The organism is Desulfovibrio intestinivivus (assembly GCF_053570665.1).
In genome coordinates, this window is the sequence record NZ_JBRBQT010000001.1 from 3,026,765 (window position 1) to 3,084,435 (window position 57,671).

A 57,671-nucleotide genomic window follows, 5' to 3' on the forward strand; every position below is an offset into this window, starting at 1 on the left:
CCGCCAAAGCCTCGTATACCTTCGCCGCATGCACAACAAAGCTCCCCAAAATAGCGCCACGCGCAAAATTCTGTCAAATCCGGCACGTCAGGCCTTTACCCAGCAAACACCCGGCCCCAAGGCCGAACCCGCTGCGCTTGCGGCACCTGTTGAAAATGCGTTGCCAGGCACCCCCACGGGCAGGAATTCTGCGCAACCCTCGCCACTAAAAAGAAGGAACACACAGTCAGTGCAAGGCGGCGGGACACGCTGCCCGGATGTGGCCGATGTGCTGATTCTGGGCGCTGGGGCTGCGGGGCTTATGTGCGCCCGCGAGGCGGCGTCAAAAGGCCTGAGCGTTGTATTGCTTGAGCGTGGGTCTGTGCCCGGGCGCAAACTGGCCGTGAGCGGCGGCGGCAAGGCAAACTTTACCAACCGTGCAGTCAGCCCCAAAGACTACCGCTGTGACGGAAGCAGAGGCAATGCATTTTGCGCCCCAGCCCTCAAGGGCTTTACGCCGGAGCACATGCTGCGCCTTGTGCAGGAATGGAACCTGCCCTTTGAGGAGCGCACCCACGGACAGCTTTTTCTGACTGTTTCCGCGCAGCGGCTGGTCAGGGCATTGGCGGACGACTGCCGCAAACACGGCTGCATTATTGCCTGCGGCACCACAGTAACAGCGGTAGAGGCGCAGGGGGATGGCTTTTCTGTGCAGACCGAGGGCGGCTTGTGGCGCGGCAAGGCTCTGGTGCTGGCGCTGGGCAGCCCGGCATGGCCGCAGGCTGGTAGCAGCGGTGCTGGCTATCGGCTGGCGGAAGAACTCGGGCACAGCATTGTTGCGCCACGCGCAGTGCTCACGCCCCTGCGCCTTAATTCGGGTTCGCCCCTGCTCGGCCTGACGGGCATCAGCCTGCCTGTGGGCGTTACGCTTGCGCAACACCACTGGGAGGACGATCTGCTCTTTACCCACGAGGGACTCAGCGGGCCAGCAGCCCTCAAAGCATCCCTCTATTGGGCTGAATGTGCTGCAATCACGCTGAATTTTTTGCCGGAGCAGGATGTTGCCGCGCTTATGAATGCGTCGCAGGCTGGCAAACAGACCCCGCGCGCGCTACTGGCACGGCTTCTGCCCCAAAGGCTTGTGGACGCCCTGTTGCCGGAGGAAACCGCAAGACGCAAGGTGGCGGAACTTCCGCGCGCGGCCCGCGTGGCGATTGTGGAAGCTGTGCAACGGCACGCGATAACGCCGCAAGCCACAGCGGGACTCAAAAAGGCAGAGGCCTGCTCCGGCGGTGTAAATACCGACGAAGTAGACCCCAAGACCATGCGCAGCCTGCTGCAAAAAAATCTGTTTGTGGTGGGCGAACTGCTGGACGTTACAGGCCTGCTGGGCGGCTACAATCTGCATTGGGCGTGGGCCAGCGGTATGGCGGCTGCCAGAGAACTGACCCGCAGCACTGCCGCTCAGGCAGTTGCGCCCGTCACGGATTAAACGGCTGGCAGCCCGTTGGCATGCATGATGGGGATAACGCTAGATGCGGTTGCAGTAGACGTTTTCCAGAAAATGCTCCATGGCTTCATCCGCCTGGCGGATGTAGTCCTGGAGCGGAAACTGGGCCTTGCAGGCCGGGCAGTGCATATAGACTTCGTGGCAGGTGCGGGCGATATGCAGGGGCGCGCCGCAGGTCGGGCATACAAGCGTAGTCTTGACATCACGGGGTGCAAAAAAAGCCATGGCGATTCTTTGTGTTAGAAGTATTGTTTGAAGTGCTGGCCGGGCTGCGGCTGGTGCTGTAAGACTGCTTTTATCCCCCAGCGGGCCATTGGTCATGAAACTTGGGCAAGCCGCAGACGCCCGCAAAATCCGGTGGCGTAGCGTAGCTTATCCTTAGAGCATTTGCCCCATATTTTTGTCAACATGGGCCAGATGCAGCAAACCCCCAGCCGCCATGATGGACAGGCCATAAAAAATGCCCGCAAATGCCCGGTTCCGTAGGATCAAATTTGTTATTGCGTCCGCCGTCCGCTCATGCCATAGACGTACAGCCATATTGTTGTAGATGTGGCATAACCAGAAGAAACGGATACGAACATGAAAAAGCTCCTTATGGCTGCCGTGGCCCTTTCGCTGATGACCGCTCCCTGCCTCTTCAGCACTGAAGCCAACGCTGCTAACACCGCTCCGGCAACTGTTGCAAGTGGAACCAAGGCACCCAAAGCCAGCAAGGCCAGCAAGGTGAAGGCTCCAGCCAAAGCAAAAAAAGTTTCTGCCAAGGCTCCCGCCAAGGCAAAGAAATCTCCTGCAAAGAAAAAGACGCAGGCAATCTAATTCTTGCTGTCAAAAAGGCCGGTTAAACCGGCCTTTTACAGTTTAGATTAATGCGCTATTGAGTGCGTAATCAGCTAACAGCAGAATAATGCACGAACAGGAATGTAAAAATACCACCTAATGCGGAGCAGTTCAGTCAGTTTTTATCGTTTGGCAATCATTTTTGAAGCCAATGCAGATAATACTTGACGATTTTTTTGCTTAACAGTACTGTTCGCCCTTATTCATAGGGTGCAGTATTTCTTTTTGCCAGAGACTTTGCGTGGGTAAGGCTTCAAGCGGAAAGTTTACCCACCTCAACAACGGAGTCGTTATGGCTGTTTCCATTTATGTCGGCAATCTGCCTTTTTCCGCCACCCAGGAAGGCATTGAAGCCCTGTTCGCCCCCTACGGCGAAGCCCTTTCCGTCAAGCTCATCATGGATCGCGAAACTGGCCGCCCCCGTGGTTTCGGTTTTGTTGAAATGGACGAAGCCGACGCCCACAAGGCCATTGAAGCCCTGAACGGCGTTGACTTTGGCGGCCGCACCCTGCGCATCAATCAGGCCGAAGAACGTCGCCCCGCGCCCCGCCGCTGGTAGACCACAAATTTCCTTGAAAAAAGGCCGCTGCTCACGCAGCGGCCTTTTTTTGTAACCATAAACTGTTTTAATCTTTCTTGCCCTCACTCGCGCCCGACGTTTTCTGCTTTTTGCTCTCTTGCCCAACCACAGCGCCAGACTCAGAAGCGTTGAACTGGCATGCGCCAATGCAACGGATGCCGCCGCAGTGCGGACAAGCATTGCGCCGCTGCGGCAAAAACATGCACCGCAAAATTGTCAAAATATGCTTGATCGCCATGCACCCACCAAGAGCATCCTTTTGTCGTGAAAGCTGCTCGGGTTAATCCATACGCTGCGAAAATCCGTACCCTGGCATCACGAGGTTTTGACTCCACAGGCCAGCCGCGCCGCAAAAAACAAACGTAGAGCTGCCAGCCTGATCAGTGGAACACTTGCCGTGGACAGGCCCTAATTATTCGGCTGGAGCTAGATGGTAATAAGCTTTTCGTCATCCTTGAGGATTTTCGTAAACGCCTCCCCAATGTAAAAGACTTCATCAACACCTTCCAGCTTTTCTAGTTGCTCAAAGAGACCGAGATTTTCAGCGCACTTTCTGCATGCTGAAACATGCCCGCCAGCATCATGAAATTTTTTAAGGAGACCCTGCAACTTCACGTCTTCACAAATCAATTTGACCGTTGCCCCCCAAAGAATCAGATGCACTTCTTCCCACCAGCCTTTCAGGAGGGAATTTGTGGCATACATAAAGACCATATTCTCAGCGGTGACGGGGTTATCGTTAACCCACAAGATATGTAGACATTTTTTGCTCATGGATATACCTCATCGGTCAAAGAGTTAGGCAAGCCGTGTAGTAGAGCCCTTACAAGGATAAACAGATACCTGTCAGTGCCCTCTTAGCCATGGCAAGCGCACAGATGCACACAAGCATATCTTCGTAACGCACAAAATAGCCCAATATTTTTCCAGATATGAAAAGAAATTCTGTGCCAGCGACATGGACTGCAAAAGTTGATGCATGTTCGCAGCGTTTCCACGCACCGCTCTGACTAGCGGCCATGCGCAAAACTACGCTTTAGATAACATCCAGATGTCTTGTTCATGGGCATACCAATGCCGATCACGCAGTGCAAGGGCGCTGCTGTTATCACCAATTCTCAGACTTCTTTATCAAATACTGTTGGAATGCAGCACTAGTCCAGTCTATTTTGAAGGTGAACGGAATCCCGTGGACAGTTTCCCAACAAAAAAGTCCGTGAAACCTAGGTCTCACGGACTATAGCGGACATTTACGCCCAGCTCTGGGAGGCCCCCAATGGGCCTCCCGGCGGGCATTTCAGGGCCGAAGAGGCAAGCCCTGAAAATCATGGGCCTTCATGGCAGAAAGGCATTCTGCCAGTGCGCTCAGGCAACAACCGTATTAGTCGGCCTGAGTGCGAATGAAGGTAGGAATTTCAAAATCATCCTCATCATAGGTGAAGTCTTCGTGGCCGGGGTTATGCGCACGGCGGCGCGGCTGGCCTACAACTTCACGCTTGAGCAGATAGGGAGGACGATTACTGTTTTCATCGTACCAGCGCTCCACCTCGGTGCGGCGAGGAGACTGCGGCAAACGCGACTCGGCGCGTTCCTGCTCGTCCATCATGCTCTGCTGGGCTGCGCGGGAATTCATGCGGCGCGGTTCGGCAACCACGGCGTCAGGGCCGGGCTTGCGGAAGTTGGTGACAGTGGCCGCAGGAGCCTGCACGGGCTGAATAGCCTGAGGGGAGTCAATGCCGGTGGCAATAACAGTAAGACGGATTTCGTCGCCGATATTGTCGTCAAACACAACACCAAAGATGATGTTGGCTTCTTCAGGCGTGGCATCGCCGATGATGTCGCCGATTTCGGCAATTTCCTCGGCAGTGATGTCTGTGGGGGCGGTGATGTTGTACAGAACCGCCTTGGCGCCCTCAAGCGAAACATCTTCAAGCAGCGGGCTCATGATGGCGCGTTGGGCGGCCTCGCGGGCGCGGTTTTCACCAGAGGCGATGCCCGTGCCCATCAGGGCCATACCGGCTTCGGCCATGGTGGTACGCACGTCTGCAAAGTCGAGATTGATGAGGCCTTCACCCACAATGACGTCAGAAATACCCTTGACGGCGTAGTACAGCACATCATTGGCCTTCTGAAGCATTTCGGAGAAAGGAGCCTTCTTGGGGGCAAAGGCAAGCAGACGGTCATTGGGGATGGTGATCAGGCAGTCCACATGCTGCTTGAACTCTTCAAGTCCGGCTTCCGCCGCACGTTTGCGCTTGGCACCTTCAAAACTGAAGGGCTTGGTCACAACACCCACGGTGAGGACGCCCATTTCCTTGGCAGCCTGAGCAACCACAGGAGCAGCGCCGGTACCGGTGCCGCCGCCCATGCCAGCGGTAACAAAAACCATATCGGCATCGCCGATGGCTTCACGAATACTGCCAACGCTTTCCACCGCCGCCTCGCGGCCAATGGCGGGGTTGGCGCCAGCGCCAAGGCCCTTGGTGAGCTTTTCGCCAAGCTGCACCTTAACGGAGGCGCCGTTCTTGTTCAGCGCCTGCACATCGGTGTTGGCGCAAACAAACTGCACTCCGCGCAGGCCAGAGGCAATCATGTTCTGCACTGCGTTACCGCCGCCGCCACCTACGCCAATAACTTTGATCTTGGCATTGCTGGCCAACGAGGTATCGATATCATCAACGATAGACTGAGCCATTACACCTCTCCTCTGTGCTATCCTCAAAATGCCCGCTTGAGGTTGTTATGAAATGTCCGCAAACCACTTTTTCATTCGCGAAAGCACTCCGTCAAAAACGCCGCTTTCACTACGTGTGGTAAATTTTTTCTGGCCGGAAAGTTCTTTTTCCGCGCCGTAACGCAACAGTCCGACCGCTGTGGAAAACTTGGGGCTGTTGACCACGTCTTTCAGGCCCCCGATGTTGCGCGGGTAGCCAATGCGCGTGGGCAGATTGAAAATCTGTTCGCCCAGTTCCTGGCAGCCTTCAATCAGCGCCGTGCCGCCCGTGAGCACAACACCTGCGCCGATCATGTCCTTGTAGCCGGAGCGCACGAGGGTCTGATCCACAAGGTAAAGAATTTCTTCCATGCGGGGTTCGCATATTTCGGCCAGCACCTGACGCGAAAGCCTGCGTGGCTCGCGCCCCCCCACACTGGGAACTTCAATAAACTCATCGTTGCGCACAAGGTCGGCAAGGGCGCAACCATACTTGAGCTTGATTTTTTCGGCAGAGGCGATGGGAGTACGCAGACCAAAGGCAATGTCGTTGGAAAGGTTCTGCCCGCCGAGCGCCAGAACAGCCGTGTGCTTGATGGCATCATTGGCAAAAACGGCGATATCAGTGGTGCCGCCGCCCAAATCAACAAGAGCCACGCCAATTTCGCGTTCTTCTTCTGTCAGCACAGCTTTGGCCGATGCCAGCGACTCAAGGGCAATATCGGCAACTTCAAGCTGGCTACGGTGGCACGAGCGCACAATGTTCTGGGCTGAAGAAACAGCGCCCGTAACAATGTGCACCTTCACTTCAAGGCGTACGCCAGCCATGCCAAGCGGGTCGGCAATGCCGCGCTGGTTATCAACAATGTATTCCTGAGGCAGAATATGGATGACCTCTCGGTCGGCAGGAATGGCCACCGCCCTGGCGGCGTCAAGTGCGCGCTCAATGTCGCGCTGCGCAACCTCGCCGCCCTTGACGGCAATCACGCCGTGACTGTTGATGCCCATGATGTGGCTGCCTGCAATCCCCACGTACACCGAGTGGATTTCGCAGCCCGCCATGAGTTCCGCATCTTCCACGGCCTTGCGGATGGACTGGACGGTCTGCTCAATGTTGACCACCACGCCCTTACGCAAACCAGTGGAAACACTGGTGCCGATGCCCACCACATCTACAAGACCCGACTCCGACAGCTCGCCCACCACAGCGCATATCTTTGTGGTGCCGATGTCGAGGCCAACGATGAGCTCGGACTTATTCATGCCATTCTCCTCAAAACGCCTGTCTCCGGGTCGCTACGGCATGCCACTCTGGCGCATGCCGCAAGTTTCTTACGCTGGCTGGTTAAGTAAAACCCAAACATTGCCGTTAACAGATCGAATCTCGCGAACATTGCGCAGTTCGTGTCTGCGGGCCAGATCGCCCAGGGTCAGACTCAACCGGGAAAGATTGCCCTCCCAATCGTCAGTTGCGATGGAAAGCCGCATCTCCCTGTCTTCAAGATAAATTTCAATGCCCTTGCCGGGGCTCACGCTGACGGACGAAACCGCCCCCGCCTCTATAGGCAGCAAACCGCTTTGCATACCCTTCATCAGGCGCGTCAGGTATGGCATGGCGTCTTCTGCCCCCTGATCAACACGCAAGGTGGGCAGCGAAAGAAAATTCTTGCTCTCAACCGGCGCTATAATTTCGCCAAGCTCGTTGGCGTAATACAGCACCCCGTCTTTATGCACCCAAAAAGAAGGCAACCGTTCTTTCAGGCGTATAACAAACCTGTCCGGCAGAAGGCGCTTAACAGAGACTTCTTCAACCCAGGGTGTCTTGCGCAGGTTTCTTTCAACCTTTGCAATGCTGACCGCAAGGCTGTTGTCTCCCTCGCGTATGCCGCCGTATTGCAGCACCATGTCGTGCGAGAGACGCACATTACCGGTCACGTCAACATGACGGGTGGTGAAAAAGTCGCTGGTTATGGCCTTGTTGTAGAGCCAGAGCGATGAATAACACACACCCGCAAGAATCAGCCCCAGGCAGGCCAGCAGCAGAGTCAGCGCGGCAAGGCTTTTCAGCCCGCTGAAGCCCTTGAGCTTCTTGAAAATCCCCGCGATAACCCCACCCGCACGCACTTTTGATCCGCCGCCGCTTTTCTTTACCGGGGCAGATGCTCGTGTGTAGGAGTTACGGGCTTTACGTCCGCTTTTTTTCAGGGCAAGGGGCATGGCACTATCCTGACCTCCGGTTCAAGCTCAATGCCAAACCGTTGCCGCACAGCTTGCCGGGCCTCTTGCAACAAGGCCAAGGCCGCCGTGGCGCTGCCCTTGCCTTCATTAATCAAAAAATTTGCATGCAGGGTTGAAAAGGCCATTCCCCCAAGCTGTCTGCCCTTGAAACCAGCCTCGTCAAGAAGCCTCCCGGCAGACATTTCCGGCGTGGGGTTTTTGAATACGCACCCCGCGCTCCAGGCCGTCACAGGTTGTTTAGACTTTTTCTTAAAAAAGTTGTGACGCATGCAATTACAGATGCCATCCCTTTCCGCAACGGTCAAGCCAAATGTGGCTTCCAAGACGATAAAATCATTCTTTTTCCCGTTAATTTTGAGAGTACGATAGCCGTATTGCAGTGCATTTCCGTTGATGCACTCAATGGTGTTATCTGCAAACAACTGAATGTTATAAATATTTTTACATGTTTCCGCACCATGGGAGCCTGCATTCATGGCAACAGCCCCGCCCACGCTGCCGGGTATCCCCACCAGCCCCTCAAGGCCGGAAAGCCCGTTTACAGCGCAAAAACGCAGCAGCCGGGCCATAGGAACGCCCGCTCCCGCACGCACAAGAACCTTGCCCTTGTGCTCGCCCACAATGACCGGGCCATCATTGAAAAACGGGCGAATCAGAACCAGCGGCAATTCGCCGTCCTGCGCAAGAATATTGCTGCCCGCACCCAGTACCAAAGGTGTGCCGCCAAGGGCCTTGAGTTTATCTGGCAACAGATAAAGGTCTTCACTCCGCTCGAGTATTATTTCCGCAATGGCGGTGCCCCCCACTCTCAGCGTGGTGCGGGGGGCAAGAAAAGGAGCGGGCATCTCACGCATGGTCTTGTCCCTCCAGCCACGCAGGGCCAAGGCGGGTGATGCTGCCAGCGCCGAGGGTCAACAGCACATCGCCCTCGCGCAGCACATTGGGCAGGGCTGCGGCAAGGTCATTCAGGGTCTGATAGTATTCCACCGGCGTGGTGGAAACCTGACGGATGCCCTGAGCGAGACTCTGGCCCGAAACGCCAGGGATGGGCTTTTCAGACGCGGCGTAAATTTCGGTGAGAAGCAGCTGATCCACATTGTCAAAAACCTTGCAGAACTCGCCAAAATGGGCCTGCGTGCGGCTGAATCGGTGCGGCTGAAAAGCCGCCACTATGCGCCGACCAGGAAAGACCTGCCGCGCCGTTGCAAGAGTAGCCGCAATTTCCGCCGGGTGATGACCGTAATCGTCAACCACGGTTACACCGCCCTTCTCGCCTTTGAATTCAAAGCGCCGCCCCACGCCGCCAAAACCGTTCAGGCCCTCGGCGCATTTTTCAAAGCTGATGTCCACTTCCATAGCCGCGCCAATGGCGGCCAGAGCGTTAAGCATATTGTGGCGGCCCGGCTGCGGCAGGCTGACCTGACCGAGCTTGACGCCATTGCGCCACACTTCAAAGTTGTTGCGCACGCCGCATTCAAGCGGTACGGCGCGCAGCACGTTGTCCTCCGCAAAGCCGTAGGTAAGCACAGGGCGTTTCACACGGGCAAGCAGGGCGCGCACGCCGGGGTCGTCGCCGCAGACAATGTTCAGGCCATAAAAGGGTACATTGTTCATGAACTGCACAAAGGCGTCATCAATGCCCTGCCGGGTTTTGTAGTGATCCAGATGGTCTTCGTCCACGTTGGTCACAACATTGATGATGGGCAGAAGACACAGGAAGGAGCCGTCAGACTCGTCGGCTTCGGCTATCAGATATTCTCCGTGGCCAAGATGCGCGTTGGTGCCATAAGCGTTGAGCCTGCCGCCAATAATAACTGTAGGATCAAGCTCCGCAGTATCAAAGATAGATGCAGTAAGTGATGTTGTAGTAGTCTTGCCATGCGTACCGGCAATGGCAATGCCCTGTCGCAAACGCATCAGCTCAGCCAGCATTTCGGCACGGGGGATTATGGCAATATTGCGGCGGCGGGCTTCAATAAGCTCTGGATTTTCATCGTTGATGGCGGTGGACTTAACCAGTACCTGAACATCGCCCACGTTTTCCGCTGCATGGCCCACGGCAACGAGTGCGCCAAGGTCGCGCAAATGACGCACAACGGCAGAATCACTCATGTCAGAGCCGGAAACTTCGTAGCCCTGATTGAGAAGAACCTCGGCAATGCCGCTCATACCCGCGCCGCCAATGCCCACCATATGAATACGCCGAATCTTGCTGTTCATGCTCTACCTTTAAAGAAAGTCTAGATAATTTAAAGGGTTGAATTCACCCTGGGATAGTTGGATGCTGGAGCCCTGTTTACGCTGTTTGTTCCAGAACGGCGACCACGCGCGCTGCCGCGTCAGGCCGGGCAGCGGCAAGCGCGGCTGCGGCCATGGGTTCGCGTTCGCCGGGCATGGTCAGGAGCCGCAGCAGAATGTCAGACATTCCCTGCACGGCCATGCGTCCTTCAGGCACCAGTACGGCAGCGCCGCTGCGAGTCAGCACCTCGGCGTTGCGGGTCTGGTGATCGTGAATGGCATAGGGAAAAGGCACAAGAACCGAGGGCAGGCCTGCGGCGCAAAGCTCCGCCACAGTGCTGGCCCCGGCGCGGCACAGGGCCACGTCGGCCCAGGCATAGGCCCCGGCCATGTCGTCAATAAAAGCGGAAACACATTCGGGGGCATACCCCGCCGCCATATAGGCCGCGCGCACACTGCCCTCATCGGTTATGCCGGTTTGGTGGCGAATTTCCACCCCGGCACCGCGAAATTCCGCCAGATTCTCAAGCATAAAGGCATTGAGCGCATGCGCGCCCTGCGAACCGCCCATGACCAGCAGACGGCGCGTCTGCCGGTGGCGATCCACCTGCCCCACCGCGCTTACAGCCGCCCGCACAGGGTTGCCCGTAAACACGCATTTTTTCATATCAAAGCCGCTTGTATTGGGCAGCGAAATGCACACGCGCCGCGCAAGCCGTGCCAGAAAACGGTTGCTGGCCCCGGCTATGGCGTTCTGCTCGTGCAGCACGCCGGGCACGCCAAGAATACGTGCGGCCAGCATGGGCGCAAATGCGGCATACCCGCCGAATCCAGCCACAACATCGGGCTTGAACCGGCGCAGAATGCCCACGGCCTTGCCCACGGCAAGAGCCATCTGCGCGCCTGCGCCCACAGCCTTGAAGCCGCGCCCCAAAAGGCCGCGCACAGGCAGCCCCTCAAAGGGAATGCCCGCCTGACGCATCAACCGTTCTTCCGGCCCGTAGAGCGAGCCCACAAACAGCAAGTTGGCATTGGGATTGCGACGCCGCAATTCCTCTGCCACAGACAATGCCGGAAAGATATGCCCGCCCGTGCCGCCGGTCGTCAGGATGATGTTGTCCATGTGTCCGCCGTCCTTGAAAAGTTCATGAGCAGGCCCACGCACAGCATGGTGGCCAAAAGGTTACTGCCGCCGTAACTCATGAGGGGCATGGGCACGCCCTTGGGCGGCGCAACCCCCATGACCACGGCCAGATTCATGACCGAACCCATTGCAAGAATGGTGGTAATGCCGAATGCGGTAAAGCGGTCGCGCAGATTGCGCTGCCCCATGATGATTTTGTAGCAGCGCCAAAAAAGCAGCGCAAACAGAATCATCACCGCGCTTACGCCCACAAAGCCCATTTCTTCGGCAAGCACGGCCATAATAAAGTCGTTGTGCGCTTCAGGCAGATAAAACATCTTCTGCTTGCTTGCGCCAACGCCTACGCCAAAGAAGCTGCCCGAACCAATGGCCAGCAATGACTGCACAAGCTGGTAGCCCGTGTTGTGCGCATCCTGAAAAGGATCAAGAAAGGCCAGCAGACGGCGCAGACGATAGGGCGAAGAAATGGCCAGCGCCATAGCGCCGCCGCATGCGAGCGCCACCGAAAAGAACAGATAGACAAAGCGGGTGCCGCCCGCCACGCACATGAAAAACAGAATACTTGCCAGAACGACGGCGCTGCCGAAGTCAGGCTGCAAAAGCAGTAAAAAGCAGAATAGCCCCGTGACGGCAAAGGGAGGAATGACGCCCCGGCTGAACGTCTTGATAAGCTCCTGCTTGGAACTCATGAAATACGCAAGGTACAGCGCCAGCGCAATTTTGACGAACTCCATGGGCTGAATGGAGATAAAACCCAGCGGGATCCAGCGTTTTGCACCGTTGATGGCAGGGGTAAGGGGCGAGAGCGTCACCAGCAGCAGGAGCAGCGCAAGAAAGAGCGCCGGATACTGCAGGCGGTACAGCCAGTGCCTTGGCAGGAGGGCCGCGCTCCACAGTGCAACGCCGCCGCAAAGGGCAAAAATGACCTGACGCTTGAAGAAAAAGTATTTGTCGCCGTTGACCTGCTCCGCCACGATGCCGCTGGCCGAAAGCACCATCACAAGACCAATGGAAAGGATAATCAGCATGATGGTGAAAAGCCACCAGTCAAAGGGCGCGAACGGCCCTTCTTCCGTGGCCCTCGCCATGGCGCTGTTTACCTTGGGCGCTTTTTCCTTACCGCTGAAGATGTTCTTCATGACAGCTTACCCACAATCTGTTTGAAGTCTTCACCGCGCTGTTCATAATTTTTGTACAGGTCATAGCTGGAGGTGGCGGGCGCAAGCAGCACAACGTCGCCGCTTTTGGCATTTGCCGAGGCAAAACGCACTGCCGGTTCCATTGTTTCGTGCCAGCTTATGGGCACGATTCCCTGCCAGGCCTTTTCAAAATGCTCACGGCTGGCCCCAAAAAGCACAACTTCCTGCACTTTGGCGCGCAGCAGATCTACAAGCCCGGCCAGATCGCCGCCCTTGAACTTGCCGCCGCAGAGCAGCCGCACAGGGCGGTCAAAAGCCTCCAGCGCCACCTGAAGGGCGGAAACCGTGGTGCATTTGGAATCATTGACGTACAGCACGCCGACAAGCTCGCGCACACGCTCAAGACGGTGCGGCAAAGGCTGAAAGCGCTCAACGGCCTTGGTCGCGCTGGCTTCCGTCACGCCAAAAAGGCGGCAGGCCTGCCACGCGGCTTCTTCATTAATACGGTTGTGCGCGCCCATGAGGCAGCTTGTGGGAAAACGGTCAGTGGCCTTTACAAAAACCTTGCGTGCCTTGAGGCGATGAGCGTCAGCCAGCGCTTGCAGGTCTTCGCCCAGTACAGCCAGATCGCCTTCGTCCTGACAGCGGAAGAGGCGGAACTTGGCCTCGGTGTATTCCGCCATGTCCTTATGGTAATCAAGATGGTTGGGCGTGATGTTGAGCAGGATACCCGCGCGCGGACAAAAAGTGGTGCAGGCCTGCAACTGGAAGCTGGAGATCTCAAGCACAAGCACATCGGCTTTTTTGCCGCCGAGAACATATTCCGAAAGCGGTGTCCCGATGTTGCCGCCCAAAAACACGGAATAGCCCTGCTCGTGCAGCATGGCGGCAGCCAGAGAGGCCGTGGTGGTTTTGCCGCTGGTGCCGGTTATGGCCAGCACTGGCTCGTCATCAAGGTAACGCCAGGCCAGTTCCATTTCGGCCAGAATTTCAGAAACCTGCGTGTCCACCAGCCCTGCAAGCCTGGCTACAGGCATGCCAGGGCTGGGCACCACAAAGGCCGCGCCTGCAAACTGCGCCGCAGAATGCTCGCCAAGCTGCACGTCAATGCCAAGGGCCGCAAGTTCAGCGGAGAGCACTTCCCTTCCGGCCAGCGCCTTGAGGTTGCTGTCCAGTAGCCGAACCCTCGCCCCGGCGCGCCGCAGCAGCCGGGCGGCGGCAAGGCCTGAACGGCCCGCGCCCACAACAACTGCCAGTTCGCCGGGTTCAATACGTCTGCCGCGATTTTTCTCCAGTGCCATATCCCCTCTCCTCAGCGCAGCTTCAGAACAGAAAGCGCCACAAGGCCCAACAGGATGGAAGTTATCCAGAACCGGATGATGATCTTGGATTCAGGCACGCCCTTGAGCTCAAAATGATGGTGCAAGGGTGCCATGCGGAAAATACGTTTGCCGCCAGTCCAGCGGAAGTAGCCGACCTGTAGAATGACCGAAAGCGTTTCGGCCACAAAAAGGCCGCCCACCACTGAAAGAACAAGTTCCTGCTTGCACAGCAGGGCCAGATAGCCCAGCACGCCGCCAAGCGAAAGCGAACCCACATCGCCCATGAATACCTGGGCCGGATAGGCGTTGAACCACAAAAAACCAAGGCCCGCGCCCACAAGCGCCGCGCAGAACACTGTGACCTCGCCCACGCCGGGCATGTAGGGCAGCAGCAGATATCCGGCAAAGCGGGCGTTGCCCGTGATATAGATGAAGATGGAAAAAACAAGGCAAGCCACAATGGAAGGCCCGATGGCAAGACCGTCCAGTCCATCCGTCAGATTGACGGCGTTGGAAGAGGCCACCATGACAAACACGCCAAAGGGCAGATAAAACCAGCCCAGATCAAAGGTAACTTCTTTCAGAAAAGGAATGGTCAGCTTGCTGCTGTAATCGGGATTGATATAGAGCAGCACCATTGCCGCGCAGGCAACGACAAGTTGCCCCGCCATTTTGGACCTGCCGGAAATCCCCTTGTTTTTGTGGTGACGCAACTTGGTGATGTCGTCCCAGAAGCCAACGGCTCCGAAACCTGCAAAAACAAGAAAAGCCTGCCAGATATAGGGATTTGTCAAATCAGACCACAACAGCAGGCTGATGCTGAGCGCAAACAGCATGAGCAGACCGCCCATGGTGGGGGTACCGGCCTTGCAGGCGTGGGCGGCAACGTCTTCATGAATATACTGGCCGCATTTGAGGCTGCGGAGCCAGCCGATAAAACGGGGACCAATGAGAATAGAAAGCACAAGAGCAGTGATGAGCGCAGCCAACGAGCGGAAGCTAATGTACCGAAAAACGTTGAATACCGTCCATTCGGACGCAAGGGGGACAAAAAGATTATAGAACATGCAGCGTAATCCGTTCTTTTGGTCGTGTTCAGACCGTTATGCCCGTTCTTTAAAGCAGTTAAACCATGAAATCGGAGCTTGAGCGGAATAATCCGCCAACGCCCGTTTCAAGTATGCAACGCTCCAGCAGGCGGCGTTTTTGATCTTGGCCCTCAGCCCCGCACGGCCTCCGGCTCTGTGAGAGTCTGGAGCAGGCATTCCAGCCTGTTGCCGCGTGATCCCTTGAACAGGGCCACGCCGCCGGTTTTGTTTTCGGCAAACCCATTGCTCGTCAATTCGCCCCATGCAGCAGCAAAGGCCGCAGCGTCATACACCTCGAACCACGGCCCTGTATAGCCCCCACAGGTCAGCCCGGCGCGGATATTTTCGCCATGGCCGCCTTTCCAGAATACTGCCGCAGGTTTAAGTTCAGCCAGGTGTTTGCCAAGGGCCTCGTGCTCTGCCTCGGCCTGCGGCCCAAGCTCGAGCATTTCGCCGAGCACAGGCACAAAAAGCCTGCCAGCGGCGCGCTCTGCCGCAGCATCAAGCATGCGACGCATGGAAAGCGGATTGGCATTATAGGTATCGTCAATAAGCAGCCATTTGCCCACGCGCGCCTGGTTGAACCGCTGCACGGGCAGCTCGCTCTGAGCCAGCCCCTGAGCAATTTCCGCAGTGCTCAAGCCCAGCAGATGGGCGGCGGCGGCAACGGCTATAACATTTTCCGCGCCGTACTCTCCCCTGAAAGGAGCGGTAACGTCGCAACGCGCGCCGTCAAGCCAGAGATGGTACAGACCGCGCCTGTCGTCCGGCGCGTCAACGCCCGTTGCGGCATCATCGCGGCTGTCGGCCTGTGCGGGCGCTGGCCCTGCGTAAGAGGCGCGGTACTCCACAGCCCTGCCTGCGGCGCTGAAAAAATGCAGTTCCGCGCCGGTGGCTCTGGCCTCGCGCACAAGTTCGGGATAATCGGCGCACACAAGGCCGATGCCCTTGGGGGCAAGATTTGTGAGCAGGCGCGATTTGTGCCAGGCCACGCCCTTGCTGCCAAGTCCCTCTGTATGCCCGGCGCCGACGTTAAGTATAAGGCCAATGTCAGGGCGCATGACGGACGACAGTTCTTCCATGTCGCCCTCATGGCTGATGCCAGCCTCCATGACCCAAAAATTTTCATCGCCGTCGGTGGCGAGCATGGCGCGGGGCATGCCGATCTGGTTGTTGTTGTTCAGGGCGTTTTTGGCGGTTTTGCCGCGCACGGAAAGCACCTGAGCCAGCACTTCCTTGAGCGTTGTCTTGCCCGCAGTGCCGGTAACGCCCACAACCCTGGCAGTTGTTTTGTCGCGCCACATGGCGGCTATGCTGCCAAGGGCCTTGACCGTATCTTCCACAACCAGCACGGGCACACCCGCATCGGGCAGCGCCCGGGAGGCCAGCACGGCAGAAGCCCCAAGCTCTACGGCGGCAGGCACATAGTCATGCCCGTCCACCCTGCTGCCGGGGATGCAGACAAAGAGAGCCCCGGGCGCGGCCTCGCGGCTGTCCGTCACTGTGGCGGTCAGCGCAATGTCGCTCTCAAGGGCGCTCAGGCCCAGACGGGCCGCTATTTCATTGTAGGTCAGTCGCAATGAAGAAACTCCCTAACTACTTCCTGGTCGCTATAGTGGTGTTTGACACCCTGGATGATCTGATAATCCTCATGGCCTTTGCCTGCAATAAGCAATGCATCGTCCTTGCCGAGCATTTTCAGCGCCTTGATGGTAGCTGCGCGGCGGTCAACCTCAACCACAACTTCGCGGGCGGATTTCAAACCAGGCAGAACATCCTGCAAAATGGCTTCCGGCTCTTCGAAACGCGGGTTGTCAGAGGTCAGCACTGCCACGTCAGACCAGCGGGCAACAGCCTCGCCCATGAGGGGGCGCTTGGTGCGGTCACGATTGCCGCCGCAGCCAAATACAGTAACAACGCGTTTGAATCCAGCCCCCCGCAGGGCCTGCAAAACGTTTTCCAGCGCGTCCGGCGTGTGGGCATAGTCGACAAATACATTTAATCCTTGGGGATTTTCCACACGTTCAAGCCGCCCGCTCACGCCCGTAAAACTTTCAAGAGATTTGAAAGCATCTGGCTCTATGCCCATTTCAAGGGCAACAGCCTGCACGGCCAGTAGATTGGAGGCGTTGAACGCGCCCACCAACGGCGAGCGAAGTTCCCACTTGCTGCCCTCAAGATGCATGCGCATGTGGCAGCCCTCCGTTCCGGCAGAAAGCAGCTCACCCCAGAGGTGACGCTTGTTCAGCGCGCCTTTCTGCAAGCCAAAGGAAAGCGCCGTGGGGCACAGCTCCAGCAGGCGGCGGCCCCAGGGGTCATCGGCGTTGACAGCCATGGCCTTGTCGGGCCGGGGCAGCTCCAGGAACAGGCGGGCCTTGACCTGGAAGTAGCTTTCCATGCTCTTGTGATAATCCAGATGATCCTGCGTCAGATTGGTAAAGGCTGCGCCGGAAAACGGCACGCCGCAGACACGCTGCTGATCAATGGCGTGGGAGGACACTTCCATCACCGCCACATCCACGCCCGCCTTGGCCATGGCGGCCAGCATGGCGTGCACGCTCAGGGCATCGGGCGTAGTGAGGGGCGCGGCTTCCGCATGACCGGGCCAGCGGTAGCTGACCGTGCCCATGACGCCAAGCTTGTGCCCAGCCTGCGCAAAGAGCTGTTCGAGCAGATAGGAGCAGGTGGTCTTGCCGTTGGTGCCTGTAACGCCCACGATCTTGAGCGGCAGTTCGCTGGTGCGCCAGCGGGCCTCTGCCAGACGCCAGAGCGCCTCACGCGGGTCGGAATGATGCACAACGCGACAGCCGCCAGCAAGTGCAGCGGCTTCTTCCGCTCCGCCAGGGCGGCAAACGACAATGGAAGCCCCTGCGGCTACTGCGGCGGGAATAAAACGCGCCCCGTCTTCGTTAACGCCAGGCACGGCAACAAAGATATCGCCGGAATTGACCTGACGAGAATCGACGCGCACTTCAATACCGCCGCGTCTGCACTGTTCAAGAAGGGTTGCAAATTCCCGTTCCATATCAACCTCACTGCATAACCGGGGCAAATGCCCCAATTTAGTCCCGGCGGCGCGCGCAATTCAACCCGCAACCCCGCGCGCCATGCGTGCGCCAGCCGGAAGCAACCTGCCGTTCTTACCGTTCGGAAAGCCAGAGAATATATTCGATGTCCTTGCCTTCTTCAGGCCAGGCCACTCCGGGGGCAGGGGTCTGTTTGACCACTCTGCTGCCGGAGCCTTTGAGTTCAGGCACAACGCCCGCACGAGCAAACAGTTCAACGGCATTGCGCACAGATTTGCCCATCACGTCCGGCACCCGGCTGCTGGCCTTGGCCAGATGCCCCGGCAAACGCATGCCTTCGGCCTGTTGCGGCGGGGCCAGCTTTCTGGTGTCGGTTGCATAGGGAACCTCCAGCGCGGCAAGTTTGAGACCGCGCTGACGGGTCTTGGTGGACGGGCCTTCGCCAGTTGCTGCCTTTGTATCCGCTTCCGCCACCTTGGTTTCGTTAAACATGCCCGTATACGACACCATGCGGGAAGCAACTTCCTTGAACACGGGCGCGGCAACAACACCGCCGTACTGGTTGCGCGAAGGTTCATCAACCATGACCATAACAAAATACTTGGGCTTGTCTGCCGGGAAAAAGCCAACAAACGAAGCAAGACGCTTGCTGCCGTAAGTGCCCGACCTGTGGTCGGCCTTCTGGGCTGTACCGGTCTTGCCGCCCACGTCAATGCCGTCCACACGTGCGCGCTTGCCTGTACCATCATGTTCTTCAACAACATCGCGCATCATGTGCATGACTTCGCGCACAGCGGTTTCAGAATAAATGCGGGGGCGCACCTCATCCACCACGCCGTCTTCGCGCGTGAGGCGCAGGGGCTTGTACACGCCATTGTTGAGCAGGGTCAGGTAGCCCTGCGCCATCTGGAGGCCCGTCACCGAAATACTCTGGCCAAACGAGGTGGACATGATGTCCACTTCGCTCCAGTCGCGCGGGGCGCGCAGGATGCCACGACTTTCAGACACAGGTACGCCCGTGCGCTGTCCAAAGCCCAGCGCATGCATATATTTGTAGAAGGTAGGAGCGCCCATGGACAGGCCGATCTTGGCCATGCCGATGTTGGACGAATAGCGCAGCACCTTGGCCGCAGGCAATGTTCCCTGACGCGAAGTATCGCGGATGGTGAAGTTTTTGGTCACCCACTTGCCGCCTTCGCAGTCGATGAGTGTGTTGGGCGTGACCTTGCGTTCCTGAATGGCGGCAGCCATCACAAAGGGCTTGAATGTGGAACCCGGTTCCAGGGCATCGGCAGCCAGCCTGTTGCGGTAAACAAGCGGCGAAAAATCCTTGTAGTTGTTAGGATTGAAGAAAGGATACTGCGCCCAGGCCATAATTTCGCCCGAGGCCACATCCACCACCAGCGCCCCGCCCCAGCGGGCATCGTATTCCCGCACGGTACGCGCCACGGCTTCTTCAACAAAAAACTGGATCTGCATGTCGATGGTGAGGGTCAGATCCTGCCCCACCGGTTCGCTCTGCCCTTCTTCGTGCAGATAAAAACGGCGGCCCATGGCATCGCGCTGCACAATCTGGCGCGTGGGAATGCAGCCAAGGCGCGCATCGAGCGAGCGCTCGATGCCTTCAAGCCCCTTGTCGTCAAGGCCCACAAAGCCCAAAAGCTGCCCCGCCATGTGCTTGAAGGGATAAACGCGGTCATATTCCTTGCTCAGGCCTATGCCGGTAATGTTGGCCTTGCGCACGGCCTCGGCGGTATAGTCGTCCACCTTGCGCTTCAGCCAGACAAAACGGCGCTTGGTCTGCGCCAGGTCGTCATAAAGCTTCTGCGGCTCCATGCCCAGAATGGGGCCAAGGGTGTTGGCCATGGCCTGAAAATCGGTGATGTCCTGCGGGCGGGCGTAAATGGATTTTGCTTCCACACTGCGGGCCAGCACCTGACCGTTGCGGTCAAAGATCATGCCGCGACGCCCGGTAACCAGCTCCGTTGCCGTATGCTGCCGACGCGCGCGCTCTGCAAGGCGCGGCCCCTCCATCATCTGGAGATACCATGCGCGCGCCCACAGCCCGACCCACAGCATGCAGAAGATGCTGACAACTATCTTGATGCGGGCGCGGCCCCAGTCCACATTACCCATCCAGGCCGGAGAAGTCGCACCCTTGCCCGAAGAGACAAGGTTGCGGGTGGTCTGCGGCTTGGTGGCACGGACAGGGCCAGAGCTGGAGACATTGCGTTTGCGAGAGCTGAGTTTGAACATGGCGTTTCCAAACTGGGCGTCGCCGTGATGACGCCGGGCTTTTTCCGGGCCTGAGCATTAACTGGTCAGGCATTGGAGCATTCCGGAGTTTTTACTGTAGTTCCATACGTCGAATTTGGCCGGGCTTGGGTTCGCGCATACCGAACTCATCTGCCTTGCGCCGCAGTTCATAGGGAGAAAGCAGCCGTTCGCGCTCAACTTCAAGCTTGGCCCTCAGGGCGCGCCGTTCGCGAACAGTATTTTGCTGAATATTGATGAAATAGGTTGTGTCCATGCGCTCAATGTTGCTCCACACCAGCACAAGGCCCATGACCATGCAGCTCAGAAGCCCCAGAACCAGCGCCAGCAGCCATCCCCTGCCCCCATGTTGCTGGTTCATGGCTGTATTGCGCTTCATGATCCGGTGCCCTCGGCTATTTTTTCCACAGCGCGCAGCTTGGCGCTGCTGGAGCGAGGGTTGACGGCCAGTTCTTCGGGTGAGGCTGTCACGGGCTTTTTGAACAGGATGCGCACTTCAGGCTGATGATTGCACACGCATACCGGCACATGACGCGGGCAGCGGCAGCCCTCTGCCCAATGGCGCATGGCCTGTTTGACCATGCGGTCTTCAAGCGAATGAAACGCAATAATGGCGAGTCTGCCGCCAATGGGCAGATATGCTAGTATGTTATCAAGAAAACGCCGCAATTCGCCCAGTTCGTCGTTGACGGCCATGCGCAAGGCCTGAAAGGTGCGCGTGGCCGGATGCCGACGGGCCTTGGCCCGCCATGCCGCGGGGTAGGCCTTTTCCACCAGGGCCGCCAGTTCTGCGGTGGTGTCTATGCTGGCCTTCTGCCGCGATTCCACAATAACGCGGGCAATGCGCCCGGCCTGTGGTTCTTCGCCCAGCATGGCTATGCATTCCTTGAGTCTGGCAAAACTTTCGCGATTTACCCAGTGCCATGCAGAAGGTTGGCCGGAATTCTGATCCATCCGCATATCGAGCGGGCCATCACCGTGAAAGCTGAAACCGCGTTCGGCCTCATCAAGCTGGAGCGAAGACACGCCGATATCCAGCAGCGCGCCGTCCACCTTGTCCCAACCCAGCTCCGCCAGCGCATCGGGGAAATTACTGTAATTGCAATGAAAAATATGGGCTCGGCTGCCAAAAGGGGCCAGGCGCTGACGCGCAAGAGCCATGGCGTCTTCATCCCGGTCAAGGCCGCACAGTTCGATGTCGCTGGCGGTGCCGAGCACTGCCGAGGCATGACCGCCCATTCCCAGGGTGCCGTCCAGATAACGGCCCCCGGCGCGGGGCGAAAGAGCCTCCAGCGTTTCTGCCGGGAGCACCGGCACGTGCCGCACGGGTTCAGCAATGTTATCCAAAATTTCCGTCATGGTGCGGCCTATAGACTGAGAGTTATGCCAAGCCCGGAAAGCTCGTCGGACACATCCTCAAGCTGGAGGGCGTTGAAGCGTTCCTGATCCCAGATTTCAAATTTGTTCAGCATGCCCACAAGCATTGCATCCTTATGCAAGCCCGCCTCGCGCATCAGCACCTGCGGAATGCGCACTCGCCCCTGGGCGTCAGGTTCAAGTTCCTGGGCAAGGCCCATAACCTTTGTTTTGAAGTGCGAAAGCCTGGGTGAAGGCATGGGGATGCTGCCAAGCTGTTCTGTAACCATGTCCCAGTCGGCGGGCAGATAGGCCACCAGGCGTCCGTAAAAAGCAGTAAGCCAAAACACCCCAGAGCCGCCGTCCGCGCAGAGTCCTTCGCGGTATTCCGGCGGCAGCATGAGGCGCCCCTTGGGGTCCAGGCTGCGGGAAAGGCTTTTTGTGAACAGTTTTTTCACTTTTTCCCACTTCTTACTACTTGTTACCACTTTTTCCCACTTATGCCCCATGCCCCACCCCGTGTCAAGTAATGCCGCAAAATTGGCTTTATTTGCGAATTATCTGGCTATCAGCCATCCAGTTTCCGCCCGTTTTTGCAGTGGTAAAAAGTGGCAAATTACCACTGCCCCCCCTCAGGTAATGCACGACAAAAAATAACGCCCATCATTGCCGCCAGAAGCAAAAAGCCACCCGGCGGACAACATGGGCGCGGTTTCAATGCTTTTGCGCCGAATGCCTTGACAATATGCGGGAAAACCAAGACTATTTGGATCAAGCCGGAACTGTAAATTTTGTATTTTTGCGCCCTTGCGCCACCGGTTTCAGCCAAAAGGAACAGATATGAGAACGAAAATTGTCGCTACTATCGGTCCCGCTTCCAACAGCAAAGAAAAATTGCACGAACTGGCCGAGGCCGGGGTCAGTGTATTTCGCCTCAATTTTTCGCATGGCGGCGCAGCGGACTTTGTTACCATTATCCAGAGCATCCGTGAGGTGGAAGCGGCCATCGGGCGGCCCATCACCATCATGCAGGATCTTTCCGGCCCCAAAATTCGCCTTGGCGTGCTGCCCGAAACCAGCATAACCGTCACCAAGGGCATGGAACTGCTGCTCGGCCCCAGTGACCGCCATGTGGACGATTTCCCCTATCTGCCCTTTGACCACGATGTGATCCTCGAAAGCCTCGAGCCCGGCGATCGCATGGTGCTGGCTGACGGCGGGCTTCAGTTTGTGGTTACTGAGTGCCGCTCGGACGGCCTCGTGATGCTTAAGGCGGACAACTCCGGCATCGTCACCTCGCGCAAGGGTCTGGCCCTGCCTGGCAAGGCCACCAAGGTGCGCGCCCTGACGGAAAAGGACAAAAAAGACCTTGCGGACGGCCTCAAGCTTGGCGTGGACGCAGTGGCAATCTCCTACGTGCAGACTGCGGACGACGTGCGCGAAGCCAAGGAGCTTATCGCCGCTGCCGGCAAAAGCCTGCCCGTGGTCGTCAAACTTGAACGGCAGAGCGCCGTGGACAACCTTGCAGAAATTCTGCACGAGACAGACGTCGTCATGGTGGCTCGAGGCGACCTTGGCGTGGAATGTCCCCTGCCCCTTCTGCCCGCGCTGCAAAAGCACATCATCAGCGCATGCAACAAGGCCTCCAAGCCGGTTATTGTTGCCACGCAGATGCTGCTCTCCATGGTCAACAGCCCTGCCCCTACCCGCGCGGAGACCACAGACGTGGCCAATGCCGTGCTTGACGGCGCGGACTGCGTGATGCTTTCGGAAGAAACCGCCATGGGCAACTTCCCCGTTGAAACGGTGCGTTACATGCGCCGCATTACGGACGAAGCCGAACGCCTGCTGCTGCTCAACCGCAAGCTTGAAGAGCCGGACAGCGACAAGGGCATACCTGAATTTCTGGCCTACTCCGCCTGCCTGCTGGCAGACAAGGCTTCGGCCAAGGCCATTGTGTCGCACAGTCTTTCGGGCAGTTCGGCCCGGCAGGTCTCTGCCCGCCGCCCCCCGCAAAGCATCTATGCGCTTACGCCTGACCCGGTTTCCATCAAGGCGCTCAACTTTGTTTGGGGCGTGAGGCCGGTTTTTGTGGAAAACCCGCAGGAAGAACCAAGCCACCTTATCCGGGCCGAAAGCTTTATCCATAACAGCCCTGATTTTGAACCTGACGACTGCGCGGTTATTACCGCTGGTCAGGTCAAGGGGTCTTCCGCCACGCCCCGTGGTACAAACCTTGTCAAAATTTACTGGAAGTAGCTCATGGCCGCAGAGCAAAGGAAAGTTCTTGATGTTCCCATGAACATCAACGAGGAATATTATCAGATCAGCGGCGAAATCCTGTCGAGCTTTCCCAAGTTCCGGCCTCCGGTAGATCTGTTCAGGTTTCGTGAAGACATCGCGGTGCTGGCTCCCTACTGCGTCAAGGGAAGCCGCCTGACCAGCGACCAGGTGGACGAAGTTGCGCAGTTGTGCGCGGAGGGCGACCTTTTTGTTTCCCGCTCCGACCACCCCATTTACTCGCGCCACATCGTCAAGCAGCTTGACCTTGTGTTGCAGGACAACAACCTCAAGGAAGCGGAAATCGCAGATATCTGCATCCGCGCCCTGCTTATGCGTTGCAGCGATTTTTTTGAGCAGCCCGTCAAGGCGCTCTTTGAACCGCTGTACCGCGATGTTATGGTTGTTACTGAATACCTGTGGAGCGACAAACACCACATCAACACATTCATGCGCCGTCTGTTTCGCAAAAACAACCTTGCACGGCATTCCATCAACAGCATGATTGTGGGCCTGTGGATATGGTTGCAGGGCTCTGGCGAATACCGCCGCAAAGACATGGATCGCATTGCTGTTGCCATGCTGCTGCACGATGTGGGCATGTGCAAGGTTCCCCCTTTCCTGCTCAGCAAGGCTGGCCCTCTGAAGCAGGAAGAAAGGGAAAAAATCATTCCCCACCCCATTGTGGGCGTTCGGTTGATGCAAAAGATGGAAGTGTCTTTTGACGAACTGCTGCGCGCCTGCTTTGAGCATCACGAACGTCTTGACGGTTCGGGCTATCCCCAGCACACCAAGGGCAGCCAGACCACCAAGGTTGGACGCCTTGCAGCCGTGGCCGACTCTTTTGCCGCCATGATTTGCGAACGGCCTTTCAGAAAGGGCAAGGATGTTGTGCAGTCTGCCAAGGAACTTGCCAGCGACCCGCGCTATGATCAGGAAATGGCCAACGCGCTGTTCGGTGGTTTTGCCGCAGGCACCATCGGGCAAATGGTCGACATGGACGCGGTGGTAGATACGCCGCAGCCGGAATAGACATCCAGGCGCAGGCCAGCAAGAGAGCAACAAAAATTCATTTGGTCGCAGATCAAACGCCCCAAGGGAGTTTGTCCTGCTGCCAGCAGATATATAAAAAGCCGGTTCTGAACCATGCGTTCAGAACCGGCTTTTTATGTAAGCCTCATGGCCCGCTTGCGCGGCGGTCAATCACCTGGCCCGGCGGGCAGGCCTGTTTACCTTTTGCCCGCTGCGGCAAAAAACACCTCCGGCTCACGCCGCTCACGGCAGTTGCTTTCAAGCATGGCAACGATTTTGTCCACCTGCGGATTGTCAAAATACTTTGCCTGTTCCGGGCAGATTTTTACGCAGGCGCAACAGCGCAAACAGCCCTGCGCCACCAGTGCGGCATTGTTGGCATCAATCACGCGCATGGGGCACACGCTGGCGCACAAGCCGCACTGCGTACATGAATCAAGGGTTTGAGGCCGAATATCCGGTGCTGGCGGCAGCGCCTTGTAAGGGCGGTTGCCGGACACAGCCACCGTTGCGCTTCTTCCACTGCAGATGACGCTGGCAGCGTTGCGGGCAAAATTCGCGATAGCTGCCATATCTTTTGCATCAGGCCTGCCTGTCCCGACCTTTGCCGTCATGCTGTGCTCTGCCACAAAGGCCCCTGCCGCTGGTACGGAAAAACCGTGGGCTACAAACAGATCAACCGCTTCAAGCAGGGCATCGTCATAGTGCCTGTTGCCATACACGGCAAGCGGAACCGCTCGTGCTCCATGCCCTGCCAACCTTGCCAGCGGCTCCATCAGCAACTGGGGAATACGCCCGGCATAGACCGGAAAGGCAAAAACCAGCACATCCTCCGCGCCAAGCGTGTGGGCTGCTGCCCGCCCTTCAGGAAACGTCCAATCCCAGTCATCGCCGCGCGACAGCGCCATATTCTGCGCCAGTTCCTGCTCCAGAACACGGGCAACCTCTTGCGCCATGCTGCGGCTGCTGCCAGTTGGGCTGAAAAAGACAGTATGAAGGCTTGGGGGCATGACATCATCCTTTGTTCATGAAAAAGCGGGCCGTTGGTACAGCCCGCCTGAAGAGTGCATTCTCATACGGCCGAGGCCGCAAATGCAGTTAAGCAAAGAGGCCTTACCAGGCTTTCTTGCTCTGCTCGTGCCCGACTATGCCGCCAGCCAGAGCGCCCACGCCCGCGCCAGCCAGAGCGCCCCAGGCAGCGGATCCACCGGCAATGGCGGCAATGCCAGCACCGCCAAGCGCGCCAAGGGCCGCGCCGCTGGCAACACCCTGCTGGGTCTTGCTCATATTGGTGCAACCGATGCCGCTGACAAACAAGGCGGCCAGCAACGTGATTATCAACAAGTTTTTCATATTTTCTCTCCTGAAGAAACCGCGTAGCGGATTTTGCTGTTACTTGGCGTTCAGGCGGGGTTCAATGATTTCGCGCCAGATCACGCTCATAACGGGGCGGTCAAGCTGCTGTGGATTTGCCGTATACCACGCGTCCACCATCTTGGCGACTTCCGCGCGGTTTACACCTTTGAAGGCCTTCATCCAGCCCTTTTCAAAGGGTGAAAGCGTGTACACCGGACGCTTGCCTTCCTTGGTCGCTTTTTCCGCGATTTTTCCGTTTACAAAATACTCAACGGTGATCGCTGTTTCCACACCGAAAAGAAAGGCGAGCTTTTCAGCTTCGGGAGTTTTTTGCCACGCGGCACCCGTAAACTGATCCACAGGGTTCGCCTTGGAATTTTCGGCCTCGGGCGTATTTTCGGCAGCGCGAACCGGAGCGAATGCCAGAACAAGTGCAAGGCTCAAGGCCAGACACAAAACCGACTTTTTCACGATATGCTCCTTGAGTTGAAGAACCCTCTGCAATACCGCTTGTGCGGCAGCCAGCCGCATGGGCAGAATACACCAGCGGCAAAAATTATCGGGGCATGGCCCTTAGCTTGTATTGTAGTTTACCCAAAACACCACCGAGATATCAAGTACGAAAAACCCGGCTGCCTTACATAAACAGCCGGGTTTTCATTCACAGTGGCGCACGGTGCGCCTTTGTACTTTATATGCCTTGGTGGCAGGGCAATCTGCCCTACGCTCCTGCGGCCTCGCCTATAAGCTGGCGGAAGCGGCCAAAGAGGTACTGCCCATCGCGGGGGCCAGCCGCCGCTTCGGGGTGGTACTGCACGCTCATGACAGGCAGGGTCTTGTGACGCAGGCCTTCAAGCGTGTTGTCGTTCAGGTTGATATGCGTGGCTTCCACATCGTTCACGCCGTCCAGCACCACATGGAAACCGTGGTTCTGGGACGAAATCTCGATGCGTCCTGTGGTCAGATCCTTGACCGGGTGATTGCAGCCGTGGTGGCCGAACTTGAGCTTGTCGGTGGTGCCGCCAAGGGCGTGACCGATAAGCTGATGCCCAAGGCAGATGCCCGTGACCGGGAACAAGCCCACAAGTTCGCGCACCAGAGCAATTTCCGCAGTCAGGGTGGCCGGGTCGCCGGGGCCGTTGGAAAGGAACACGCCCTTGGCTCCGCTGGCCTTGGCCTGCGCGGCGCTGAAGTTCGGCGGCACCGCCAGAGGCTCAAAACCGGCCTCGCACAGGCGGCGCAGAATATTCCACTTGATGCCATAATCATACACCAGCAGGGGCAGGCCCGTGCCGCGCCATGCGTAGGCGCCGTCGGCGCCGAGAGCGACCTTTTGCGGCTGGTTGTCAAACCACGCGTAGGGTTCCTGCGCTGCCACAAAGGGCACGAGGTTACGGCCCTTCATGGTGGGCTGGGCAAGCACTTTTTCCTTGAGGGCAGCGGGGTTCAGCTCCCTGGTGGAAATCATGCCGCGCATGGCCCCGTTGATGCGCAGGTGGCGCGTCAGGGCGCGGGTATCCAGCCCTTCCATGCCAGGCGTATCGAACTTCTGCAAAAAGGCGGGCAATGCCATGACAGACTGCCAGTTGGAGGGCTGCTTGCAGCATTCCTTTACCAGAAAGGCGCTGCAATGCACGCGGGCCGATTCCATATCAGCCTCGGAAATGCCGTAGTTGCCCACCAGCGGATAGGTCATGCAGACCATCTGCCCGTAGTAGGAGGGGTCGGTGAGCACTTCCTGATAGCCAGTCATGCCCGTGGTGAAAATCACTTCACCGCCGGTTTCAAAGTCTCCGGTAAAGGATTTGCCTTCCAACGTGAATCCGTCTTCCAGCACCAGCAATGCTTTCATAACTTACCCCCGCGCTTCCCGCGCGTAGTATTCCTGCAAACTTTCCACATGGGTCTCTGCCCGCCGCGAACCGATGGCCGTGGCCGTGGCGCGCGCTGCGGCGATGGTGGTGCAGTAAGGAACCTTGTATGTCAGGGCCGCGTGGCGAATGGCCTTGGAATCCCTGGCCGTATGCTTGCCCGAAGCCGTGTTGATGACCAGAGCCACCTCATGATTGATGAGCAGATCCACAATGTTGGGCCGCCCTTCGTAAACCTTGAGCACTTCTTCCACTTCAAGCCCGTGCTCACGCAGCACGGCAGCCGTGCCGCGCGTAGCCAGCAGGTGGAAGCCAAGCTTGGCAAACATATCCGCCACTTCGGGCAGATAGGGCTTGTCGCGGTCGTTGACCGAGAGGAAGAGCTTGCCCCCCTGCGGCAGAACCTGACCAGCGCCCAGCTGGCTCTTGAGGAAGGCCTCGCCGAAGTTGGAGCCCATGCCCATGACTTCGCCGGTGGAGTGCATTTCGGGTCCGAGAATCACGTCCACGCCGGGGAAGCGCTGGAAAGGCAGCACAGCTTCCTTGACGCAGGTGAATCCGCCCTTGCGCATGCTCCAGGGATCCAGTTCCTCAAGCGTTTTGCCCAGCATGACCTGGGTTGCCAGGTACGGCAGGGGAACTCCCGTGGCCTTGGACACAAAGGGCGCGGTGCGCGAGGCGCGCGGGTTTACTTCCAGTATATAGATATCATCGCCCTTGATGGCAAACTGGATGTTCATCAGGCCCACGACCTTGAGTTCGCGGGCAAGGGCTTCGGCCTGCACCGCAATGCGGGCCACGTGGTCGTAAGAAAGCGAGTACGAGGGCAGTACGCAGGCAGAGTCGCCGGAGTGGATGCCGGCTTCCTCGATGTGTTCCATGATGCCCGCCACGTACACTTCCTTGCCGTCCGAAAGAGCGTCCACGTCCACTTCCACCGCATGTTCAAGGAACTTGTCGATGAGGATGGGGTGTTCCGGCTTTTGCGGCACCTGGACATGGAAGTAATCTTTCAGTTCTGCGGCGTCATACACCACGGCCATGGCGCGGCCGCCGAGCACGTAGCTGGGCCGCACAACCACGGGATAGGTGATGCGTTCGGCCACTTCAAGCGCGTCTTCAAGGCTCATGGCCGTGCCGTTCGGCGGCTGGAGCAGTTCAAGCTTTTCAATGAGCGCCTGGAAGCGTTCGCGGTCTTCGGCGCGGTCAATGGCATCTGGGCTGGTACCAAGAATGGGTACGCCAGCGCGCATGAGCGGCACGGCAAGGTTCAGCGGGGTCTGGCCGCCAAACTGCACGATGACGCCCTCGGGCTTTTCCTTTTCCACGATGTTCATCACGTCCTCGAAGGTCAGCGGCTCAAAATAGAGCCTGTCCGAGGTGTCGTAGTCTGTGGAAACGGTTTCGGGGTTGGAGTTCGCCATGATGGCCATCACGCCCGCATCGCGCAGGGCGAAGGAAGCGTGGCAGCAGCAGTAGTCAAACTCGATGCCCTGGCCGATGCGATTGGGGCCGCCGCCAAGAATGAGCACCTTGCGGCGGTCTTCCACCTTGATTTCCTCGCCCCGTTCGTAGGTGGAGTAAAAATAGGGGGTGTAGGCCTCAAATTCCGCAGCGCAGGTGTCCACCAGATAGTAGGTGGGTTCCACGTGCATTTCCTTGCGCATGCGGCGTATGTCGGCCTCTGGCGTCTTCCACATTTCCGCCAGCTGGCGGTCGGAGAAGCCGTATTCCTTGGCTTCGCGCAGCATGTCGGCAAGAGCGGCGTTGGCCGTGGTCATGTCGTTGGCAAGGCCAAAATTGCTGATGCGCTTTTCCATCTCCACAATGTCGCGCACCTGGCGGATGAACCAGGGATCAATGGCGGAAACCGCAAAGATTTCTTCTTCGCTGATACCGGCCACAATGGCCTGCCGCAGCGAAAAAATGCGCTTGGAGTTGGGGCGGTGCAGGGATTCCAGAATGGTTTCGCGGTCTGGCAGCTCGGAGCGGAAGCTGTAGCCAAGGCCCGTTGCGCCGATTTCCATGGAGCGCAGGCCCTTCTGCAAGGCTTCCTTAAAGGTGCGCCCAATGCTCATGGCTTCGCCCACGCTCTTCATGGAGGTGGTGAGCTCGTCCTTGGCGCCGGGGAACTTTTCAAAGGTGAAGCGCGGAATTTTCACCACGCAGTAGTCGATGGCTGGCTCAAAGCTCGCCACGGTCTCGCGGGTGATGTCGTTGCGCAGTTCGTCAAGGGTGTAGCCCACGGCCAGCTTGGCGGCGATTTTGGCAATGGGAAAGCCCGTGGCCTTGGAGGCCAGCGCCGACGAACGCGACACGCGGGGGTTCATTTCGATAACCACAATCTCGCCGTTGGCCGGATTGAGGCCGAACTGCACGTTACTGCCGCCCGTTTCCACGCCGATTTCGCGCATGATGGCAATGGAGGCGTCGCGCAGGTTCTGGTATTCGGCGTCAGAGAGGGTCTGCACCGGGGCCACGGTGATGGAGTCGCCCGTGTGCACACCCATGGGATCAAAGTTTTCAATGGCGCAGATGATGACGCAGTTGTCCTTGGCGTCGCGCATCACTTCCATTTCGATTTCTTTCCAGCCAAGCACGCTCTGCTCGATCATGACTTCAGAGGTGGGGCTCGCCGAAAGACCGCTGGATGCAATGGCTTCAAGATCTTCCATATTATAGGCCACGCCGCCGCCAGTGCCGCCAAGCGTAAAGGCCGGACGGATGATCAGCGGGAAGGGCAGCACGTTGCCGAGCTGGCAGGCCTCTTCAATGGTGCGGGCAATGCCGCTGGCGGGCATTTTAAGGCCGATCTTTTCCATGGCTTCGCGGAAAAGCTCGCGGCTTTCAGCCTTTTCAATCACGTCGGCGCGCGCGCCGATGAGCTCAACGCCGCATTCCGCCAAAACGCCGCTCTTGGCAAGCCCAAGAGCGGCGTTCAAAGCCGTCTGACCGCCAAGCGTGGGCAAGAGCGCATCGGGGCGTTCTTTTCGGATGATTGCGGCAAGGGTCTCCTGCTCGATGGGTTCCACATAGGTGGCGTCAGCCATATGCGGATCGGTCATGATGGTAGCCGGATTGGAATTGACCAGCACCACCTCGTACCCTTCTTCCTTGAGGGCCTTCACGGCCTGGGAACCGGAGTAGTCAAACTCGCAGCCCTGGCCGATGATGATGGGGCCCGCGCCGATGACAAGAATTTTGTGTAAATCCGAACGCTTGGGCATTGAACTTTCCTGCGGATTTTGAGATCAGAGGTAATGACGCGGCACAGGCGCGCCGATTTGCATAAAACGATTGTTTTTATTCCACAGCTGGTATAAAAGTCAAGTTTTTCCTTCGGCCAAATGAATACACACCCTTGCAGGGTTGCCGCCGCGCGCCCGCCAAGCCTAAATCAGAGGGTTTTACCCTGCCCGTGCGGCATGCCGGGGACACAAAGCCCTTGCCTCGCACTTTTTTTTGCGCAATAATTTTTCCCTTGAATCCACAAGGGGAGCACCACATGCAGAATGTAAAAAAAGTCGTCCTCGCCTATTCGGGCGGGCTTGATACTTCCGTTATCCTTAAATGGCTCATTGAGACCTACAAGTGTGAGGTCATTGCCGTTACCGCCGATCTGGGCCAGCCCGAAGACCTCACGGGCGTGGAAGAAAAAGCGCTCAAGACCGGCGCTTCCAAGGCATACGTGCTCGATCTGCGCGAAGAAATGGCCAAGGACTTTGTATTCCCCATGATGCGCGGCGCTGCCCGCTACGAAAACCGCTATCTGCTCGGCACCTCCATCGCCCGCCCGCTCATCGCCAAGGCCCTTGTGGACATCGCCCGCAAGGAAGGCGCGGACGCCGTGGCCCACGGCGCTACCGGCAAGGGCAACGATCAGGTGCGTTTTGAATTTGCCGTCAGCGCCCTTGCGCCCGACCTCAAGGTCATCGCCCCCTGGCGCGAATGGGATCTCATGTCGCGCACGGCCCTCACGGCCTTTGCCGAAAAGCACGGCATCCATATCTCCAGCGAAGCCAAGCGCTACAGCATGGACGCCAACATGATGCACACGAGCTTTGAAGGCAGCGAGCTGGAAAATCCCGGCAGCGCGCCCGATGCCTCGTGCCATCAGCGCTGCGTGCCAGTGGAAGAAGCGCCCGACACCCCCGAAATCATCAGCGTGGATTTCGAGCAGGGCAACCCTGTGGCCGTCAACGGTCAGCGCCTCTCCCCCGCCGCCATCATCAAGACCCTCAGCGAAATGGCCGGACGTAACGGCATTGGCCGCGACGACATGGTCGAAAACCGCTTTGTGGGCATGAAGTGCCGCGGCGTGTACGAAAACCCCGCCGGCACCCTGCTGTACGCCCTGCACCGCGACCTTGAAGGCATCTGCATGGACCGCGAACTGCTCGGCATCCGCGACATGCTGGCCGTGCGTTACTCGCAGTGCGTGTACAATGGCTTCTGGTATTCGCCCGAACGCGAAACAATGCAGGCTTTTATGGACAAGTCGCAGGAGTGCGTCACCGGCACCGTGCGCGCCAAGCTCTACAAGGGCGGCGTGTGGCCCCTGGCCCGCACCTCCCCCAACTCGCTCTTCTCCGAAGATCTGGCCACCTTTGAAGGCGGCAACTACGATCACAAGGATGCCGCTGGCTTTATCCGCCTCAACAGCCTGCGCCTGCGCCTGCACGCCGCTGTGCAGAGCAAGCTCGGCAAGTAGACTGAAACGCCCCGCATGCCGCCGTATTCGCAAGGCTGCATGCGGGGGTGCACAATATCGGGCGCTTTCCCCGGAGCCTGCGCCATCCCGGGCTCGGTCATTGGCGGCATTGCCGCATGTTTTGCAGAGATTTGACGGGACAGGTTCCGGGGGAAGCGACGTTCGCCACGAGCAACGCGGCTTCCCCCAATTCATTTTTTACAGAAAACGGACAGACCATGAAGACCAACCAGAGCTGGGGCGGCCGCTTTGCCGAAGGCCCCAAGGAAGCCGTGGCCCAGTATACGGATTCGCAATCCTACGACAGAGCGCTCTACGCCCAGGATATCCGCGCGTCACAGGCGCATGCCCGCATGCTGGGCCGTCAGGGCGTCATCAGCCAGAACGAGGCACGGATTCTGGTCAACGGTCTGGACCGTGTGCGCGAAGAAATCGAAGCTGGCAATTTTGTGTGGAAGCCAGAACTTGAAGACGTGCACATGAATATTGAAGCGCGCCTGACCGAGCTTGTGGGTGATGTGGGCAAAAAACTGCACACGGGCCGCAGCCGTAACGATCAGGTGGGCCTGACCTTCCGCCTCTTTGTGGCCGACCGCCTCGAAACCTGGCGTCAGCGCGCGGCCTTGCTGTGCTCCGTGCTGGCCGACAAGGCCGCGGAGCACAAGACGGACATCCTGCCCGGCTGCACCCATCTGCAACCGGCCCAGCCCGTAAGCCTTGCCCACCACCTGCTGGCCTATGCCTGGATGTTCCGCCGCGATGCAATGCGCCTGGAAGACACCCTTGAGCGCGTGCGCATTTCGCCCCTTGGCGCAGCGGCCCTCGCCGGGACCACCTACCCGCTTGACCCGCAGAGCGTGGCGGACGAAGTGGGTTTTGCAGAGATTTACGGCAACTCCATGGACGCCGTTTCTGACCGCGATTTTGTGCTTGAGGCACTTTTTGACGGCTCAACCATCATGATGCACCTCTCGCGCCTGTGCGAAGAAATCATCCTCTGGGCCAACCCCGCCTTTGGTTTTGTGCGCCTTTCTGACGGCTATTCCACAGGCTCGTCCATCATGCCGCAAAAGAAAAACCCCGACGTGGCCGAACTCATGCGCGGCAAGACCGGGCGCGTCTATGGCGCGCTGACGGGCCTGCTTACGGTCATGAAGGGTCTGCCCCTGGCCTACAACCGCGACATGCAGGAAGACAAGGAAGGTTTTCTTGATGCCGACCGCACCGTTGAAGCATCGCTGCGCCTCATGGCGGGCATGCTGGAAGAACTGACCTTCCGCACCGACCGCATGCGCGAGGCCTGCAAGGCTGGCTTCCTCAACGCCACAGAACTGGCGGACTACCTCGTGGGCAAGGGTATTCCCTTCCGCGAAGCGCACCACATCACAGGTCAGGCCGTGGCTATGGCCGAAAAGGCTGGCAAAGGCCTTGAAGACCTCACTCTTGGCGAACTCCAGAGCCTCGAGACGCGCATTGACGACTCGGTTTTTGCCATTCTGGAATACGCCGCAGCCGTGAGCCGCCGCGAAACCCCCGGTGGCACCGGCCCCCACTCTGTGGAAACACAGCTTGAACAGATCCACCAGTGGCTTGGGCAGAATCTGGGCGAGGAAAACTGAGCACGGAGTCGAACGCCATGTCCATTTTTGATATCGAAAACCGGCAGGATATGGGGGCGGAAGCCCCCGCCGCCGTGAGCTGGCCTCAGTGGGCCGAAGAAGCGCGGCTGGACGACGACCTCGCCGCAGAGGCCTACGAGGCCACGCCTGCCGCACTGCGCGCCGCAATCAAAACGGGGCTGGCTCTGGCCCACATGCACTTTGGCGAGTCCACCACCAGCCAGCGCAACGAGGTACGCAACGCGCATCTGGGCTTCTGGCGGCGTTCCATCGCGCACCCCGCGCCCTGGGCGGTCATTGCCTTTACGCCCGCATACGCCGCTGCGGCCCGCCTTGCCGCAGCCTGCATGCCCGCCCTGCTTGGCGGCGTGCCTCTGGTGGGGACCGTGTGCGTGGGCGGCGCACCCAGCAGGAATGCTCTGGTCACGCTGGAGCTGACGGGCGTGGAAGACATCTTTGTTCTGGACAGCGCTGGCCTCTGCACCCTGCTGGAAGAAACCCAGCCAGGGCCGGGGCGTCTCGTGCTGCTGCACAGGGGAGAGCTGGACGGCGTGGGCGCGGCGGCGCGGGCGCTGGAACTGCCCTGTTACGAGGAGCGGCGCTCTCCCATCCTGTGCCTGCCCAAGCCCGAAGCCTTTGACCTTGAGGCGCTGGCCTTTGCGCAGGCCGAGGCTCTGGAAACAGCGCTCGACACCTCCTTGCGCCTCACCCCTGACGCCACCTACCTTGCGCCCGTGGCTGCCCTTGGGCATTGCCGCGAACGCCGCACAGGGCCATTCCCCTATAGCGGCGCGCCCGCGCTTACGCCGGGCTGCGAGGGCTTCTGGCTGCACCCCGGCCTCACGCCCGACTTCTTCTGCGTGCAACGGCAGGCATTCGGGCTGCTGTAATCCGGTGCAAATTCGCGCCACGCACCGCGCCAGATCATCGGGCGTTCTTAATTGAATCTTCGCCAAGGCTTCTTTGCAAGCTGACTGCCCAGCCTCCCCTCGCAGAATGGGGAAGCTGCGGCGGCCAGCCTTGCCCTGCGCCTGAAAAAGCCGTAATCATTCAGAAACACCTCGCCTTGGGAGCAAAGCCATGCCCAGCATCAAGCATATCCGCAACATAGGCATTATTGCCCATATCGACGCGGGCAAGACCACGCTTTCCGAGCGCATGCTGTTCTACAGCCGCAAGATCCACCGTATGGGCGAGGTGCACAACGGCTCGGCCACCATGGACTACATGCCGGAGGAGCAGGAGCGCGGCATCACCATCATGTCGGCCTGCACCACCTGCCAGTGGGGCGAAAATACCATCAACCTCATCGACACGCCCGGCCATGTGGACTTTACCATTGAGGTGGAACGCGCCCTGCGCGTGCTGGACGGGGCCGTGGGCGTGTTCTGCGCCGTGGGCGGGGTTGAACCGCAGTCGGAAACCGTGTGGCGGCAGTCGGAAGATTTCAACGTTCCCAAGATCGCCTTTATCAATAAGATAGACCGCCTGGGCGCGGATTTTGAAGCAGTGCTCGAGGCCATGCGCCAGCGCCTGCAAACCAATGCCGTTGCCGTGACCATCCCCCTTGGGCAGGGCGAAGATTTCCGCGCAGTGCTTGATCTTGTGAACGAACAAAGCCTGACCTTTGACCCGGCGGATCAGGGCCAGACCCTACACCGCGCGCCCTTTACGGAAGAAGAAGCCGCCATCGCCGCCCCCTGGCGTGAAATTCTGCTGGAAAAGCTTGGCGAGGCAGATGACGCCTTTGTGGAACCCTACCTGGAAGGCACCTTCACCCTGGCCGACATCAACGCGGCCCTGCGGCGCGAGACTCTGGCCCGCACGCTCACGCCCGTTTTCTGCGGCTCGGCCCTGCGCAACATGGGTGTGCAACCCGTGCTCGATGCCGTGTGCGCCCTGCTGCCCTCGCCCGCCGATGTTCCGGCCCCGGTGGGGCGCGATGCCGATGGTCGCGAAATCATTGTGGAGGCAACTCCCGATGCCCCCGTTGCGGCGCTGGTTTTTAAAGTGCTCATGGAAAACGGCCGCAAGCTGGCCTTTGTGCGCATGTACGCGGGCCGCATCCACGAGGGTGAAAGCCTGCGCAATACCGCCAGCGGCAAGGATGACCGCCTGGGCCGCATCTACCGTCCGCATGCCGACAGGCGGGAGCAGGTGGAATGCGCCGAGGCGGGCGAAATCGTGGTCGTGGTGGGCCTGCGCGGGCATACGGGCGAAACCTATACCGCCCGCGATCGGCAGCTTGCGCTGGAAAGCATAGATGCTTACGCGCCCGTCATCACCCTTGCGCTGGAGCCCCGCAATGCGGACGAAGGCAAGATTCTGGACGAAGCGCTGGTGCGCTATACGGAAGAAGACCCCACCCTGCTGGCGCGGCTGGATGACGACACTGGCTCTCGCATGGTTTCCGGCATGGGCGAGCTGCATCTGGACGTTCTGCTGGAGCGCATGCAGCGCGAATACGGCATCAGCCCCCGCGCGGGCAATCCGCAGGTTGTGCTGCGCGAAACCGTGCGCAAGGAGGCCGAGGTGGCCTCTGTCTTTGACCGCGAAATGGGCAAGGAGCGCCATCATGGCTCTGCGGCCCTGCGTGTTGCGCCACGCGCCCGGGGCACGGGCAATGTGGTTGAAGTGGGCGACTTTTTGCCGCAGGATGCCGCCGAAGCCCGAAAAATTCTGCCCAGGGTCTATCTGGACGCCGCCCTTGAAGGCGTGCGCGATGCACTGCAATGCGGCGATCTGACAGGCTACCCCATTGAAGATGTGGCCGTGACCCTCACTGCGGTGGACAGGCAGGAAGGCCTGACAACTGTTCCCGGTAGCCGCATGGCCGCCGGGCAAGCCCTGCGCGAGGCACTGGCGGCGGCAACTCCCGTGGTTCTGGAGCCTGTGATGCGCGTGGAAATTACCGTGCCGGAAGACTTCCTTGGTGCGTCCATTACCATGTTCACCACCTGCGGCGGCAAGGTTGAGGATATGGAAGACCACGGCGGGCGCAAAACCCTGCGCGGCACAGCCCCCCTGCGCCGCCTGTTCGGCTTTTCCACCTCCCTGCGCTCGGCCACACAGGGCCGCGCCGGGCTGGTAATGACCTTTGACCGCTTTGATCTGCCCTGAGGAACCATGCAGCACCAAGAATCCACACACGGCCAGCCCCGCGCAAAAAAAAGCCTCGGCCAGCACTTTTTGAAGCGCGAGGACATCTGCCGCCGCATTGCCATGCTGCTGCTGCCCAAGCCCGAAGACATGGTGCTTGAGATCGGCCCCGGCCCCGGCGCGCTCACCCGCGCCATTGAGGAGCAGCCCCACGCCCGCCTGCTGCTGCTTGAAAAAGACCGCCACTGGGCGGCTGAGCGCCAGCGTCTTGGCGAGGCCCGCACCCAGGCGGTGCTGACCGATGCCCTGCGCTTTGACTGGCGGCGCATCACGCCCGAGAGACCGTGGAAGGTCATAGGCAATCTGCCCTACAACGTGGCCTCCCCCCTCATATGGGACATTGTTTCGCGCGCAACGGGCTGGCAGCGCGCGGCCTTCATGGTACAAAAAGAGGTGGGCCAGCGGCTGGCGGCCCAGCCCAACACCAATCACTATGGCGCGCTTTCGGTCTGGGTGCAAAGCTACGCCCGCCCGCGCATGGAATTTATTGTAGGGCCGGGGGCTTTCAGCCCGCCGCCCAAGGTGGATTCTGCCGTGCTCTCTTTTGACCCGCTGCCGCCGGAACGCAGACCAGCCCACCCCGAGATTCTGGCTCGACTCTTGCGCGTATGTTTTCAGCAGCGCCGCAAACAGCTTGGCGGCGTTTTCAGACGCAGCGGTCAGCCGGGGCTTGAGGCTGCGCTGGAAAAGACAGGCATCGACCCAAGCTTGCGCCCAGAAGCCCTTGCCAACAAAGATTTCCAGGCTCTTGCCGCTTTTTGGGCCGAGCAGCTTGACAATAATGCATAAAAAGTTTTGAGTTTACGCACTGTCTTTTAAAACGTAACGCTTGGCGGCATTTGCCGCCTAAGCTTGCTGGCAGAACAACTCAAGCCGGGGAATTTTCAGGAGGATGTGCTGATGACTAAAGCTGATCTGGTTGAAAAAATCGCCGCCAAGGCAAACCTGACCAAGGCTGCCGCCGAGCGTGCCCTCAATGCTTTTCTTGCTTCTGTGGAAGACGCTCTTGTAAAAGAGTCCAAACTGACCCTCACGGGTTTTGGCACCTTTGCGGTAGAAACCCGCAAGGCTCGCCAGGGGCGCAACCCGCGCACCGGCGATACGCTGACCATTCCCGCCTGCAAAATTCTCAAATTCCGTCCCGGCAAAATGCTCAAGGACTCCCTGAATTAAGCTTGAGCCGTTATGCCCTGGCATAGCGGCTTTTTGATTTACGCCAGCAGCCGCAAGGCTGTTGCCGAATGCTGTTGCCCAGCGGCAAGGCAAAGAACGACCTCGCCAGCGATGCACCCGGTGCACCGTGCAAGATACTTCTTTGCCTTGCCGCCGGGAATCAGCAATTTGAAAAGCTGCCTACCTTTTGCGGAAAATATTCATTTTCCCGCACTTGAGGCTTGCCTTTTTCTAAAGTGCGGGCTACAAGAGCAGTTCATATTTTGCGGGCCACGGTCTAGAGCTGTGCCCCACCGCCGAAGGGGGTGATTTTCTTGCCCGGAGTTTTTCTTAACGACGACGACTATAACTTCGACATCGCACTGCGCCGCTTTAAGAAGCAGGTAGAAAAGGCGGGCGTTCTTTCTGAAATGAAGAAACGCCAGCACTACGAAAAGCCCAGCGTTATGCGTAAAAAGAAGAAGGCCGCCGCCCGGAAGCGGCTGTTGAAAAAAATTAGGAAGATGAACATGGCCTAGGCAGCAATGCCTTGCGCCGCTTTGCAGGGCATTGCCCGGCAAACGGCAGGCCGGGCGATGCAAAGCCATCGCTCCGTTCATTCGGCCAGTTATGCGGGAGGCCCCTCGGGCTTCCCGCGTTTTCTGCTTTTCTCCACCCTCCACCCCACCACCGCCATGACTGTCACCACCACGCTTTTTGAGCAGATCGACATTGACTACATCAAAGCCTACAAAGCCAAGGACAGTGTGCGCCTTACCGTGCTGCGCCTTCTCAAGACGGCGGTAAAAAATCGCATGGTGGAACTCAAGCGCCCCGGCGGCAGCCTTGCCGACGAAGAAATGCTTGATATCATCATCAAGGAAGGCAAGCAGCGGCAGGATTCCATCGACCAGTTCACGGCAGCAAACCGCACTGATCTGGCCGACAAGGAAGCGGCGGAGCTTGTCATTCTCAAGGAATACCTGCCCAAACCCCTCTCGGCAGAAGAACTTGCAGCCCTTATTGACGCCACCGTGGCCGAAGTGGGCGCAACTTCCCCCAAGGATATGGGCAAGGTCATTTCTGCCATCATGGCGGGCCACAAAGGCCGTGTAGACGGCAAGGCTCTTTCGGAAGCCGTCAAAAAACGCCTCCAGCCGTAGCTTCAGGCGCATTTCCACCTGGGGAAAACCCCCGTTTCAGTGTCCCGTTTTGAGTTGGCATGCAATCTCGCGGGAGTCGCCTCGTTTTGGAGCAAACAGCCTTGAGCAGCTCACTTTCGCCCCTTGGGCGGCTGCCCGAAAGCGCCGCAGCTACAGCTGCGTTTGCCGGGTAACTTTGCTGCTGCGCAAGGGCATGCTGCACGACGGCTCACGATGTTTTTTCCGCACCACGGGCAAGCGCCGTTATTTGCGCGCAAACCCAATGCTTTAAGGCAGTTCACGCATGATTCACGCCCGCACGCTCAACGCCCTTGAATTTCACCGCATTGCAGACCACCTTTCGGAATTGTGCCTTTCCGGCGTTGGCCGGGAACGCGCCAGGGCCATTGCCCCCCTTGACGATGCAGAGGCTGTAACGCTGGCGGCGCGCATCTATGAGGAAGCCGCCGACTGGGCCAGCCGTCCTGCCGCGGGCGGCGCGGTTTTCTGCGTCTGCTCCTTCCCCGATGTCAGTAGCATGCTGCGCGCTGCGGCTACCAACCGCGCCCAAACTTTTCAGCCCGATGTGGATGCCTTCTGGGCCTTGCGCGAGGTGCTACGCCTTGCCAGAGACGCCCACGCTTCCATTGCCCAGCCAGAAGCCGCCACCCGCTGGCCGCACCTGCTGGCCATGGCCGACGGCTCTCCTCTGCCGGTTCAGCTCACTGCCGCGCTTTTGCGCTGCATTTCTGACGACGGCCTGCTGCGCGATGAAAGCTCGCCGGAGCTGTACCGCCTGCGCGGCGAACTGCGCCGCCTGCACCAGAGCTGCATGCGCAAGGTCAAGGACTTTGCCCAGCAATACAACATGCTGGCATACCTGCAAGACGAGTTCATGACCCTCTCGTCCGACCGTTACGTGCTGCCCCTCAAGGCCAACTTCAAGGGCCGCATGCAGGGCATCATCCACGACTGGTCGCAAACGGGCGAGACCTGCTATTTTGAGCCCATGTTTCTGGTGGAGATCAACAACCGCCTGCAAGAATTGAAGCGCGAAGAACGCGAAGAAGAACGCAAGGTTCTGGTCTATCTGCGCAGCCTGCTTGAAGCGGAACTTCCCGGCGCGCGCGCGGCCCTTGAGCTGCTGGCCCACCTTGACGTTTTGCAGGCCAAGCGCAGGCTTGCCGCCCTTTTTGACGGCCGCCCGCTACCCCTCACCCCCGTGGCGGAGGGCATTCAGCTTCTTGATGCCCGCCATCCCCTGCTCATGCTCAACCGCGTGGCAGAATCCGGCAAGGACGGCTCCAAGGCTGCCGCCGCTGCCCACAGCAAGGTGCGGCCTCTGGATATCGTGCTGCGCCCCGGCGAGCGCGCTCTGGTCATCACCGGCGGCAATGCGGGCGGCAAAACCGTATGCCTCAAAACGCTTGGCCTCATTGCTGCCATGACTCTGAGCGGCCTGCCCGTGCCAGTGGGCGCGGGTTCGCACCTGCCCTGGTTCAGCAGGCTGGATGCCTTTATCGGCGACGAACAGAGCCTTGCGGATAATGTTTCCACATTCACCGCCCAAATCGAGCACCTTGCCAAGGCCTGGAAGCACCTTGACGCCTGCAGCCTTGTGCTGCTTGACGAATTTGGCGCAGGCACAGATCCCGCCCAGGGCGCTGCCCTTGCGCAGGCAGTACTTGACGAATTGCTGGACAAACATACCTTTGTTCTGTCGGCAACGCATTTCCCCGCGCTCAAAAGCTACGCCCTCACGCGCGAAGGAGCACGGGCGGCCTCCATGCTCTTTGATCCCCAAAGCAAAAAACCTTTGTTCCGGCTTGCTTACGACCAGGTCGGGGCCAGTCAGGCGCTGGATGTGGCGCGCGAGCACGGCCTTGCCGAAAGCATTGTGCGCCGGGCGGAGCATTACCTTTTGCAGGACGGGCAGGACGCCACGGCCCTGCTTGGCAGGCTCAATGATCTGGCCGCAATGCGGGAGGAAGAACTTGCGGAACTCAAGCGCGAGCAGGATAAAACCCGCCGTCAGACGCAGGATCTGCGCGAAAAGCTTGAGAAGGAGCGAGTGCGCCTGCACGACGAGGTTCGCGCCCAGGCTGGCGACCTCATGCGCGCCTGGAAAGAAGGCCGCGCCACCCACAAGCAGGCGCTCAAGGAAATGTCGCGTCTGCGGGCCTCGCTTGCTCCCGCGCAGGATGAAACTGCGGAAGGCGCGTCAGTGCTGCCCCAGCCCCAGAGCTTTGCAACCGGGCAGGAGGTGCTGCACACCGTGTTCAACAAGCGCGGCGTCATCACAGATGTGGACGAACGGCGCGGGCGGGTGCGGCTGGAAATGAACGGCGTGAACCTCTGGGCAGAAATGAAGGCCCTGCGCGTACCGGGTCAGACAGCGCAAAGCCCGGCTAAAAGCGCCCTCAGGGGCGTTGTGGGCCGCACATCCGCCAGTGACGAGGCCGCATCCCTGCGCCTTGATATGCGCGGCATGCGAGCGGATGTGGCGCTGGCCGAGCTGGAGCGCTTTATGGACAAGGCATTGCTGGCAGGATTTTCAGAGGTGGAAGTGGTACACGGCAGGGGTACGGGCGCGCTGCGCCGTCAGGTGCATGATTTTTTGCGGAGTTTCCCGGCTGTGGGGCAGTTTGTCCTTGCGCCGGAAGACCGGGGCGGCGACGGCATGACCATAGTAACCTTTCGCTAATTACGGGCGTGTGACCCATGCAGTCCAAGGACGCAATCCGCGCCATTAAAGAGCGCCTGAATATCGTTGACGTGGTGCGCCGTTATGTTGAGCTCAAGCGCAACGGGCCGCGCTGGGTGGCACCCTGCCCATTCCACCAGGAAACCAAGCCGTCTTTTTCCGTCAACGAAGATCAGGGGCTTTTTTACTGTTTCGGCTGCCACGCATCGGGCGATGTTTTTGATTTTTACAGCCGCATCAACGGGCTGGAGTTTAAGGAAACGCTTGAACAGCTGGCGGCGGAAGCTGGCATTACCATTGACCGCGGCCCGCGCGATCCCCAGCGGGATGGGCAGGAACGCAAGCAGCGCTCGGCGCGGCAGCAGATGCTGCGCATGTACGAGCTTGCGGCAGGCCATTTTGCCTCGGCCCTGCAAAGCCCCGAGGCAGAAGAGTGCAGGCGGTATATAGAAAAACGCGATTTGAGCGATGAGATAGTGCAGCGCTTTGGCCTTGGTTGGGCCAGACGCGAATGGCAGTCGCTGGCTGATGCCCTGCGCCGTGCGGGTTTTGACATGCGCATGGCCGCAGAGGCTGGCCTTGTAGGGCAGGCGAACAGCGGGCGACCCTACGACAGGTTTCGCGGGCGGCTTATTTTCCCTATCAAGAGCCTTTCCAACCAGATAATCGCCTTTGGCGGGCGCATTATCGCCGATGAGGAAGAAGCCAAGTACATCAACAGCGCCGACACGCCCCTCTACAAGAAGGGCGAGCACCTTTACGGGCTGGCGCAGGCGCGGCGCGGCATCGTGACCAAGGGCCGCGCCATGTTGACAGAAGGCTACATGGACGTGCTCACCCTGCACCAGTTCGGCTACGACAATGCCGTTGGCGTGCTGGGTACGGCCCTGACGCCTGAACAGATAAAACGCCTTTCGGGCTTTGCATCGCAAATGACCCTGCTGTTTGACGGCGACCGCGCCGGACGCAAGGCAGCCTTGCGCTCGTGCGAAATGCTGCTCACACGCGGCCTTTCGTGCAGCGTGGTGATCATGCCCGAAGGTGAAGACATAGACAGTTTGCTGCGCGGCGCTGGCCCCGAGGCTTTTGAGGCATTGCAGGCACAGGCCCCGGACGGTCTGCGCTTTTGCGTGGATGTGCTCAAGGCCCTGGCCCCGCGCGAAACAGTGGAATGGGCGCGCAATTTTTTGCGCCAGCTGGATATTCCAGAGCTGATCAGCCCCTACATTTCGCGGCTGGCGGCACATTTGCAGCTTTCGGAAGCCGACCTGCGCGAGGGCATTGCCGGGGCGCGGGGGCAACGCAAAGACAGCCAGCGACAGGGGGGCTCCGCCTCGCGGACGCGCCAGAACATACGCGACCGACAAATAATGATGTTTGCCGTGCGGTATCCCCACCGTCTGCGCGATATGCAGGAAATAGGGGCAGACCTTGCCTTGAGGTCTGAAATCGCCAGGCGGCTCTGGGACAAGATAGAAACCCACGGCCCCGAGGATGTTTTTCATCACTTAGACGAACGAGAAAAAAGCTTCTGGTGTGAGTGTCGCGGGCCAACTGCCGCACCGTGCGACAATGGCGAAAAAGAATTGGAATTCTTGCGACAGTCGTTAGATCAATACTATGCCTCAGCTCAGGCCTCCTCCCTGTCCGCTGCCATGCGGGCCAATACAGGCATAGGTGACTTTGAAGCTGATTTGGATTATCTTCGCGCACTTAAGGAAACCTTGGAGAAAGGGCATGAGCAATCTTAAAGATATCCAGCAGATACAGTCCCTTATTGCCAAAGGCAAGGGCGCGGGCTTTCTGACCTTTGAAGAGGTCAACAAGGCTCTGCCTGTTGAAATGAGCACGCCGGAGCAATTTGAGGAAATCATCGGCATCTTTGAACAGCTCGAAATTGTCATTGTGGATTCGGAAAAGGACGGAAAAAAGATTTCCGCCGCCGCCACCGAGACTGACGAAGATATTACCGAAGGTTCGCTGGATCTGACTGAAGACGAGGACACAGCGGACTATTCCTCGCGCAGCACCGACCCTGTGCGCATGTACCTGCGCGAAATGGGCGCCGTGCCCCTGCTCGACCGTGATGGCGAAGTTGTTATCGCCAAAAAGATCGAAATGGGCGAACAGGACGTGCTTTACGCTCTGGTTGAAGTACCTGTGGCCGTTGAAGAACTCATCAATGTGGGCGAAGACCTGCGCCAGAACCGCGTCAAACTGAAGGACGTGGTCAAAACCATTGAAGAAGACGACCCCAGCGAAGACGAAATGAACCAGCGCACCCGCGTTATTCTGCTGCTGGACGAAATCAAGCAGACCTTCAAGAAAAAACGCAAGATTTACAAAAAGCTGGACGCCTGCGCCTGCATGGATCGCCGCGTTACCGCAGTGCAGAAAGAAATCATCAGCTTCAAGGATGAAATCGTCACCCGCCTGCGCGACATAAAGCTGGAAAAAACGCTCATCGACCGCATCATTGAAACGGTCGAGGACTATGTGCGCCAGATGCACAACTGCCAGCGCGACCTGTCGGCCTACATCCTTTCCACCGGGCGCACTCAGGCGGAAATTCAGGCCATGTTTGACGGCCTTGAAAAGCGCGAGGTCAACCCCAACGATGCGGCCCGCGACCTCAAGCTGAGCGTGGACGAGCTGTTTTCGTTCAAGGAAATGATCATCGGCAAGATCGAAATTCTCAGCCGCCTCCAGGAAAAGTGCTGCCATAACGTCACTGATCTTGAAGAAGTGCTGTGGCGCATCAAGCGCGGCAACACCGCCGCCATGCGCGCCAAGCAGGAGCTGATCCGCTCCAACCTGCGCCTGGTTGTTTCCATTGCCAAAAAGTACACCAACCGTGGCCTCCAGTTCCTTGACCTTATTCAGGAAGGCAACATCGGCCTGATGAAGGCCGTGGACAAGTTTGAATATCAGCGCGGTTACAAGTTTTCGACCTATGCCACGTGGTGGATCCGTCAGGCCATTACCCGCGCCATTGCAGATCAGGCCCGCACCATCCGCATTCCCGTGCACATGATCGAAACCATCAACAAGCTTATCCGCACCTCCCGTTACCTTGTGCAGGAGCTGGGGCGCGACCCCACGCCCGAGGAAATCGCCGAGCGTATGGAATACCCGGTGGAAAAGGTCAAAAAAGTGCTCAAGATCGCCAAGGAGCCCATCTCGCTTGAGACGCCCATTGGCGACGAAGAAGATTCGAGCCTCGGCGACTTTATTGAAGACAAAAAGGCCGTTGCACCGGCTGAAGAAGTCATCAATACCAAGCTGTCCGAGCAGCTTGCCGCCGTGCTGGCCGACCTTACCCCGCGCGAAGAACAGGTGCTGCGCAAGCGCTTTGGCATTGCAGAAAAAAGCGACCACACCCTTGAAGAAGTGGGCAAGCTCTTCAACGTCACGCGCGAACGCATCCGGCAGATCGAGGCCAAGGCACTGCGCAAGCTTCGCCACCCCGTTCGCAGCCAGCCCCTGCGCTCCTACTACGAAAACTGATTCATTGTGCAAGCCCGGCGGGTTGACCTGCCGGGCTTGCGCGGTCATTATCCCATTGACCCTTCCGCCACACTGACAGCAACGGACGAGCACCGCACCTATATGCTGAGCCACATGCAACAGCTTTTCCGCTGGCCCAATTTTTCGGGCGGCAAAAATCATACTACAGCGCATGCCTTTGCGCTGATTTTTCTGTGCCTGCTGGCACTGACAAGTGTTGCTGGCGCTGCGCCTGCAGCAGAATCCCTGCCCAATCCGCAGGGCAAGGTCGCCAAATGTTTTGACGGCGATACCTTAAAGCTCACGGATCGGCGCACAGTGCGCCTTGCGGGCATTGACGCCCCTGAAATGGATCGCGGCAAGCAAAAGCCCCAATACTACGCCCGCGAAGCCTTTGACCAGCTCACCAAGCTGGCTCAGGGCAAGGATGTGCGCCTTGTGGCCGTGGATGCCAAGGGCAAGGATCATTACGGGCGCGTGGTGGCCGATGTCATCCTGCCTGACGGGCACTCCCTGTCCGACACCATGGTTCGCAACGGCGCGGCCTTTGTGTATCCGCACAACGACCTTAATCCCCATTTTCAGGAAAGGCTGCGCAAGCTTCAGCACGAGGCCATTGCCGCCCGGCGCGGCATGTGGGCGCATGTGCTCACCCTGCCCGCCGCCAAAAAAACCTATCTGGGCAACCGCGAATCCATGCGCTTTTTCCCCACTGACTGCGCTGAAGTACAACACATAAAGCCCCGCAACCGCGTGTTTTTCGGTACGCTCATGGATGCCTTTATGGCTGGCTACGCCCCGGCGCGTCCCTGCAACTTCTGGCCGCAAGTAAAATGAACACCACTTCTCCCCTGCTTGAACAACAGGCTCTGGTCATATTTTCCGGCGGGCAGGATTCCGCCACTTGCCTCGCTTGGGCGCTCAGCCGCTTCAAACAGGTGCTGACGCTGGGCTTTGACTACGGTCAGCGTCACTCTGTGGAGCTTGCCTGCCGCAAGCGCGTGCGGGAGGGCATTGCCGCTCTCAATCCGCAGTGGGCGCAACGCATGGGGCCGGATGCCCTGCTTAATCTCGATATTTTCCGCCAGCTGGCAGACACTGCCCTGACCTCTGACGCGCCCATTGAAGAACACGGCGCCAACGGCCTGCCCAACACCTTTGTGCCTGGTCGCAACCTCATATTTATTCTGCACGCCGCTGCCTGGGCTTACGCCAAGGAAATCCGCCACATGGTGCTGGGCGTCTGCCAGAGCGATTATTCCGGCTATCCCGACTGCCGGGACGACAGCATCAAGGCCATGCAGGTTGCCATAAACAGCGGCATGGACGCCAATTTTACGCTGCACACGCCGCTCATGTGGCGCAGCAAAAAAGACGCCTGGATGCTGGCCCGCAGCCTTGGCGGCGATGCACTGGTGAACCTGATTGTGGAAGAAAGCCACACCTGCTACATGGGCCAGCGCGGGCAGCGCTACCCCTGGGGCTATGGATGCGGCAACTGCCCTGCCTGTCGCCTGCGCGCCGCGGGTTACGCCGCCTATGCCGAGGCGCAGGCAGCCTGCGCGCAAAACCCGCTAGAGGAAGAGGCCTGATGTCCAAAAAACTGCTCAGCGCCGCTAAGGGTGTGGAAGCGGCCTGTATTCTATTTCAGCTCAACAGCAAGACCGCCGACATCATCAATATGGCCAGCGGCGCGCAGATGCCCGATGAATATCTGTCAGGCCCCGGTGCGGATATGTTCTGCGCAGAATGGCGGGCCTTTGTACATGCGGTGGTTACTGCAGCCATCATGCACCACGCGCCCAATACCGTATTTTTGGCCTATCTGCGCCAGACGGGCAATCTGCTGGCCGCCGCCAGCAATGACTTTGACAGCGCGGACGAAAAAGCGGTCAACGCAGCCCTCAATGCCTTTGTGGACGGCCCTTTTGCCGAATACATGCCTCTGCTAGCGCAGGAACAGCAGGTTCGCTGCCCGGAACTGTTCTGCCAGCGCCTTGCGGTGCAGGCCGCCAGCCTGCGCGGTCAGGCCACCCCGCCGGACGACCACGCCAAGGCCCGCCTCGCTGCCGTCATGGCCCTGATTATCAGCGCCGTGTGGGACAAACTGGAACAGTACGACATTCAGCCAGACTAAAGCGCGTATGGCAGAATACTTTTATTCTGATCCAGAAATCATCGGGCACAGTGCCGCAAAATAATTTTTCGCCCAGAATACAAGACCGCCGGGATTTTGATGCATCAAAATCCCGGCGGTCTTACTTTCAAGATTTCTATCAGCCTATTTTTTTCCCAGAAGCTCCAGCATGGCCTCGGCGATATTGTTGGTGCGCAGGCCCACAAGCTCGCGCAGACGCAACTGGCTACCGTGCTCCACAAAATGGTCGGGCAGGCCAAGGCGTTTGATGCGCTGACCGCGCATGAGGCCACGGTCATTCCAGAATTCCAGCACTGCGGAGGAAAAACCGCCAGCCAGCACGCCTTCTTCCACCATAAGAATACGGTCAAAATTTTGAGCGATTTCGGCCAGTTGTTCTTCCGGCAAGGGTTTGATCCAGACCGGATCAAACACAAGGGGTTTCACGCCGGTCTGCCGCTCCACCATTGCCGCAGCTTCCAGCGCCGGGTGCGCGCGGTTGCCCAGGGCTATCACCGCAAGGCCTTCGCCCTGTTGCAGCACTTCGCCCCTGCCGGGGGTCAGCAGACGGGGCGCGCCGTCGGGGGCAACGCCAAAGGCGCTGCCGCGCGGATACCGCAGGGAGCACGGGCCGGGATGGCACAGGGCCGTATGCAGGCAGTGCCGCAACAGATTTTCATCGCGCGGGGCCAGCATGGTAATGTTAGGAATATGCCGCAGGTAGGCGATATCAAAAGCGCCGTGGTGGGTCGCCCCATCCTCGCCCACAAGGCCTGCACGGTCTACGCAGAAGGTCACGGGCAGGTTTTGCAGGCACACATCGTGCACAACCTGATCGTACGAACGCTGCAAAAAGGTGGAATACACGGCCAGCGCGGGCCGATAGCCCTGGCTGGCAAGGCCCGCCGCAAAGGTCACGGCGTGCTGCTCGCAAATACCCACATCCACAAAACGGTCGGGGAAGCGCGCGCGGAACTTGTCCGTGCCGGTGCCTTCGGGCATGGCCGCCGTGATGGCGATTATCTTGTCGTTATGCTCGGCAAGTTCGGTCAGCGTATTGCTGAACACCGTGGTGAACGAGGGCAGCTTGGCTGTGGAAGCCACAGGCTGTCCGGTTTCGGGCGTGAACAGGCCGATGCCGTGGTACAGGGTGGGGTTTTTTTCCGCCGGGCCGTAACCCTTGCCCTTCTGGGTACGGACATGCAGCAGCACCGGGCCGTCCTCGATGGCGGCAGCCATTTCCAGATGGCGGCGCAGGCTTGTGATGTCGTGCCCGTCCACCGGGCCGATATAGTTGAAGCGAAAAGCCTCAAACAGCATGCCCGGCGTAAAGAACGACTTGAAGCTCCATTCGCCGCGCATGGCGTATACGGCCAGCTTTTGGCCGATGCGCGGAATGGAACGCAGGAAATTGAGCACTTCCTTGCGGGTTTGCCGCACCCATCGCTGTGAAAGCGTGCGGCTCAAAAACAGAGAAAGCGCGCCCACATTGGGCGAAATGGACATTTCATTGTCGTTGAGCACCACAATGAGCCGCCGCCCCATGTGCCCGGCAAGGTTCAGGCCCTCAAAGGCCTCGCCCGCCGTCAGCGAGCCATCGCCGATAACGGCCAGCACGTGGTGCTTGAGACAGGAAAGATCGCGGGCCAGAGCCATGCCCAGGGCCGCAGAAATGGAGGTGGAGGAATGCCCCACGCCAAAATGGTCGTACGGGCTTTCTGCCATGCGCGGGAAGCCAGAAATGCCGCCAAATGACCGCAGGGTGTGAAAATCCTTGGCGCGTCCGGTCAGCAGCTTGTAGGCGTAGGCCTGATGCCCAACGTCCCAGATGAGCTTGTCGTGCTCCACATTAAAGGTCGCCAGCAGGGCCAGCGTCAACTCAACCACGCCCAGCGAGGGCGCAAGGTGCCCGCCGTTGCGGGAGACGGTTTCAATGATGCGGCTGCGCACCTCGCCAGCCAGTTGGGCAAGCTGGGCGTCAGAAAATTTGTTCAGTTGCGCCGGGCTGCTCACAGCATCCAGCAATGGGCTCTCTGTGGTGTCCATTTAGGCCGCCCTCGTTACCGTGTAGTCGGCCAATGCGCGCAGAAAATCCGCTTCCTGTCCGTCAAACGGGGCCAGCGCGTCCTGCGCGGCCTGAGCCTGCGCGCGCGCCAGTTCACGGCTTTTTTCAAGCCCCAGCAGGGCGGGATAGGTGCTCTTGCCCTGCTCCTCGTCGCTGCCCGCAGGTTTGCCCAGAGTTTCAGTGTCGGAAACCACATCAAGGATGTCGTCCGCAATCTGAAAGGCCACGCCGAGCGCAGCGCCGTAGGCGGCAATGGCCTCTCGCTCGGGCGTTTCCGCCCCGGCAAGGATGGCCCCGCATACGCACGATGCCCGCAGCAGCGCCCCTGTTTTCATGGCGTGCACAGCGCGCATCTGCTCAAGTGTGATGGAAGACGCGCCCGTGTAAATCATGTCCCATTCCTGCCCGCCCACCATGCCGGAAGACCCCGCCGCAAACGAAAGCTCGGCCACGGCGTCCAGCACACGGTCCGGGGCTTCCGCGGTGCGGCACATGACCATGAAGGCGTCCGTCAGCAGGCCATCGCCCGCCAGTATGGCCGTGGCTTCGTCAAATGCCTTGTGGTTCGAGGGCTTGCCCCGGCGCAGATCATCGTTATCCATGGCGGGGAGGTCGTCATGGATGAGCGAATAGGTGTGGATCATCTCGATAGCGGCAGCAAAGGGCATGCTGCGCTGTGGCGACAAACCGCACAGGGCGGCAGTGCTCAGGCACAAAACAGGGCGCAAACGCTTGCCCCCGGCTTGCAGGCTGTACAGCATGGAATCCTTGAGCCTCTGCGGCACATCACGGCCGTCAAGACAGGTGGCCAGATAGGCTTCCACATCCTTGCCCCGCGCGTGCAGCAGGGCCTTCATGTCAGCAACGCTCATCATCGCCTATTCCGCCTCCTCTTCTGCGTTCAGCCCGCTTGACGCCACAGGGCGTGACTCAAGGGGACGAGCCTGACCATCCTGCCAGATTTCAAGCTCATGCCGGGCTTTGTCGAGCTGCTCGCGGCAATAGCGCGAGCACGCCGCTCCTTCCTTATACAGTGCCATGCCCTTTTCCAGAGGCAGGTCGCCGCTTTCAAGCGCCGCCACGATCTCCTGAAGCCGGGCCATCTTTTTTTCAAAAGTATTGTCTGTCTTGGCGCTCATGGATTGTTTCCCTTGGCGTTCCCGGTTGTCAAAAAGGGCTGCGGGTCAACCGACTCGCCCTGAACCAGAAGCGAAAGATGCAGATGCGGCCCGGTAACGCGGCCCGTGGCCCCTACCAGCCCGATAACCTGCCCCTTGCGCACCCGATCGCCATTTTGCACCAGTATTTCAGAGAGGTGCAGATACGCGGTGAACACCCCTTCGCCGTGATTGATGTACACTACATTACCGGAGAAGTACAAATTCCCCGTAAGGCCCACCTGACCATCGGCGCAGGCAAGCACAGGCTGCCCCTGCGGACCGCGCAGATCAAGGCCCTTATGCACTCCGCGCGGTTGCCCGTTGAACACGCGTTTGAGGCCGTACAGGCTTGAAACATCGCCGGGCACAGGCCGCACAAAGGGCAGCACCCAGAAGCGTTCGGGCAGGCGCTGGGCCAGGGCCTGGCGCACAAGCTCCCTGTCGGCCTTGATGCGCGCCATCTCCGCCGCCGGGGGATCAACATATTTTTTATCCACGTTCAGCTTCTGCACCGGGCGGTCTTTGTCAAAAAAAGCGATCTTGCGCGCTACGGCGGGGGCATCCTTGCCGTTGCCCGTGGAGACGGCAAGGTCACGGGCGGATTCCTTTTCTTCCAGCGGCACGGGCAGCAACATGACGGCCTGCCAGCGCGTTGCAGCGCCCGCAGCGGTAGTGGCGCTCACCTGCTCCGCCCTGGCCTCGTAGGTCTTGCCCAGCCAGCGGAACGTAAAGGATTTTATGGGCGCGTCGCTTACCGCCAGGGCGGGAAAAGCATCCCCTCTGGCTACGGATTCGGGCGCGTCAAGCGCAAGGGCTGGTGCGGGGGATGGAGCAGCCTGAACGGCTGTAGGAACAAAAAGAGAAATCCCCGCCAACAGGACCATGAGCATGCGGGTGAGCACAGACATCAGCTATTCCGTCCTTGTTTTTTGGCAACCGGCACCGCACCTGTATCAGAGCCAGGCGCAGCGTCTGGCGCAACATCTGGCGCAACGTCTGGCAGCACCTTGTTGACCACGGCGGCAAGGCTGCCATCCGCCAGTCGCACCGTGATGGCGCTGCCCGCAGGGGCCGCCGTCACCGTGCGCAGCAGGCCGCCATCCGCACCATGCACAAGGGCATAGCCGCGCCTGAGGGGCGCAAGGGGGTTGGCTGCTGCCAGAGCAAATTCGCATTTTTCCAGTTCGCGCCCGTGGCGGGCAAGCATTTCCTGCCCTGCCGACTGCAAGCGCTGCCGCACGGCATCATACCGCTGCTCCTGCGCGGTCAGCATGCGCGGCATAGCCGCAGCCAGACTGGCGGAAAGCGCCTCTACCCTGCTGCCCAGCACATCCAGCCGCGAAGGGCTGAAGGCGTTTTGCAGGGCACGCTCAAGCCTGTCGCGCCGGGCCTCTGTGGTGTCGAGCCACTGACGCGCGGCCCTGTGCAAGGAGCGGTGCAAGCCGTCAAGCTGCTCCGCCAGGCGGGCCTGATGCCGCATGGGCGAAAACCAGCGCAGGGCGTTTTCAAACTGGGCAAGACTTTGCCCCGCTGTTTCCAGCCGCCGCCGCGCCGCCCGCACAAGGGCCGCCTCCGCCTCGTCAACCTTTTGCATCAGCTCGGCCCGCGCGGGCCAGAGCAACTGGGCCGCATGCGAAGGCGTTGCCGCGCGCAGGTCTGCTGTCATGTCGGCAAGGGTAACATCCACCTCATGCCCGACGCCCGCCAGCACCGGCAAGCGAGACTCAAATACGGCCTCGGCAACGGCTTCTTCATTAAAGGCCCACAAATCTTCCAGCGAACCGCCGCCGCGCACCAGCACAACGGCCTGTGCCCACCCCTGCGCGTTAGCCTCGTGCAAGGCACGCACAATGGAGGGAGCAGCCTCAGCCCCCTGCACCAGAGCCGGGAACAGACGAATGCGCGCCCCGCTGCCCCGGCTGGCTGCAAGCTCCATAAAATCATGGATAGCCGCGCCCGTTGGGGAGGTGATAAGGGCCACGCGCTGCGGATCATACGGCAAGGGCCGTTTGCGCTCATGGCTGAAATAGCCCAGAGCCGCCAGCTTGCGCTTGCTGGCCTCAAAGGCCTGCGCAAGCAAGCCCTCGCCTGCTGGCTGCACCAGCTCCACGGCAAGCTGATACTGCCCGCGCGGCGCGTACAGGGTGATGCGCCCTGCACACAGCACATCCAGCCCGTTGCGCAAAAGCTCCAGCGGCGAAGGACGCGGCGCGTCAAAAACCTCGCCCGTCAGCGGATCAAAACCCTGACTGTTCTGCCGCTGCATGTGCCTGAACCACACGCACTGCAACTGCGCATCGGCATCCTTGAGGGTAAAATAGACGTGCCCCGAGCCGGGACGGGTAAGGTTGGTCACCTCGCCCCGCACCCAGACAAAGGGGAAACGTCCCTCAAGGGTTTTGCGCAGCTGCTCCGTGAGTTCACGGACAGACAGTATGGCTTCCTGCATGGTGCTCCGCGTCAGACTATCTATCTGAAAAAAGCTTTTTTGTCGTAAAAGGGGCACTGACAGTGCCCCTTTTACATTACCTCAACCTATAACAAACCCTCAGACCGTGGGGCGAGAGGTATTACCTCACATCGCGACATGCCCCAGGTTTTTTAAAGGCACAACCAGATTGCTGTGCGGATTAGGGGCTGTTTCTGGCTAAAAGATTTTGCGCCGAGGACAAGGAAAACAGTGTTTTTTTACGACAGGAGTGGACTCTTTTTGTCCATGACTTGAGTAAAAAATACTGGATGACGCAGGGCTCGGCCAAAAGAATTAGTTAGAGACAGCCCCTAGGCCTGCTGCTGCGCCCAGCCCTCGCGAACCTTGGCGGCCCAGGCGGAAAAGGCTTCAGCCATGGCATCGGCGGGCAGTTCACCCTTTTCACCGCTGCGGCGATCCTTGCATTCCACAATGCCCTTGGCCAGGCCCTTGCCGCCCACAACGAGCTGCATGGGAATACCCAGCAAGTCCGCATCCTTGAACTTGACGCCGGGGCGTTCGTCGCGGTCGTCCATGAGCACGTCCACGCCCATATCCTTGAGCATTGCGTAGATCTGCTCGACCTTGGCGTTGACCTCTTCGTTGCGCGGGTCAAGGTTCAGCAGGATGCAGTCGTAAGGAGCCAGCGGCGGCGGGAACACAATGCCGTGCTCGTCGTTGTTCTGCTCGATGGCGGCGGCGGCCACGCGGGAAACGCCGATACCGTAGCAGCCCATGATCATGATCTGTTCCTTGCCGTTCTCGTCAAGGAAGGCGGCATGCATGGCATCACTGTATTTGCGGCCAAGCATGAACACGTGGCCCACTTCGATGCCGCGCGTCAGCTCAATGCGGCCACCGCAGCGGGGGCATGTGTCTCCTGGCGTGATGGTGCGCAGGTCGGCCCAGGCGGTCACCGTGGCGTCGCGCTTGAGGTCAACGTGCACAAGGTGGGCATCGCCAGCGTTGGCGCCCACCACATAATCCGTAGCGCCTTGCAGTTCGGCATCGGCGTAGACCGGAATTTCCAGCCCCACAGGCCCGGCAAAGCCCACAGGGGCCTTGGTGATCTGCTGCACGGTGGCGGCGTCAGCCATGACCACATCCTGCGCGTTGAGCAGGTTCTTGAGCTTGATGTCGTTCACTTCGCGGTCGCCGCGCACCAGCACGGCCACGGGCTTGCCGTCCACCTTGAAGAGCATGGTCTTGACCACGGAGGAGGCGGGCACGCCCAGCAGGGCCGCCACTTCTTCCACCGTGTGGGCATTGGGGGTGGCTACCTTCTCCGCCGGAGCGCAGGTCTCCGTGCAGGGCTTGCCGTTCCAGGCCACTTCGGCGCGCTCCACGTTGGCCGCGTAGTCGCAGTGATGGCAAAAGGCGATGGTGTCTTCGCCCGTTTCAGCCAGCACCATGAATTCGTGCGAGAAGTTGCCGCCAATGGAGCCGGAGTCGGCTTCCACAGGGCGGAACTTGAGGCCAAGGCGCTGAAAAATACGCTTGTAGGCCGCATGGCAGGCCCAGTAGTTCTGCTGCGCGCCTTCTTCCGTGGCGTCAAAGGAATAGCCGTCTTTCATGATAAATTCGCGCCCGCGCATAAGGCCGAAACGGGGGCGGATTTCATCGCGGAACTTGGTCTGAATCTGGTACAGACGCACAGGAAGCTGACGGTAGGAGCGCACTTCGCCGCGCACGAGGTCGGTGATGACTTCTTCGTGCGTGGGGCCAAGGCAGTATTCGCGCTCGTTGCGATCCTTGAAGCGCAGCAGTTCCTTGCCGTAATGCTCCCAGCGGCCCGATTCTTTCCACAGGTCGGCGGGCTGCACCATGGGCATGAGCAGTTCTTCAAAGTAGGCGACGGCCATTTCTTCGCGCACTACGCGGCTTATTTTTTCAATCACCTTCAGGCCAAGCGGCAGATAGGTGTACATGCCCGAAGTAAGCCTGCGCACCATACCGGCGCGCAGCAAAAGCTTGTGGCTGATTACCTCGGCATCCGCCGGAGATTCCTTGAGGGTGGGAATATAGCAGTTGCTGAAACGCATTACTGTGATTCCTTTTCGTTGAGCAGTTGTTGCAGTTCTTCCATAAAAGCCGCCAGCAGGGCCTCCTGCCCTTTGACCGAGCGGATGACCTCGCCCTTGCGAAATATGATGCCCTTGTCGCGCCCGCCCGCAACGCCCAGATCGGCCTCGCGGGCCTCGCCCGGCCCGTTGACCACGCAACCCATGACCGCCACCTTGATGTCGGCCTTGGAGGTGGCTAAGCGGTCTTCCACCGCGCGGGCCAGCGAAAACAGGTCAATCTCCGTGCGCCCGCAGGTGGGGCACGAGATGATTTCCGGCCCGCGCGAACGCAGGCCAAGGGCGCGCAGTATTTCCCACGCCACGGTCACTTCTTCCACCGGGTCGGCGGTGAGCGAAACGCGCAGGGTGTCGCCAATGCCCTCGTGCAGCAGGATACCAAGCCCCACGGCAGATTTTACCGTGCCGCGCATGAGGCCCCCGGCCTCGGTAACGCCGATGTGCAGGGGGTAGTCGCAAGCCTCTGCAAGCTTGCGGTAGGAGGCAATGGTATCAAGCACAGAGGAAGACTTGAGCGAAATTTTGGTATCGTAAAAACCGCGCGCCTCAAGCATGCGCACATGGGTGAGAGCGCTTTCCACCAGCGCCTCGGGGCAGGGGCCGCCGTACTGCTGGAGGAGGCGCTTTTCCACCGAGCCGGAGTTGACCCCCACGCGAATGACCGCCCCGTGGGCCTTGGCGGCATCCACCACGCGGTCCACGTGTTCCTTGGGGCCGATATTGCCGGGGTTGATGCGCAGGCCTTCAAGCCCGGCCTCCAGAGAGGCCACGGCAAGGCGGTAATCAAAATGTATGTCCGCTATGAGCGGCAGGCGCGTACCCGCACGGATGGCGGGCAAGGCCGCAACGGCAGCCTCGTCCGGCACTGCCACGCGCACGGCCTCGCAGCCGCGCGCCTCAAGCCGCGCAATCTGCGCAAGCGTTGCCTCGGCATCGCGGGTGTCTGTATTGGTCATGCTCTGCACCATAACAGGCGCACCGCCGCCAATGGAAAGCCCGCCCAGACGGATGGCGCGGGTTGTGTGCTTGTGCATGCTTCCCTCACAAAAACAAGTGGAGCCACGGCGCAAAGCCACGGCACTCCGTAAACGAGTCTTCTATGCTATTTCCCCCTGCAAGCCAAGTGCGCGCAGCACGGGCCGCGCTGCGGGCTTTGCGGCAAGCCTTGCCGCATGCCCTGTATTTCAGTGCCGCATAAAATCCCTTTTGGACAGCGTGATTCCAAGCGACCGTGGGGCAAATGCGATATCTGGAACGTGTCTTGCAAAGTTTTAAGAAAAGGCCTCAGGCTGACGTTTTTTCCGTCAGCACTCAAGTTGGCGGCCATTGTGACGATAAGACTATGGTAAGAGCAGTTCCGCTGGGCCGTGGGCAATAGCCCCGGCAAACGAGGAATTATCCCGCCGGGGATCCATCGGGATCAAGGCGCGAGGGACTGCATCAGAGCAACTTCACTCGGGGTTTGTATGCATATAATGCCGCGTCTTCTTATGCTTTGCGCACTTTTGCTGCCGCTCTTTTCCGGCTGCGCCAAGAGTGGGCCTTCCGCGCTTTCGCCCGGCTATACGGACGCCGTGGAGCTGAAGCTCAAAAGTCGCGAACTGGCCGAGCAGATGCTTGCCACCATGCCCAACGACGCCATTCAGGGCTTTGTGGCCATGCCCACGGCCTTTGTGAACCAGAACAACACCTCGCAAAGCTCGCCCATGGGCAGGCTGATGGCTGAATCGCTGTTTTATGAATTCAACCAGCGTGGCTTTCCCACGCGCGAATACAGG

General features: G+C 59.2%; 49 protein-coding genes (1 of these 49 cut by a window edge). 20 read left to right on the forward strand and 29 right to left on the reverse strand.

Annotation, left to right across the window (positions count from 1 at the left end):
- Nucleotides 1–229 precede the first annotated feature (229 nt).
- Nucleotides 230–1,471, forward strand: a complete 1,242-nt coding sequence (locus ACUZ9P_RS12895) for an NAD(P)/FAD-dependent oxidoreductase (RefSeq protein ID WP_449250010.1) — start codon at nt 230–232, stop codon at nt 1,469–1,471.
- Between the two features lie 39 nt (nt 1,472–1,510).
- On the opposite strand, the gene ACUZ9P_RS12900 is transcribed toward ACUZ9P_RS12895, so the two are convergent.
- Nucleotides 1,511–1,714 carry a dual CXXC motif small (seleno)protein gene (locus ACUZ9P_RS12900; RefSeq protein WP_298994412.1) on the reverse strand — a complete coding sequence of 68 codons (204 nt, stop codon included), beginning with the start codon at nt 1,712–1,714 and terminating at the stop codon, nt 1,511–1,513.
- 357 nt (nt 1,715–2,071) lie between these two features.
- Between ACUZ9P_RS12900 and ACUZ9P_RS12905 the strand changes: the two genes are divergently transcribed.
- Together ACUZ9P_RS12905 and ACUZ9P_RS12910 are read left to right on the forward strand one after the other, a co-directional pair.
- Entirely contained in the window at nt 2,072–2,308 is a 237-nt protein-coding gene (locus tag ACUZ9P_RS12905; protein ID WP_449250011.1) for a hypothetical protein, read from the forward strand.
- Between the two features lie 313 nt (nt 2,309–2,621).
- Complete coding sequence (locus ACUZ9P_RS12910; RefSeq protein WP_022659337.1) at nt 2,622–2,888, forward strand: RNA recognition motif domain-containing protein; 267 nt, start codon at nt 2,622–2,624, stop codon at nt 2,886–2,888.
- Nucleotides 2,889–3,335: 447 nt separating this feature from the next.
- On the opposite strand, the gene ACUZ9P_RS12915 is transcribed toward ACUZ9P_RS12910, so the two are convergent.
- From ACUZ9P_RS12915 to ACUZ9P_RS12990, 16 genes are all read right to left on the reverse strand, one after another.
- The gene (locus ACUZ9P_RS12915; RefSeq protein ID WP_449250012.1) at nt 3,336–3,683 is read right to left on the reverse strand and encodes a DsrE family protein; all 348 of its coding nucleotides are present in this window, start codon (nt 3,681–3,683) and stop codon (nt 3,336–3,338) included.
- Between the two features lie 607 nt (nt 3,684–4,290).
- A complete protein-coding gene (gene ftsZ / locus ACUZ9P_RS12920; RefSeq protein WP_449250013.1) occupies nt 4,291–5,604 on the reverse strand; it encodes a cell division protein FtsZ in 1,314 nt (437 codons plus the stop codon).
- 45 nt (nt 5,605–5,649) lie between these two features.
- Nucleotides 5,650–6,885: a cell division protein FtsA gene (gene ftsA, locus ACUZ9P_RS12925; RefSeq protein ID WP_022659333.1), complete on the reverse strand. Its 1,236-nt coding sequence runs from the start codon at nt 6,883–6,885 to the stop codon at nt 5,650–5,652.
- 69 nt (nt 6,886–6,954) lie between these two features.
- The gene (locus tag ACUZ9P_RS12930) at nt 6,955–7,839 is read right to left on the reverse strand and encodes a cell division protein FtsQ/DivIB (RefSeq protein WP_449250014.1); all 885 of its coding nucleotides are present in this window, start codon (nt 7,837–7,839) and stop codon (nt 6,955–6,957) included.
- Nucleotides 7,824–8,714, reverse strand: coding sequence for a UDP-N-acetylmuramate dehydrogenase (gene murB / locus ACUZ9P_RS12935; protein WP_449250015.1), 891 nt, complete (start codon nt 8,712–8,714; stop codon nt 7,824–7,826). Before murB ends, ACUZ9P_RS12930 begins: the two co-directional genes overlap by 16 nt.
- Nucleotides 8,707–10,080 (reverse strand): UDP-N-acetylmuramate--L-alanine ligase, encoded by a 1,374-nt coding sequence (murC, locus tag ACUZ9P_RS12940; RefSeq protein ID WP_449250016.1) that lies wholly within the window; start codon nt 10,078–10,080, stop codon nt 8,707–8,709. The genes murB and murC overlap by 8 nt, the downstream gene beginning before the upstream one ends.
- Before the next feature lie 76 nt (nt 10,081–10,156).
- Nucleotides 10,157–11,221 carry an undecaprenyldiphospho-muramoylpentapeptide beta-N-acetylglucosaminyltransferase gene (gene murG / locus ACUZ9P_RS12945; RefSeq protein ID WP_449250017.1) on the reverse strand — a complete coding sequence of 355 codons (1,065 nt, stop codon included), beginning with the start codon at nt 11,219–11,221 and terminating at the stop codon, nt 10,157–10,159.
- Nucleotides 11,203–12,381 carry a putative lipid II flippase FtsW gene (gene ftsW / locus ACUZ9P_RS12950; protein WP_449250018.1) on the reverse strand — a complete coding sequence of 393 codons (1,179 nt, stop codon included), beginning with the start codon at nt 12,379–12,381 and terminating at the stop codon, nt 11,203–11,205. The genes murG and ftsW overlap by 19 nt, the downstream gene beginning before the upstream one ends.
- Nucleotides 12,378–13,682 carry a UDP-N-acetylmuramoyl-L-alanine--D-glutamate ligase gene (murD, locus tag ACUZ9P_RS12955; RefSeq protein ID WP_449250019.1) on the reverse strand — a complete coding sequence of 435 codons (1,305 nt, stop codon included), beginning with the start codon at nt 13,680–13,682 and terminating at the stop codon, nt 12,378–12,380. The genes ftsW and murD overlap by 4 nt, the downstream gene beginning before the upstream one ends.
- Nucleotides 13,683–13,693: 11 nt before the next feature.
- A complete protein-coding gene (gene mraY / locus ACUZ9P_RS12960) occupies nt 13,694–14,770 on the reverse strand; it encodes a phospho-N-acetylmuramoyl-pentapeptide-transferase (protein WP_449250020.1) in 1,077 nt (358 codons plus the stop codon).
- A 152-nt stretch (nt 14,771–14,922) separates the two neighbouring features.
- Complete coding sequence (locus ACUZ9P_RS12965; protein WP_449250021.1) at nt 14,923–16,371, reverse strand: UDP-N-acetylmuramoyl-tripeptide--D-alanyl-D-alanine ligase; 1,449 nt, start codon at nt 16,369–16,371, stop codon at nt 14,923–14,925.
- The gene (locus ACUZ9P_RS12970; RefSeq protein ID WP_308587783.1) at nt 16,362–17,816 is read right to left on the reverse strand and encodes a UDP-N-acetylmuramoyl-L-alanyl-D-glutamate--2,6-diaminopimelate ligase; all 1,455 of its coding nucleotides are present in this window, start codon (nt 17,814–17,816) and stop codon (nt 16,362–16,364) included. The genes ACUZ9P_RS12965 and ACUZ9P_RS12970 overlap by 10 nt, the downstream gene beginning before the upstream one ends.
- 115 nt (nt 17,817–17,931) lie before the next feature.
- Nucleotides 17,932–20,073 (reverse strand): penicillin-binding transpeptidase domain-containing protein, encoded by a 2,142-nt coding sequence (locus tag ACUZ9P_RS12975; protein WP_449250022.1) that lies wholly within the window; start codon nt 20,071–20,073, stop codon nt 17,932–17,934.
- Between the two features lie 91 nt (nt 20,074–20,164).
- Entirely contained in the window at nt 20,165–20,470 is a 306-nt protein-coding gene (locus ACUZ9P_RS12980) for a hypothetical protein (protein ID WP_298993459.1), read from the reverse strand.
- Nucleotides 20,467–21,450 carry a 16S rRNA (cytosine(1402)-N(4))-methyltransferase RsmH gene (rsmH, locus tag ACUZ9P_RS12985; protein WP_449250023.1) on the reverse strand — a complete coding sequence of 328 codons (984 nt, stop codon included), beginning with the start codon at nt 21,448–21,450 and terminating at the stop codon, nt 20,467–20,469. Before rsmH ends, ACUZ9P_RS12980 begins: the two co-directional genes overlap by 4 nt.
- 8 nt (nt 21,451–21,458) lie before the next feature.
- Complete coding sequence (locus tag ACUZ9P_RS12990) at nt 21,459–21,905, reverse strand: division/cell wall cluster transcriptional repressor MraZ (protein WP_298993454.1); 447 nt, start codon at nt 21,903–21,905, stop codon at nt 21,459–21,461.
- Nucleotides 21,906–22,287: 382 nt separating this feature from the next.
- Between ACUZ9P_RS12990 and pyk the strand changes: the two genes are divergently transcribed.
- A complete protein-coding gene (pyk, locus tag ACUZ9P_RS12995; RefSeq protein WP_298993452.1) occupies nt 22,288–23,706 on the forward strand; it encodes a pyruvate kinase in 1,419 nt (472 codons plus the stop codon).
- A 3-nt stretch (nt 23,707–23,709) separates the two neighbouring features.
- The gene (locus tag ACUZ9P_RS13000; protein WP_449250024.1) at nt 23,710–24,759 is read left to right on the forward strand and encodes an HD-GYP domain-containing protein; all 1,050 of its coding nucleotides are present in this window, start codon (nt 23,710–23,712) and stop codon (nt 24,757–24,759) included.
- A gap of 197 nt (nt 24,760–24,956) precedes the next feature.
- Here the strand turns inward: ACUZ9P_RS13000 and ACUZ9P_RS13005 are convergent, their stop codons facing one another.
- From ACUZ9P_RS13005 to carB, 5 genes are all read right to left on the reverse strand, one after another.
- Nucleotides 24,957–25,769: a 4Fe-4S binding protein gene (locus ACUZ9P_RS13005; protein ID WP_449250025.1), complete on the reverse strand. Its 813-nt coding sequence runs from the start codon at nt 25,767–25,769 to the stop codon at nt 24,957–24,959.
- 103 nt (nt 25,770–25,872) lie between these two features.
- On the reverse strand, nt 25,873–26,112 hold the full coding sequence (locus ACUZ9P_RS13010) for a glycine zipper domain-containing protein (RefSeq protein WP_291445820.1): 240 nt from the start codon (nt 26,110–26,112) through the stop codon (nt 25,873–25,875).
- Nucleotides 26,113–26,151: 39 nt separating this feature from the next.
- Nucleotides 26,152–26,586: a hypothetical protein gene (locus tag ACUZ9P_RS13015; RefSeq protein ID WP_022659315.1), complete on the reverse strand. Its 435-nt coding sequence runs from the start codon at nt 26,584–26,586 to the stop codon at nt 26,152–26,154.
- Between the two features lie 250 nt (nt 26,587–26,836).
- Nucleotides 26,837–27,967 carry a glutamine-hydrolyzing carbamoyl-phosphate synthase small subunit gene (gene carA, locus ACUZ9P_RS13020; RefSeq protein WP_449250026.1) on the reverse strand — a complete coding sequence of 377 codons (1,131 nt, stop codon included), beginning with the start codon at nt 27,965–27,967 and terminating at the stop codon, nt 26,837–26,839.
- A gap of 3 nt (nt 27,968–27,970) precedes the next feature.
- On the reverse strand, nt 27,971–31,213 hold the full coding sequence (gene carB / locus ACUZ9P_RS13025; RefSeq protein ID WP_022659313.1) for a carbamoyl-phosphate synthase large subunit: 3,243 nt from the start codon (nt 31,211–31,213) through the stop codon (nt 27,971–27,973).
- A gap of 278 nt (nt 31,214–31,491) precedes the next feature.
- On the opposite strand from carB, the gene ACUZ9P_RS13030 reads away from it, so the two are divergent.
- From ACUZ9P_RS13030 to ACUZ9P_RS13095, 14 genes are all read left to right on the forward strand, one after another.
- The gene (locus ACUZ9P_RS13030) at nt 31,492–32,697 is read left to right on the forward strand and encodes an argininosuccinate synthase (RefSeq protein WP_209819200.1); all 1,206 of its coding nucleotides are present in this window, start codon (nt 31,492–31,494) and stop codon (nt 32,695–32,697) included.
- A gap of 218 nt (nt 32,698–32,915) precedes the next feature.
- A complete protein-coding gene (argH, locus tag ACUZ9P_RS13035; protein WP_449250027.1) occupies nt 32,916–34,316 on the forward strand; it encodes an argininosuccinate lyase in 1,401 nt (466 codons plus the stop codon).
- A 17-nt stretch (nt 34,317–34,333) separates the two neighbouring features.
- Complete coding sequence (locus ACUZ9P_RS13040; protein WP_449250028.1) at nt 34,334–35,206, forward strand: hypothetical protein; 873 nt, start codon at nt 34,334–34,336, stop codon at nt 35,204–35,206.
- 190 nt (nt 35,207–35,396) lie between these two features.
- On the forward strand, nt 35,397–37,436 hold the full coding sequence (gene fusA, locus ACUZ9P_RS13045; RefSeq protein WP_449250029.1) for an elongation factor G: 2,040 nt from the start codon (nt 35,397–35,399) through the stop codon (nt 37,434–37,436).
- A 6-nt stretch (nt 37,437–37,442) separates the two neighbouring features.
- Nucleotides 37,443–38,264: a 16S rRNA (adenine(1518)-N(6)/adenine(1519)-N(6))-dimethyltransferase RsmA gene (rsmA, locus tag ACUZ9P_RS13050; protein ID WP_449250030.1), complete on the forward strand. Its 822-nt coding sequence runs from the start codon at nt 37,443–37,445 to the stop codon at nt 38,262–38,264.
- 111 nt (nt 38,265–38,375) lie between these two features.
- Nucleotides 38,376–38,648 (forward strand): HU family DNA-binding protein, encoded by a 273-nt coding sequence (locus ACUZ9P_RS13055; RefSeq protein WP_022659306.1) that lies wholly within the window; start codon nt 38,376–38,378, stop codon nt 38,646–38,648.
- Between the two features lie 314 nt (nt 38,649–38,962).
- Nucleotides 38,963–39,166, forward strand: coding sequence for a 30S ribosomal protein S21 (rpsU, locus tag ACUZ9P_RS13060; RefSeq protein ID WP_027180918.1), 204 nt, complete (start codon nt 38,963–38,965; stop codon nt 39,164–39,166).
- A gap of 156 nt (nt 39,167–39,322) precedes the next feature.
- Nucleotides 39,323–39,790 (forward strand): GatB/YqeY domain-containing protein, encoded by a 468-nt coding sequence (locus ACUZ9P_RS13065; protein WP_298993468.1) that lies wholly within the window; start codon nt 39,323–39,325, stop codon nt 39,788–39,790.
- A gap of 283 nt (nt 39,791–40,073) precedes the next feature.
- Nucleotides 40,074–42,473: an endonuclease MutS2 gene (locus ACUZ9P_RS13070; RefSeq protein ID WP_449250031.1), complete on the forward strand. Its 2,400-nt coding sequence runs from the start codon at nt 40,074–40,076 to the stop codon at nt 42,471–42,473.
- 17 nt (nt 42,474–42,490) lie between these two features.
- On the forward strand, nt 42,491–44,224 hold the full coding sequence (gene dnaG / locus ACUZ9P_RS13075; RefSeq protein ID WP_449250032.1) for a DNA primase: 1,734 nt from the start codon (nt 42,491–42,493) through the stop codon (nt 44,222–44,224).
- Nucleotides 44,211–45,980: an RNA polymerase sigma factor RpoD gene (rpoD, locus tag ACUZ9P_RS13080; RefSeq protein ID WP_022659301.1), complete on the forward strand. Its 1,770-nt coding sequence runs from the start codon at nt 44,211–44,213 to the stop codon at nt 45,978–45,980. The genes dnaG and rpoD overlap by 14 nt, the downstream gene beginning before the upstream one ends.
- 6 nt (nt 45,981–45,986) lie before the next feature.
- Nucleotides 45,987–46,817 carry a thermonuclease family protein gene (locus ACUZ9P_RS13085; RefSeq protein WP_449250033.1) on the forward strand — a complete coding sequence of 277 codons (831 nt, stop codon included), beginning with the start codon at nt 45,987–45,989 and terminating at the stop codon, nt 46,815–46,817.
- Nucleotides 46,814–47,572 carry a 7-cyano-7-deazaguanine synthase QueC gene (gene queC, locus ACUZ9P_RS13090; protein ID WP_449250034.1) on the forward strand — a complete coding sequence of 253 codons (759 nt, stop codon included), beginning with the start codon at nt 46,814–46,816 and terminating at the stop codon, nt 47,570–47,572. The genes ACUZ9P_RS13085 and queC overlap by 4 nt, the downstream gene beginning before the upstream one ends.
- Nucleotides 47,572–48,117 carry a serine/threonine protein kinase gene (locus ACUZ9P_RS13095; protein ID WP_449250035.1) on the forward strand — a complete coding sequence of 182 codons (546 nt, stop codon included), beginning with the start codon at nt 47,572–47,574 and terminating at the stop codon, nt 48,115–48,117. The genes queC and ACUZ9P_RS13095 overlap by 1 nt, the downstream gene beginning before the upstream one ends.
- Nucleotides 48,118–48,261: 144 nt before the next feature.
- Here the strand turns inward: ACUZ9P_RS13095 and dxs are convergent, their stop codons facing one another.
- The 7 genes from dxs to ispG form a co-directional block, all read right to left on the reverse strand.
- Entirely contained in the window at nt 48,262–50,163 is a 1,902-nt protein-coding gene (gene dxs / locus ACUZ9P_RS13100) for a 1-deoxy-D-xylulose-5-phosphate synthase (RefSeq protein WP_449250036.1), read from the reverse strand.
- Entirely contained in the window at nt 50,164–51,057 is an 894-nt protein-coding gene (locus ACUZ9P_RS13105; protein ID WP_298993397.1) for a polyprenyl synthetase family protein, read from the reverse strand.
- 3 nt (nt 51,058–51,060) lie between these two features.
- Nucleotides 51,061–51,321, reverse strand: a complete 261-nt coding sequence (xseB, locus tag ACUZ9P_RS13110) for an exodeoxyribonuclease VII small subunit (RefSeq protein ID WP_240824504.1) — start codon at nt 51,319–51,321, stop codon at nt 51,061–51,063.
- Nucleotides 51,318–52,250 carry a M23 family metallopeptidase gene (locus ACUZ9P_RS13115; RefSeq protein ID WP_298993388.1) on the reverse strand — a complete coding sequence of 311 codons (933 nt, stop codon included), beginning with the start codon at nt 52,248–52,250 and terminating at the stop codon, nt 51,318–51,320. The genes xseB and ACUZ9P_RS13115 overlap by 4 nt, the downstream gene beginning before the upstream one ends.
- Entirely contained in the window at nt 52,250–53,791 is a 1,542-nt protein-coding gene (gene xseA, locus ACUZ9P_RS13120; RefSeq protein WP_449250037.1) for an exodeoxyribonuclease VII large subunit, read from the reverse strand. Before xseA ends, ACUZ9P_RS13115 begins: the two co-directional genes overlap by 1 nt.
- 332 nt (nt 53,792–54,123) lie before the next feature.
- Nucleotides 54,124–55,854, reverse strand: coding sequence for a proline--tRNA ligase (locus ACUZ9P_RS13125; RefSeq protein WP_449250038.1), 1,731 nt, complete (start codon nt 55,852–55,854; stop codon nt 54,124–54,126).
- Nucleotides 55,854–56,927: a flavodoxin-dependent (E)-4-hydroxy-3-methylbut-2-enyl-diphosphate synthase gene (ispG, locus tag ACUZ9P_RS13130; protein WP_449247677.1), complete on the reverse strand. Its 1,074-nt coding sequence runs from the start codon at nt 56,925–56,927 to the stop codon at nt 55,854–55,856. Before ispG ends, ACUZ9P_RS13125 begins: the two co-directional genes overlap by 1 nt.
- Before the next feature lie 441 nt (nt 56,928–57,368).
- On the opposite strand from ispG, the gene ACUZ9P_RS13135 reads away from it, so the two are divergent.
- A protein-coding gene (locus ACUZ9P_RS13135) for a FlgO family outer membrane protein (RefSeq protein WP_449250039.1) crosses the window boundary here: on the forward strand, nt 57,369–57,671 show its 5' portion. The gene runs 357 nt beyond the window's last position; 303 of the gene's 660 nt are visible here — the first part of the coding sequence; its start codon is at nt 57,369–57,371; the stop codon falls past the right edge of the window.

What these genes read in the sequence shown, in the direction of transcription:
- ACUZ9P_RS12900 (WP_298994412.1), bottom strand. Translation starts at nt 1,714, where the DNA reads ATGGCTTTTTTTGCACCCCGTGATGTCAAGACTACGCTTGTATGCCCG.
- ACUZ9P_RS12905 (WP_449250011.1), top strand. Translation starts at nt 2,072, where the DNA reads ATGAAAAAGCTCCTTATGGCTGCCGTGGCCCTTTCGCTGATGACCGCT.
- ACUZ9P_RS12910 (WP_022659337.1), top strand. Translation starts at nt 2,622, where the DNA reads ATGGCTGTTTCCATTTATGTCGGCAATCTGCCTTTTTCCGCCACCCAG.
- ACUZ9P_RS12915 (WP_449250012.1), bottom strand. Translation starts at nt 3,683, where the DNA reads ATGAGCAAAAAATGTCTACATATCTTGTGGGTTAACGATAACCCCGTC.
- ftsZ (WP_449250013.1), bottom strand. Translation starts at nt 5,604, where the DNA reads ATGGCTCAGTCTATCGTTGATGATATCGATACCTCGTTGGCCAGCAAT.
- ftsA (WP_022659333.1), bottom strand. Translation starts at nt 6,885, where the DNA reads ATGAATAAGTCCGAGCTCATCGTTGGCCTCGACATCGGCACCACAAAG.
- ACUZ9P_RS12930 (WP_449250014.1), bottom strand. Translation starts at nt 7,839, where the DNA reads ATGCCCCTTGCCCTGAAAAAAAGCGGACGTAAAGCCCGTAACTCCTAC.
- murB (WP_449250015.1), bottom strand. Translation starts at nt 8,714, where the DNA reads ATGCGTGAGATGCCCGCTCCTTTTCTTGCCCCCCGCACCACGCTGAGA.
- murC (WP_449250016.1), bottom strand. Translation starts at nt 10,080, where the DNA reads ATGAACAGCAAGATTCGGCGTATTCATATGGTGGGCATTGGCGGCGCG.
- murG (WP_449250017.1), bottom strand. Translation starts at nt 11,221, where the DNA reads ATGGACAACATCATCCTGACGACCGGCGGCACGGGCGGGCATATCTTT.
- ftsW (WP_449250018.1), bottom strand. Translation starts at nt 12,381, where the DNA reads ATGAAGAACATCTTCAGCGGTAAGGAAAAAGCGCCCAAGGTAAACAGC.
- murD (WP_449250019.1), bottom strand. Translation starts at nt 13,682, where the DNA reads ATGGCACTGGAGAAAAATCGCGGCAGACGTATTGAACCCGGCGAACTG.
- mraY (WP_449250020.1), bottom strand. Translation starts at nt 14,770, where the DNA reads ATGTTCTATAATCTTTTTGTCCCCCTTGCGTCCGAATGGACGGTATTC.
- ACUZ9P_RS12970 (WP_308587783.1), bottom strand. Translation starts at nt 17,816, where the DNA reads ATGGAACGGGAATTTGCAACCCTTCTTGAACAGTGCAGACGCGGCGGT.
- ACUZ9P_RS12975 (WP_449250022.1), bottom strand. Translation starts at nt 20,073, where the DNA reads ATGTTCAAACTCAGCTCTCGCAAACGCAATGTCTCCAGCTCTGGCCCT.
- ACUZ9P_RS12980 (WP_298993459.1), bottom strand. Translation starts at nt 20,470, where the DNA reads ATGAAGCGCAATACAGCCATGAACCAGCAACATGGGGGCAGGGGATGG.
- rsmH (WP_449250023.1), bottom strand. Translation starts at nt 21,450, where the DNA reads ATGACGGAAATTTTGGATAACATTGCTGAACCCGTGCGGCACGTGCCG.
- pyk (WP_298993452.1), top strand. Translation starts at nt 22,288, where the DNA reads ATGAGAACGAAAATTGTCGCTACTATCGGTCCCGCTTCCAACAGCAAA.
- ACUZ9P_RS13000 (WP_449250024.1), top strand. Translation starts at nt 23,710, where the DNA reads ATGGCCGCAGAGCAAAGGAAAGTTCTTGATGTTCCCATGAACATCAAC.
- ACUZ9P_RS13005 (WP_449250025.1), bottom strand. Translation starts at nt 25,769, where the DNA reads ATGCCCCCAAGCCTTCATACTGTCTTTTTCAGCCCAACTGGCAGCAGC.
- ACUZ9P_RS13010 (WP_291445820.1), bottom strand. Translation starts at nt 26,112, where the DNA reads ATGAAAAACTTGTTGATAATCACGTTGCTGGCCGCCTTGTTTGTCAGC.
- carA (WP_449250026.1), bottom strand. Translation starts at nt 27,967, where the DNA reads ATGAAAGCATTGCTGGTGCTGGAAGACGGATTCACGTTGGAAGGCAAA.
- carB (WP_022659313.1), bottom strand. Translation starts at nt 31,213, where the DNA reads ATGCCCAAGCGTTCGGATTTACACAAAATTCTTGTCATCGGCGCGGGC.
- ACUZ9P_RS13030 (WP_209819200.1), top strand. Translation starts at nt 31,492, where the DNA reads ATGCAGAATGTAAAAAAAGTCGTCCTCGCCTATTCGGGCGGGCTTGAT.
- argH (WP_449250027.1), top strand. Translation starts at nt 32,916, where the DNA reads ATGAAGACCAACCAGAGCTGGGGCGGCCGCTTTGCCGAAGGCCCCAAG.
- ACUZ9P_RS13040 (WP_449250028.1), top strand. Translation starts at nt 34,334, where the DNA reads ATGTCCATTTTTGATATCGAAAACCGGCAGGATATGGGGGCGGAAGCC.
- fusA (WP_449250029.1), top strand. Translation starts at nt 35,397, where the DNA reads ATGCCCAGCATCAAGCATATCCGCAACATAGGCATTATTGCCCATATC.
- rsmA (WP_449250030.1), top strand. Translation starts at nt 37,443, where the DNA reads ATGCAGCACCAAGAATCCACACACGGCCAGCCCCGCGCAAAAAAAAGC.
- ACUZ9P_RS13055 (WP_022659306.1), top strand. Translation starts at nt 38,376, where the DNA reads ATGACTAAAGCTGATCTGGTTGAAAAAATCGCCGCCAAGGCAAACCTG.
- ACUZ9P_RS13065 (WP_298993468.1), top strand. Translation starts at nt 39,323, where the DNA reads ATGACTGTCACCACCACGCTTTTTGAGCAGATCGACATTGACTACATC.
- ACUZ9P_RS13070 (WP_449250031.1), top strand. Translation starts at nt 40,074, where the DNA reads ATGATTCACGCCCGCACGCTCAACGCCCTTGAATTTCACCGCATTGCA.
- dnaG (WP_449250032.1), top strand. Translation starts at nt 42,491, where the DNA reads ATGCAGTCCAAGGACGCAATCCGCGCCATTAAAGAGCGCCTGAATATC.
- rpoD (WP_022659301.1), top strand. Translation starts at nt 44,211, where the DNA reads ATGAGCAATCTTAAAGATATCCAGCAGATACAGTCCCTTATTGCCAAA.
- queC (WP_449250034.1), top strand. Translation starts at nt 46,814, where the DNA reads ATGAACACCACTTCTCCCCTGCTTGAACAACAGGCTCTGGTCATATTT.
- ACUZ9P_RS13095 (WP_449250035.1), top strand. Translation starts at nt 47,572, where the DNA reads ATGTCCAAAAAACTGCTCAGCGCCGCTAAGGGTGTGGAAGCGGCCTGT.
- dxs (WP_449250036.1), bottom strand. Translation starts at nt 50,163, where the DNA reads ATGGACACCACAGAGAGCCCATTGCTGGATGCTGTGAGCAGCCCGGCG.
- ACUZ9P_RS13105 (WP_298993397.1), bottom strand. Translation starts at nt 51,057, where the DNA reads ATGATGAGCGTTGCTGACATGAAGGCCCTGCTGCACGCGCGGGGCAAG.
- xseB (WP_240824504.1), bottom strand. Translation starts at nt 51,321, where the DNA reads ATGAGCGCCAAGACAGACAATACTTTTGAAAAAAAGATGGCCCGGCTT.
- ACUZ9P_RS13115 (WP_298993388.1), bottom strand. Translation starts at nt 52,250, where the DNA reads ATGTCTGTGCTCACCCGCATGCTCATGGTCCTGTTGGCGGGGATTTCT.
- xseA (WP_449250037.1), bottom strand. Translation starts at nt 53,791, where the DNA reads ATGCAGGAAGCCATACTGTCTGTCCGTGAACTCACGGAGCAGCTGCGC.
- ACUZ9P_RS13125 (WP_449250038.1), bottom strand. Translation starts at nt 55,854, where the DNA reads ATGCGTTTCAGCAACTGCTATATTCCCACCCTCAAGGAATCTCCGGCG.
- ispG (WP_449247677.1), bottom strand. Translation starts at nt 56,927, where the DNA reads ATGCACAAGCACACAACCCGCGCCATCCGTCTGGGCGGGCTTTCCATT.